General features: G+C 74.1%; 50 protein-coding genes (1 of these 50 cut by a window edge). 20 read left to right on the top strand and 30 right to left on the bottom strand.

Translation table 11 applies throughout. The features are described from left to right. Positions 1–735, bottom strand: partial view of a UPF0182 family protein gene (locus FXF50_RS20385; RefSeq protein WP_187399745.1) — the 5' portion only. It extends 2,241 nt beyond the left edge of the window; 735 of the gene's 2,976 nt are visible here — the first part of the coding sequence; its start codon is at positions 733–735; the stop codon falls past the left edge of the window. Positions 736–859: 124 nt separating this feature from the next. Then, positions 860–1,873, bottom strand: a complete 1,014-nt coding sequence (locus FXF50_RS20380) for a PDZ domain-containing protein (RefSeq protein ID WP_187399744.1) — start codon at positions 1,871–1,873, stop codon at positions 860–862. Between the two features lie 184 nt (positions 1,874–2,057). Between FXF50_RS20380 and FXF50_RS20375 the strand changes: the two genes are divergently transcribed. Continuing rightward, positions 2,058–3,263: a zinc-dependent metalloprotease gene (locus FXF50_RS20375; protein WP_148430444.1), complete on the top strand. Its 1,206-nt coding sequence runs from the start codon at positions 2,058–2,060 to the stop codon at positions 3,261–3,263. 277 nt (positions 3,264–3,540) lie between these two features. Here FXF50_RS20375 and FXF50_RS20370 read toward each other — a convergent pair whose 3' ends face one another. Next, complete coding sequence (locus FXF50_RS20370; protein WP_148430203.1) at positions 3,541–4,143, bottom strand: hypothetical protein; 603 nt, start codon at positions 4,141–4,143, stop codon at positions 3,541–3,543. Between the two features lie 427 nt (positions 4,144–4,570). Continuing rightward, the gene (locus FXF50_RS20365) at positions 4,571–5,101 is read right to left on the bottom strand and encodes a M48 family metallopeptidase (RefSeq protein ID WP_091318429.1); all 531 of its coding nucleotides are present in this window, start codon (positions 5,099–5,101) and stop codon (positions 4,571–4,573) included. A gap of 478 nt (positions 5,102–5,579) precedes the next feature. Between FXF50_RS20365 and FXF50_RS29390 the strand changes: the two genes are divergently transcribed. The 3 genes from FXF50_RS29390 to FXF50_RS20355 all read left to right on the top strand — a co-directional run bounded on the left by FXF50_RS29390 (position 5,580) and on the right by FXF50_RS20355 (position 8,398). Further along, positions 5,580–5,747, top strand: coding sequence for a DUF5679 domain-containing protein (locus tag FXF50_RS29390; RefSeq protein WP_012014940.1), 168 nt, complete (start codon positions 5,580–5,582; stop codon positions 5,745–5,747). A 193-nt stretch (positions 5,748–5,940) separates the two neighbouring features. Further along, a complete protein-coding gene (locus FXF50_RS20360; RefSeq protein WP_148430442.1) occupies positions 5,941–7,041 on the top strand; it encodes a TOMM precursor leader peptide-binding protein in 1,101 nt (366 codons plus the stop codon). Positions 7,042–7,051: 10 nt separating this feature from the next. Next, positions 7,052–8,398, top strand: coding sequence for an AarF/ABC1/UbiB kinase family protein (locus FXF50_RS20355; RefSeq protein WP_148430201.1), 1,347 nt, complete (start codon positions 7,052–7,054; stop codon positions 8,396–8,398). Positions 8,399–8,693: 295 nt separating this feature from the next. Here FXF50_RS20355 and FXF50_RS20345 read toward each other — a convergent pair whose 3' ends face one another. From FXF50_RS20345 to FXF50_RS20335, 3 genes are all read right to left on the bottom strand, one after another. Then, entirely contained in the window at positions 8,694–9,059 is a 366-nt protein-coding gene (locus FXF50_RS20345; RefSeq protein WP_013288404.1) for a WhiB family transcriptional regulator, read from the bottom strand. A gap of 131 nt (positions 9,060–9,190) precedes the next feature. Then, positions 9,191–9,445: a hypothetical protein gene (locus FXF50_RS20340; protein WP_091318421.1), complete on the bottom strand. Its 255-nt coding sequence runs from the start codon at positions 9,443–9,445 to the stop codon at positions 9,191–9,193. A 131-nt stretch (positions 9,446–9,576) separates the two neighbouring features. Further along, complete coding sequence (locus FXF50_RS20335; protein WP_148430197.1) at positions 9,577–11,730, bottom strand: ATP-dependent DNA helicase UvrD2; 2,154 nt, start codon at positions 11,728–11,730, stop codon at positions 9,577–9,579. Positions 11,731–11,820: 90 nt separating this feature from the next. Here FXF50_RS20335 and FXF50_RS20330 point away from each other — a divergent pair, with 90 nt between their 5' ends. Next, entirely contained in the window at positions 11,821–12,063 is a 243-nt protein-coding gene (locus FXF50_RS20330; RefSeq protein ID WP_091318416.1) for a mycoredoxin, read from the top strand. 59 nt (positions 12,064–12,122) lie between these two features. Here the strand turns inward: FXF50_RS20330 and FXF50_RS20325 are convergent, their stop codons facing one another. Then, positions 12,123–13,388 carry an MFS transporter gene (locus FXF50_RS20325; RefSeq protein WP_148430195.1) on the bottom strand — a complete coding sequence of 422 codons (1,266 nt, stop codon included), beginning with the start codon at positions 13,386–13,388 and terminating at the stop codon, positions 12,123–12,125. A gap of 206 nt (positions 13,389–13,594) precedes the next feature. Here FXF50_RS20325 and FXF50_RS20320 point away from each other — a divergent pair, with 206 nt between their 5' ends. The 3 genes from FXF50_RS20320 (at position 13,595) to FXF50_RS20310 (ending at position 15,355) form a co-directional block, all read left to right on the top strand. Next, positions 13,595–14,575, top strand: coding sequence for a helix-turn-helix transcriptional regulator (locus tag FXF50_RS20320; protein ID WP_148430192.1), 981 nt, complete (start codon positions 13,595–13,597; stop codon positions 14,573–14,575). A gap of 70 nt (positions 14,576–14,645) precedes the next feature. Continuing rightward, the gene (locus tag FXF50_RS20315; protein ID WP_148430190.1) at positions 14,646–14,876 is read left to right on the top strand and encodes a DUF397 domain-containing protein; all 231 of its coding nucleotides are present in this window, start codon (positions 14,646–14,648) and stop codon (positions 14,874–14,876) included. Between the two features lie 209 nt (positions 14,877–15,085). Then, positions 15,086–15,355 carry a hypothetical protein gene (locus FXF50_RS20310; protein ID WP_091318406.1) on the top strand — a complete coding sequence of 90 codons (270 nt, stop codon included), beginning with the start codon at positions 15,086–15,088 and terminating at the stop codon, positions 15,353–15,355. 176 nt (positions 15,356–15,531) lie between these two features. Here FXF50_RS20310 and nudC read toward each other — a convergent pair whose 3' ends face one another. From nudC to FXF50_RS20295, 3 genes are read right to left on the bottom strand one after another with little or no spacing between them, the layout of a single operon-like run. Further along, on the bottom strand, positions 15,532–16,479 hold the full coding sequence (gene nudC / locus FXF50_RS20305; protein WP_148430188.1) for an NAD(+) diphosphatase: 948 nt from the start codon (positions 16,477–16,479) through the stop codon (positions 15,532–15,534). Beyond that, positions 16,476–17,813: a pitrilysin family protein gene (locus FXF50_RS20300; RefSeq protein WP_148430186.1), complete on the bottom strand. Its 1,338-nt coding sequence runs from the start codon at positions 17,811–17,813 to the stop codon at positions 16,476–16,478. The genes nudC and FXF50_RS20300 overlap by 4 nt, the downstream gene beginning before the upstream one ends. Then, a complete protein-coding gene (locus tag FXF50_RS20295) occupies positions 17,810–19,120 on the bottom strand; it encodes a pitrilysin family protein (RefSeq protein ID WP_148430183.1) in 1,311 nt (436 codons plus the stop codon). The genes FXF50_RS20300 and FXF50_RS20295 overlap by 4 nt, the downstream gene beginning before the upstream one ends. Positions 19,121–19,349: 229 nt before the next feature. On the opposite strand from FXF50_RS20295, the gene FXF50_RS20290 reads away from it, so the two are divergent. Genes FXF50_RS20290 through FXF50_RS20275 form a run of 4 tightly spaced genes read left to right on the top strand, consistent with a single transcriptional unit; the run spans position 19,350 to position 22,512 of the window. Further along, positions 19,350–20,414, top strand: a complete 1,065-nt coding sequence (locus FXF50_RS20290) for an ABC transporter substrate-binding protein (RefSeq protein WP_148430181.1) — start codon at positions 19,350–19,352, stop codon at positions 20,412–20,414. Next, the gene (locus FXF50_RS20285; RefSeq protein WP_148430179.1) at positions 20,411–21,190 is read left to right on the top strand and encodes an ABC transporter ATP-binding protein; all 780 of its coding nucleotides are present in this window, start codon (positions 20,411–20,413) and stop codon (positions 21,188–21,190) included. Before FXF50_RS20290 ends, FXF50_RS20285 begins: the two co-directional genes overlap by 4 nt. Then, the gene (locus tag FXF50_RS20280; protein WP_148430177.1) at positions 21,180–22,064 is read left to right on the top strand and encodes an ABC transporter permease; all 885 of its coding nucleotides are present in this window, start codon (positions 21,180–21,182) and stop codon (positions 22,062–22,064) included. Before FXF50_RS20285 ends, FXF50_RS20280 begins: the two co-directional genes overlap by 11 nt. Before the next feature lie 4 nt (positions 22,065–22,068). Continuing rightward, complete coding sequence (locus FXF50_RS20275; RefSeq protein WP_148430175.1) at positions 22,069–22,512, top strand: Rrf2 family transcriptional regulator; 444 nt, start codon at positions 22,069–22,071, stop codon at positions 22,510–22,512. Between the two features lie 121 nt (positions 22,513–22,633). Here the strand turns inward: FXF50_RS20275 and FXF50_RS20270 are convergent, their stop codons facing one another. The 6 genes from FXF50_RS20270 to FXF50_RS20245 all read right to left on the bottom strand — a co-directional run bounded on the left by FXF50_RS20270 (position 22,634) and on the right by FXF50_RS20245 (position 32,967). Continuing rightward, positions 22,634–23,896, bottom strand: coding sequence for a DEAD/DEAH box helicase (locus tag FXF50_RS20270; RefSeq protein WP_148430173.1), 1,263 nt, complete (start codon positions 23,894–23,896; stop codon positions 22,634–22,636). Between the two features lie 211 nt (positions 23,897–24,107). Beyond that, positions 24,108–24,311 (bottom strand): cold-shock protein, encoded by a 204-nt coding sequence (locus tag FXF50_RS20265; RefSeq protein WP_013288421.1) that lies wholly within the window; start codon positions 24,309–24,311, stop codon positions 24,108–24,110. A gap of 201 nt (positions 24,312–24,512) precedes the next feature. Continuing rightward, positions 24,513–28,016: an ATP-dependent helicase gene (locus FXF50_RS20260; RefSeq protein WP_148430171.1), complete on the bottom strand. Its 3,504-nt coding sequence runs from the start codon at positions 28,014–28,016 to the stop codon at positions 24,513–24,515. Further along, positions 28,013–31,504, bottom strand: coding sequence for an ATP-dependent DNA helicase (locus FXF50_RS20255; protein ID WP_148430170.1), 3,492 nt, complete (start codon positions 31,502–31,504; stop codon positions 28,013–28,015). The genes FXF50_RS20260 and FXF50_RS20255 overlap by 4 nt, the downstream gene beginning before the upstream one ends. A gap of 48 nt (positions 31,505–31,552) precedes the next feature. Further along, positions 31,553–32,098 (bottom strand): TIGR00730 family Rossman fold protein, encoded by a 546-nt coding sequence (locus tag FXF50_RS20250; protein ID WP_148430167.1) that lies wholly within the window; start codon positions 32,096–32,098, stop codon positions 31,553–31,555. Positions 32,099–32,100: 2 nt separating this feature from the next. Further along, a complete protein-coding gene (locus FXF50_RS20245) occupies positions 32,101–32,967 on the bottom strand; it encodes a TIGR00730 family Rossman fold protein (protein WP_148430165.1) in 867 nt (288 codons plus the stop codon). 157 nt (positions 32,968–33,124) lie between these two features. On the opposite strand from FXF50_RS20245, the gene FXF50_RS29385 reads away from it, so the two are divergent. Continuing rightward, positions 33,125–33,286: a hypothetical protein gene (locus FXF50_RS29385; protein ID WP_187399743.1), complete on the top strand. Its 162-nt coding sequence runs from the start codon at positions 33,125–33,127 to the stop codon at positions 33,284–33,286. 58 nt (positions 33,287–33,344) lie between these two features. On the opposite strand, the gene dapE is transcribed toward FXF50_RS29385, so the two are convergent. Beyond that, entirely contained in the window at positions 33,345–34,418 is a 1,074-nt protein-coding gene (gene dapE / locus FXF50_RS20240) for a succinyl-diaminopimelate desuccinylase (RefSeq protein ID WP_148430163.1), read from the bottom strand. A 24-nt stretch (positions 34,419–34,442) separates the two neighbouring features. On the opposite strand from dapE, the gene dapD reads away from it, so the two are divergent. The 3 genes from dapD (at position 34,443) to FXF50_RS20225 (ending at position 38,777) form a co-directional block, all read left to right on the top strand. Further along, a complete protein-coding gene (dapD, locus tag FXF50_RS20235) occupies positions 34,443–35,402 on the top strand; it encodes a 2,3,4,5-tetrahydropyridine-2,6-dicarboxylate N-succinyltransferase (RefSeq protein ID WP_148430161.1) in 960 nt (319 codons plus the stop codon). Between the two features lie 155 nt (positions 35,403–35,557). Next, on the top strand, positions 35,558–36,124 hold the full coding sequence (locus tag FXF50_RS20230) for a sugar O-acetyltransferase (protein WP_148430159.1): 567 nt from the start codon (positions 35,558–35,560) through the stop codon (positions 36,122–36,124). Positions 36,125–36,209: 85 nt separating this feature from the next. Further along, entirely contained in the window at positions 36,210–38,777 is a 2,568-nt protein-coding gene (locus tag FXF50_RS20225; protein WP_148430157.1) for a hypothetical protein, read from the top strand. Here FXF50_RS20225 and FXF50_RS20220 read toward each other — a convergent pair. From FXF50_RS20220 to FXF50_RS20205, 4 genes are all read right to left on the bottom strand, one after another. Then, positions 38,754–39,401: a nucleoside/nucleotide kinase family protein gene (locus FXF50_RS20220; RefSeq protein ID WP_148430155.1), complete on the bottom strand. Its 648-nt coding sequence runs from the start codon at positions 39,399–39,401 to the stop codon at positions 38,754–38,756. The genes FXF50_RS20225 and FXF50_RS20220 overlap by 24 nt on opposite strands. After that, positions 39,401–40,042, bottom strand: coding sequence for an SIMPL domain-containing protein (locus FXF50_RS20215; protein ID WP_148430153.1), 642 nt, complete (start codon positions 40,040–40,042; stop codon positions 39,401–39,403). Before FXF50_RS20215 ends, FXF50_RS20220 begins: the two co-directional genes overlap by 1 nt. A 5-nt stretch (positions 40,043–40,047) precedes the next feature. Continuing rightward, positions 40,048–41,073 carry a prephenate dehydrogenase/arogenate dehydrogenase family protein gene (locus FXF50_RS20210; protein WP_148430151.1) on the bottom strand — a complete coding sequence of 342 codons (1,026 nt, stop codon included), beginning with the start codon at positions 41,071–41,073 and terminating at the stop codon, positions 40,048–40,050. A 76-nt stretch (positions 41,074–41,149) separates the two neighbouring features. Further along, a complete protein-coding gene (locus tag FXF50_RS20205; RefSeq protein WP_148430149.1) occupies positions 41,150–42,055 on the bottom strand; it encodes a DUF4034 domain-containing protein in 906 nt (301 codons plus the stop codon). Between the two features lie 217 nt (positions 42,056–42,272). Here FXF50_RS20205 and FXF50_RS20200 point away from each other — a divergent pair, with 217 nt between their 5' ends. Beyond that, entirely contained in the window at positions 42,273–44,114 is a 1,842-nt protein-coding gene (locus FXF50_RS20200) for a M48 family metallopeptidase (protein WP_148430147.1), read from the top strand. Positions 44,115–44,166: 52 nt separating this feature from the next. Here FXF50_RS20200 and dapC read toward each other — a convergent pair whose 3' ends face one another. Beyond that, a complete protein-coding gene (gene dapC, locus FXF50_RS20195; RefSeq protein ID WP_148430440.1) occupies positions 44,167–45,276 on the bottom strand; it encodes a succinyldiaminopimelate transaminase in 1,110 nt (369 codons plus the stop codon). Next, a complete protein-coding gene (gene fdxA / locus FXF50_RS20190; protein WP_007464872.1) occupies positions 45,273–45,599 on the bottom strand; it encodes a ferredoxin in 327 nt (108 codons plus the stop codon). Before fdxA ends, dapC begins: the two co-directional genes overlap by 4 nt. Positions 45,600–45,678: 79 nt before the next feature. Here fdxA and FXF50_RS20185 point away from each other — a divergent pair, with 79 nt between their 5' ends. Together FXF50_RS20185 and FXF50_RS20180 are read left to right on the top strand one after the other, a co-directional pair. Beyond that, on the top strand, positions 45,679–46,629 hold the full coding sequence (locus tag FXF50_RS20185) for a GNAT family N-acetyltransferase (protein WP_148430145.1): 951 nt from the start codon (positions 45,679–45,681) through the stop codon (positions 46,627–46,629). A gap of 68 nt (positions 46,630–46,697) precedes the next feature. Next, positions 46,698–48,035 carry a hypothetical protein gene (locus FXF50_RS20180; protein ID WP_148430143.1) on the top strand — a complete coding sequence of 446 codons (1,338 nt, stop codon included), beginning with the start codon at positions 46,698–46,700 and terminating at the stop codon, positions 48,033–48,035. Between the two features lie 104 nt (positions 48,036–48,139). Here FXF50_RS20180 and FXF50_RS20175 read toward each other — a convergent pair whose 3' ends face one another. The 3 genes from FXF50_RS20175 to mshB all read right to left on the bottom strand — a co-directional run bounded on the left by FXF50_RS20175 (position 48,140) and on the right by mshB (position 50,105). Then, on the bottom strand, positions 48,140–48,604 hold the full coding sequence (locus tag FXF50_RS20175) for a hypothetical protein (protein ID WP_148430140.1): 465 nt from the start codon (positions 48,602–48,604) through the stop codon (positions 48,140–48,142). 86 nt (positions 48,605–48,690) lie between these two features. Beyond that, positions 48,691–49,164 (bottom strand): hypothetical protein, encoded by a 474-nt coding sequence (locus tag FXF50_RS20170; RefSeq protein WP_187399742.1) that lies wholly within the window; start codon positions 49,162–49,164, stop codon positions 48,691–48,693. 17 nt (positions 49,165–49,181) lie between these two features. Then, on the bottom strand, positions 49,182–50,105 hold the full coding sequence (mshB, locus tag FXF50_RS20165) for an N-acetyl-1-D-myo-inositol-2-amino-2-deoxy-alpha-D-glucopyranoside deacetylase (protein WP_187399741.1): 924 nt from the start codon (positions 50,103–50,105) through the stop codon (positions 49,182–49,184). Positions 50,106–50,192: 87 nt separating this feature from the next. Between mshB and FXF50_RS20160 the strand changes: the two genes are divergently transcribed. Next, a complete protein-coding gene (locus tag FXF50_RS20160; protein ID WP_148430134.1) occupies positions 50,193–52,337 on the top strand; it encodes a prolyl oligopeptidase family serine peptidase in 2,145 nt (714 codons plus the stop codon). Positions 52,338–52,385: 48 nt separating this feature from the next. On the opposite strand, the gene FXF50_RS20155 is transcribed toward FXF50_RS20160, so the two are convergent. From FXF50_RS20155 to FXF50_RS20145, 3 genes are all read right to left on the bottom strand, one after another. Further along, a complete protein-coding gene (locus FXF50_RS20155; RefSeq protein ID WP_148430132.1) occupies positions 52,386–54,122 on the bottom strand; it encodes an ABC transporter substrate-binding protein in 1,737 nt (578 codons plus the stop codon). Positions 54,123–54,228: 106 nt separating this feature from the next. Further along, a complete protein-coding gene (locus FXF50_RS20150) occupies positions 54,229–55,215 on the bottom strand; it encodes an ABC transporter permease (protein WP_148430129.1) in 987 nt (328 codons plus the stop codon). Between the two features lie 12 nt (positions 55,216–55,227). Beyond that, on the bottom strand, positions 55,228–56,235 hold the full coding sequence (locus tag FXF50_RS20145; protein ID WP_148430127.1) for an ABC transporter permease: 1,008 nt from the start codon (positions 56,233–56,235) through the stop codon (positions 55,228–55,230). Between the last annotated feature and the right edge of the window lie 46 nt (positions 56,236–56,281).

Here is a 56,281-nt window from a genome sequence, read left to right as displayed (position 1 = left end):
GGCGCCGTAGAGCTTGGCGCCCTCGTTGTACTCCAGCAGCATGGCCCGCTGGTCCAGCACGTACGCGATGGCCTTGAGCACCACGAAGACCGCGACCAGCGAGCTGAGGTGGGCCCGGGCCGCGTTGGTCATCCGGTCACCGACGCCCTGGAGCCGCACCCCGCCGAAGATGTAGTGCACGGCCAGCGCGCCGAGCAGCGCGAGCACCACCGCGGTGAAGCCGACGCCGAGCAGGTAGCGCCAGAACGGCAGCTGGAAGACGTAGAAGCCGACGTCGATGCCGAACTCCGGGTCCTTCACGCCGAAGCTGCCGCCGTTGCGGAACAGCAGCCACTGGCTCCACCGGCTCTGCGCGGAGAGGCCGGCGAAGAGCCCGATGACCGCGGAGGCCAGGGCGATCCAGGTGCCGAGCCGGGGGCTGAGCAGCATCCGGTAGCGCTCCAGGGTGGCCTGCTCGGCGGAGTGCGGGCGCAGCTGCGGCCGCAGCCGGTACGCCAGCCACAGGTTGCCCGCCACGATCGCCGCCATGCCGAGCCCGACCACCAGGAACAGCAGCAGCCGGGTGGCGAGCACGCCGGTGAAGACCTGGGTGTAGCGGACCTCGTCGAACCAGAGCCAGTCGGTCCAGGCGTTGACCCCCCACCCGAGCAGGGTGAAGAACACGAACACCCCGATCAGGACCCCGATGGTGACGCGTCCGCGCCGGCTCATCCTCGGAAGGGGGCTGCTCCGCATGACCACTGTTGGCTCCGCACGCTCGATGTGATCGGCTCCGACCAGGCACCCAGAGTACGGGGTGTTGCTGAACACGTCGGGTCAAGGTCACGTCACGATCGTCCGGTGACCCCTCGTGGGGGCCTCAGCAGCGGGTCGGCTGCCCTCCCGCGCGCAGCTTCTCCAGCGCCGCCAGCGCGTCGTCCAGCGTCGCCACCCGCAGCAGCGGCAGGTCGGGCTGCGGGTTGCGGACCGCCTCCGCGCAGTTGTCCGCGGGCACCAGGAAGACCTTCGCCCCGGCCTCCTTCGCGCCGACGAGCTTCTGCGCGATGCCGCCGATCGGGCCGACCCGGCCCTCGTCGTCGATGGTGCCGGTGCCGGCGATGACCTTCCCGCCGGTCAGGTCGGCCGGCTCCAGCTTGTCGATGATGCCCAGCGTGAACATCAGCCCGGCGCTGGGGCCGCCGATGTCACCGAGGTCGATCTTGAGGGTGAACGGGTGCGGCTGCTGCTGGTCGATCTCGACGCCGATGCGCGGCCGGCCGTCCTGCTCGCGGCTGGTCACCGTGGCGGTGGCCGGCACGCCGGCACGGGTGTAGCCGATCTTCAGCGCGGTGCCGGCCGGCTTGGCGCGGATCAGCTCGGTGAGCCGGGCCGCGCTGGTCACCGGCTGGTCGTTCACGGAGGTGATCACGTCGTTGGGCTTGAGCACGCCGACCGACGGGCCGCCCGCGGTGACCGCCTTCACCAGCACCCGGATCGGGTAGCCCAGTTCACGCAGGGCCGCCGTCTCCGCGCTGGTCTGCGAGTTCTGGAAGTCCTCGGCGTTGCGCTTCTCGACCTCCTCCTGCGACTCCCCCGGCGGGTAGACCAGCTCGCGCGGCACCACCGCCTCGTCCTTCGAGAACCAGCCGGCCAGCGCCGACCGGAGCCGGACGGTGGGCTGCACGCCGACCGTGGTGAGCCGGAGCTGCCCGGCGGAGGTGGACGTCGACCGGCCGGTGACCTGGATGATCTCCTTGCCGTCCGCACTGCCGAGGGTGTTCACGGTCGGACCGGGACCGAGCACCACGTACGGGATGGGCACGCTCAGCACGCCGACGCTGAGCAGGGCGGTGAGCAGTGCACCGAGGAGTACGGTCACGCCGCGACGTCTCATGCGCCAGAGCGTACCGATCCGGCCCGGAACGTCCGGCGCGGTGACCACCGGACTTCGCCCTCAGCGCAACGCCGACGCGCACGACCTGCGGCGCGGTCCGCGTACCGTAGAGGTCGTGCCTGATATTCCGTTCGGCTTCGCGCTCCCGGGTGGGCAACCACCAGACCCCAACGATCCCGCGCAGATGCAGCAGTTCATGTCGCAGTTGCAGCACCTGCTCTCCGCGCCGGGCAGCGGACCGGTCAACTGGGACCTCGCCCGGCAGGTGGCCGCCAGCCAGCTCGCCGCCGCCGGCGACCCGGCGGTCTCGCCGTTCGAACGCAACGCGGTGGAGGAGGCGCTGCGCATCGCCGACCTCTGGCTGGAGCCGGCCACCTCGTGGCCCTCCGGCATCCGGACCTCGGTCGCCTGGAACCGCAACGAGTGGATCTACAAGACCCTCGACGTGTGGCGCAAGCTCTGCGACCCGGTGGCCAGCCGCATGGTCGGCGCCATGGGCGACCTCGTGCCGCCGGAGGCCCGGGCCCAGCTCGGCCCGATGCAGTCGATGGTCGCCACGCTGGGCGGCGCGCTCTTCGGCGGCCAGCTCGGCCAGGCGCTCGGCTCGCTCGCCGCCGAGGTGCTCTCCGCCGGCGACATCGGCCTGCCGCTCGGCCCGGCCGGCACCGCCGCGCTCATCCCGGCCAACATCCGGGCGTACGGCGAGGGCCTGGAGCTGCCCGAGGACGAGGTACGCCTCTACGTGGCCCTGCGCGAGGCCGCCCACCAGCGGCTCTTCCAGCACGTCCCGTGGCTGCGCGGGCACGTGCTCGCCGCCGTGGAGAACTACGCCGCCGGCATCCGGGTCAACCGGGAGGCCATCGAGGAGGCGATGGGCCGGGTCGACCCGACCGACCCCGAGTCGATGCAGGCGATCGCCCTGGAGGGCATCTTCACGCCCGAGGACACCCCGGCGCAGAAGGCGTCGCTGGCCCGGCTGGAGACCGTGCTCGCCCTGGTCGAGGGCTGGGTGTGCCACGTGGTCGACAGCGCCGCGGGCGACCGGCTGCCCAACGTCGTACGCCTCGGCGAGGCGTTCCGCCGCCGCCGGGCCGCCGGCGGCCCGGCCGAGCAGACCTTCGCCGCCCTCGTCGGCCTGGAGCTTCGGCCGCGCCGGCTGCGCGAGGCGACCGTGCTCTGGTCGGCGCTCACCGAGCACCGCGGGATCGCCGGCCGGGACGCCGTCTGGGGCCACCCCGACCTGCTCCCCTCGGACGACGACTTCGCCAACCCGGAGGCGTTCGCCGCGACCACCAGCGACCTGGACGAGGAGCTGGCGAACTTCGACTTCACGGCGCCCGGCGCGCCGGAGGAGCAGACCCCGGGCGAGGACGACGACAAGAAGTCCTGACGCCGTACGTCGCCGGGGCCCGCACGAGTGCTCGTGCGGGCCCCGGCGCATTCGCCCCTCACTCCCGCTCTGCAGCCCTAGAGGCAGCGGTCAACGCCTGGCCTGCCCCTGAACTGGTTCCCCGGCGCGACGGTCAGGGCCCGACCTGCCCTGGGGCCGTGCTGCCCGGCGCAATGGTCGAAGCGCGCCATGCCCTGCTGTGCTCCGGCGCGACGGTGAGCGCTTTCCCTACCGGGACCCGGCGGAGTCGGTCATCTTGCGAGCGGGGGGCCGGGGGTCAGCCGGGCTGGCCGGAGAGGAGGGCGCGGGTGGCCTCCCAGCCCTCGAAGGCCGGGTCGAGGCTGGCCAGATCGGCCGGGCCGCGCAGCCGGCGCCAGCCCGCGGTGACCGCCACGTCTCCCGGGCGCGGTGCGGCGGCACGCACCTCGGCCGGCGCGGCGGTGTCCAGGTCCAGCGCCGGCAACCACGCCGGCGCGGGCAGCCGGGCGGCCACCCCGAGCAGCCCCGCCCCGCTCCCCTCCACCGGGGCCACCGCCACCGGACGGCTGGACAGCGGCCGGAGCAGCTTGCCGAGGGTGAGGCCCGGCACGTCGGGCGCGTCGGCCACCACCACGGCCGCCTGGTCGTACCCGGTCAGCGCGGCGAACACCGCGTCGACGGTGGGCTCCGGCACCTCGTGCACGGCCGTGCCGGGCCACACCACCGCGTCGGCCAGCCAGCGGTCCTCCGGCGTCACCGCCACGGCGGTCTCCACCTCGTTCAGCGTGGCCAGCAGGTCCACCACGTCCTCGGCGAGCGCGGTCCGCCACCGGGTCGGATCGATCCCCGGCGGCGTCCAGCCCACCGGCGCGAGCAACGCCACCACCACACGTCGAACCACCCGACGACCCTAACCCGCTACCCGCGCCCACCCCCGTCCCGACCATGCGGCGGGCCCGTCGACGCCCCGCAGCCCGTCAGTGGAACGCCATGTAGGTATCGCGGCCCCGGAGACCTACATGACGTTCCACCCGAGGCCCCGCGCCCACGCCCGGTGGAACGCGACCACCCGCCACTGCACGGACCTGACGCACTTCCGGCCCCGCCCGCACCTGGTCGCGATCTTGGACACTTACCGTTCACACCGAACGTCAACACTCCAAGATCCCTCGGCGGCGACCGTCGATCATGAAGTTGGCGACGACAAAGCGGGCGAACCGCACCGCTAACTTCATGATCGACGCGAGGCCGCGAGGCCGCGAGGCCGCGGGGACGCGCGGGCGCGGGGACGCTGAGGGACGCGCGCGGGTGCGGGGAGACCCCGTGGGTCAGTCGGTCAGGGGGACGCCGGAGGTGGCGGCTACGCCTTCCAGGTAGCCGCGGGCACGCTCGGTCTTCGGGTAGCGGCCGACCAGGGCCCAGAACTCGGCGTTGTGGCTGGGCACGACGAGGTGCGCCAGCTCGTGCAGCAGCACGTAGTCGATCACCCAGTCGGGCATGTCCTGGATCCGGTGGGAGATCCGGATGGTGCGGTCGGCGGGGGTGCAGGAACCCCAGCGGCCGTTCTGGTTGGTCACCCAGCGGACGCTGGCCGGGACGGCGGCCGGCCCGTGCTCGGGCAGGTAGAGGTTGATCAGTCGGGTGGCCCGGGCCAGCAGTTCGGCGTCGGAGCGGGCGAGCCGGCCTTCGCGGGCGGCGAGGCGGGCCAGCATCCGGTCGACCCACTCGCTCTCCTCGGCGCGGGAGAACTGGTCGGGGATGAGCACCACGACGCGCTCCCCGTCGCGGTACGCGGACACCGTGCGCCGCCGGCGCTGGCTGCGCCGTACTTCGACGACGGGCTTCCGCGTCCCGGCCATCACTGGTCCGCGCAGCCTCGGATGACTGTCACGAGGGAAAGCTAATGCGTACTGACCAGGGGTCCGCAAGAGTCAACACGACGACACGCGCCCGGAAAATGGTGGTTGGTCGTCAGGAGTCCCGAAAAATTTCTTTGCGGCGGCAGTTGACCATCACCTGCCGACCCCTGTCAACGTTAAGTGATCTACGGACGGGCTGTCGCGCTGGGGGCCTCCCGAAGGGGGATCTGAGGGCATTCACCCGGCGTGTCCCCGCGAAACTGACTTATCCGACGTAACTCGCCATGCACACTCTTGCCGTCGACTTGCTCACAGAGTCGACGCACAGCTGACATGGAACTGCCCAGACCTGGGTAGGGTCCGCCAACCAGCGGTCACGCGAGTGGCCGCGGAGAACCCCCCGGCGCCGGCGCCACCCGTGGCCCGCCGCAGGGAAACCCGCCGGAGGCGTCCGGCGGACGAGACGAGGAGGGCTACCGTGGCCGACCAGGCCCAGACCTACAACGGTTATTGCGTGAAGTGCAAGGAGAAGCGGGACTTCGAGGGGCGCGTGGAGGTCTCGAAGACCGGCATGAACATGGCCAAGGGCAAGTGCCCGGTGTGCGGCACAACAGTGAACCGCATCCTGGGCAAGGCCAAGGTCTGACCCGTCCGGGTCGCACGGGGGAGGGGTGGCCGGCGGCCACCCCTCCCCCGTCGCATAGCTGACACCGGCTACCGGCCGGTTGTGGACAACCCCGGATTTCCTGTGGACAACACTGGCCACGGCCCGGCGCACCTGTGGACAACGATCGACGGAGAGCGCGGACACGGTCACGATTCGTGGCGTGACCGACCCGATGCCCCTCGCCCGCCCGACGCTGCTGCCCGGCCTGACCCGGCTCTGGCGGGACCGCCACACCCTCCAGCTCGGGGTCGAGCCCGGCCGGGCCGTGCTGCTCGAGGTGACCAGCCCGGGCGCCGCCCGCCTGCTCGACCTGCTGGACGGCACCCGGAGCGAGCGGGCCGTGCTCACGGCCGCCACCGCCGCGCGGGTGCCTCCGGCCGAGGCCCGGGTGCTGCTCGACACGCTCCGGGCCGCCGGTCTCGTCGTACCCGCGCAGAGCCTGCTCCCCCGCGACCTCACCGGGTCGGTCCGGGCCCGGCTCGCCAGCGAGGCCGACGCCCTGGCCCTGGCCGCCACCGACCTGCCCGGCACGCCGGCCCGGCTGCTGCGCCGCCGCCGGGCGGCCCGCGTACTGGTCACCGGGGCCGGCCGGCTCGGCGCGGCGGTGACCGTCGCGCTGGCGCAGGCCGGCGTCGGGCACGTCGTACCCGAGCTGGCCGGGCCGGTCCGCCCGGGTGACCTGGTCGGGACCGGCCTCACCGGCGCGGAGCTGGGCCGCCCGCTGGCGCCGGCGGTGCGCGCGGCGCTGGCCCGGTGCGTGCCCGGCACGGCGACCGGCCCGCTCCGGCCGGAGCGGGCCGACCTGGTGGTCCAGCTCGGCGCGGACCGCCCGGCGGCCCTGCTCGCCGCCGGGTACGCGCGGCGCCGCCAGCCTCATCTCCTGGTCGACCTGCGCGGCGGCGTGCCGGTGATCGGCCCGCTGGTCCGCCCGCCGGTGGGCCCCTGCCTGCGCTGCCTCGACCTGCACCGGACGGACCGCGACCCGGAGTGGCCGGCGCTCGCCGCCCAGCTCGCGGCCGACGACGGCGACCGGGCCTGCGCGGCCACCACCCGGCTGGCGGCGACGGCCTACGCGGCGGCCGAGGCGTTGACGCAGCTCGACGGGGGCACGCCGGAGACCCTCGGCTGCGCCGTGGAGATTCCGGGGCCGGGCCGCTTCCGGCACCGCCGGTGGCCACCGCACCCCTCCTGCGAGTGCTCCGGGCGTCGCCCGATCCGGTCGGGCGCGCCCGCTCCCGGCCGCACAGCAGCAGCGGGCCCCTCGCGTCGGTAACAATGACCGGGTGACCGACATCCCGCGCCGGGCCGTGTCCCGGACCGCCAAGCTCGCCGCTCTGCCGCTCGGCTTCGCCGGTCGGACCGTCCTCGGCATGGGCAAGCGCGTCACCGGGCTCGCGTCCGACGTCATCTCCGCCGAGATCCAGCAGCGCACCGCCGAGCAGCTGTTCAGCGTGCTCGGGCAGCTCAAGGGCGGGGCCATGAAGTTCGGTCAGGCCCTGTCGGTCTTCGAGGCGGCGCTTCCGGAGGAGATCGCCGCCCCCTACCGGCAGGCGCTCACCAAGCTCCAGGAGGCCGCCCCGCCCCTGCCCGCGGCGACCGTGCACAAGGTGCTGGCCGAGCAGCTCGGGCCGGACTGGCGGGACCGGTTCGTGGAGTTCAACGACACCCCGGCCGCCGCGGCCAGCATCGGCCAGGTGCACCGTGCGGTCTGGCGCGATCCGGGGTACGGGCCGAACGGCGGCCCGCGGCACCGGGACGTCGCGGTGAAGATCCAGTACCCGGGCGCCGGGGACGCCCTGCTCGCCGACCTGAAGCAGCTCTCCCGGCTGGGCGGCATGTTCCGCGCGATCCAGCCCGGGCTGGACGTGAAGCCGCTCCTGGTCGAGCTGCGTGAACGGATCACCGAGGAGCTGGACTACGAGCTGGAGGCGGAGTCGCAGCGCGCGTTCGCCGCCGCGTACGCGGACGACCCGGACATCTACATCCCGGAGGTGCTCGACGCCGCGCCCCGGGTGCTGATCACCGAGTGGGTCGAGGGCACCCCGCTGTCGCAGATCATCCGGGAGGGCACCGAGGAGCAGCGTGACGAGGCCGGGCGGCTGATGGCCGAGCTGCACCTCTCGGCGCCCATGCGGGCCGGGCTGCTGCACGCCGACCCGCACCCGGGCAACTTCCGGCTGCTCCCGGACGGCCGGCTCGGCGTGATCGACTTCGGCGCGGTGGCCCGGATGCCGGAGGGCACCCCGGAGCCGATCGGCCGGATCGCCGCGCTGGCGTTGCGGGGCGACGCGGACGCCGTGGTGGCCGGGCTGCGCGAAGAGGGTTTCGTGAGCCCCACCGAGCCGATCGACGCCGAGGCCGTGCTGGACTTCCTCCGGCCGATGCTGGAGCCGATCTCCGCGGACGAGTTCCGGTTCACCCGGGCCTGGCTGCGCGGCGAGGCGGCCCGGCTGGCCAGCCCGCGCTCCCCCACCTACCAGCTCAGCCGGCAGCTCAACCTGCCGCCGTCGTACCTGATGATCCACCGGGTGACGCTGGGCTCGATCGGGGTGCTCTGCCAGTTGGAGGCCAAGGCGCCCTACCGGGCCATCCTGGAGCGCTGGCTGCCCGGTTTCGCCCCGGTGAGCTGACCGACGCACACGCCGAAGGGGCGGCGACCATTCGGTCGCCGCCCCTTCCATTGTGTGGGTACTAGAGAACGCCCAGGTCGCGAGCCGACTGGCTGCGGCTACGCATGGCGACGGTACGGGCGGAACGGGTTGCCTCAGTGCGCGTGGTGGTGCCGGCCTGAGGCCGGCGCATTCGAGCCCGGGACAACGCTTCGTGGAGTAGTTGCATCTCGGTTCCATTCGGCAGGTGCAGCATGGTCTCGGCTTTCTCGTGGCCGGTGAGTGTCACCGGCGGGGACGTTGGTACGGGGTTGTGTCAGGCTGCCAGCCGGACGGAGCTACGCGACTCGGACAGCCCACTGGCCGCCAGTCGCGCCTCCGCCTCGACCCGGAGCTGGGCGTCACGGGCGAGGTCCTCCTTGCGCGGACGGCCACGGGGCCGCTTGCGCGGGACGACCGCGCCACGCTCGAAGATCTCGCCGCCCCAGACGCCCCAGGGCTCGGCCCGCTCCACCGCGCCGGCGAGGCACTCGACGCGCAGCGGGCAGTCCCCGCAGAGCGACTTGGCCAGCTCGAGCTCGGCAGGCGAGTCGGAGAACCACAGGTCGGGGTCGAACTTCCGGCAGGGCAGGTTCGCCTCCACGTCGACGCTCACGTCGAGCGGGGCCAACGCCAGACTCATCCTCCGGTCACCTCTCTCTCACTTCGATCTCGTGGATCGCATTACTTCGGCACTACGGCGGTGCAAAAAAACTGAGGCCGCGGATCCCGGTGTGCGGGTTCCGCGGCCTCGAGGTGAGCCGGTGGTCTGGATCAGACCGGTCTACCTCGAGGTGGAACGCCGCGGACATCCGTGCGCTTCTTGACGTCACCGATGCCCATGCCCGTGAAGCCACTGGTCCCCTCGATCTCCGCGAGCGGCGCGACGGTCAGGTTCAGCTCGGCCTGAACCTGGACCTGGTGCACCTGCGGAGCCGACGGTCGAGCGGCAAGGGCCACCCGGACGGACGACAGCGGAGCGCAGGCAGCTGGCATCGCCGCCGGACGCTCATAGGTGAAGATCTCCACGGGTGCCACCTCCCTCAACGTTCCTCGTGCCGACCATGGACTCATCCCCCGGGAGCAGCCAGAATGGCGCCGCTCGCGAGGTGTGTCCTGAGGCTATTCCTCGCCTCGGGGCGAGGGCAAACGATTTACGGCTAGATTTCGAAACTTTTCTGCGGGCAGACTTCGTCCACCCCCGCACCGGCCACCAGGGCCAGCACCGTGTCGCCGTAAAGCCCCAGTTTGCGGGGGCCGATCCCGGCGATCGCGATGAGTTCCTCGGTGCGTCCCGGCTTCCGCTCGGCCAGTGCCGTGAGCGTGGCGTCGGTGAAGACGACGTACGCCGGCACCTTCTGCGCGCCGGCCACCCGCTGCCGCCACTCGTGCAGCCGCTCGTACAGCTCCTCGTCCAGATCGGACGGACAGGTCGGGCAGCGGCCCAGCTTCCGGTCCGCCCCGGCGAGCAGGGTGGCGCCGCAGATCCGGCAGGAGACCACCTGGGCGCGCCGCCGCTCGGTGCGCCGGGCCACCCCCGCGCCGGCCCGCTCGCCGCCGCCGGAGCGGTCCAGCTGCGGCAGGAACCGGGACGGCCGCCGGGCCCGGCCACCGGGTGAGCGGGCCGCCGCGTACGACAGCCAGAGCCACTCCCGCGCCCGGGTGATCCCGACGTAGAGCAGGCGGCGTTCCTCCTCGACCTGGTCGGGGGTCTTCGCGTACGTGGTGGGCAGGGTGCCCTCGGCCAGGCCAACGAGGAAGACGGCGTCCCACTCCAGGCCCTTGGCCGAGTGCAGCGAGGCCAGCGTCACCCCCTCCACGGTGGGCACGTGCTGCTGGGCGGCCCGCCGGGCCAGTTCCTCGGTGAAGTCGCCGAGGGTGACCGAGCGCTCGATCGCGACGGCCTCGCCGATCGGCACCACCTCGGGCGTCGCCGCGTACTCCTCGGCGAGCTGGACCAGGGCGGCGAGCGCCTCCCAGCGCTCGCGCGCGGCCCCGCCGGCCGGGGGCGCGTCGGGCGCCCAGCCGACCGCGGCGAGCCCCTCCACGACGGCGGCCGGCAGCGGGGTCTCCCCCGGGATGGACCGGGTGGCGGCGCGCAGCGCGATCATCGCCTGGCGCACCTCGGGGCGCTCGAAGAAGCGCTCCGCCCCCTGCACCACGTACGGGACCGCGGCCTCGGTGAGCGCCTTCTCGTACGCCTCGGACTGCGCGTTGGTGCGGAACAGCACCGCGATCTCGCGGGCCGGGGTGCCGCCGTCGATCAGCGCCCGGCAGCGGGCGGCGACCGCGTTGGCCTCGGCCGGCTCGTCGGTGAAGATCCGCAGCTCCGGTTCCGGGCCGGGTGGGCGCTGGCCGTGCAGCTCCAGCCGGAGCCGCGCCTCGGCGCCCCGGGCCTGGGAGATCACCGCGTTGGCCAGCCCGACCACCTGCGGGGTGGAGCGGTAGTCGCGGACCAGCCGGACCACCGTGGCGCCCCGGTAGCGGCGCGGGAAGTCGACCAGGTAGGAGGAGGTCGCCCCGGTGAACGAGTAGATGGTCTGGCTGGCGTCGCCCACCACGGTGAGGTCGTCCCGGCCGCCGAGCCAGGCGTCCAGCAGCCGCTGCTGGAGCGGGTTGACGTCCTGGTACTCGTCGACCACGAGGTGCCGGTACTGCCCGCGGACCTGCTCGGCCACGTCGGCGTGCTCCTCGATCCCCCAGACGGCGGCGCGCAGCATGTCCTCGAAGTCGATCACCCCGTTGCCGCGCTTGAGCCGCTCGTACGCGGCGAAGACGTCGGCCACCTTGGCCGGCTCGTACGGGGTCTCGCGCAGCGCCTTGGCCGCGGCCACCACGTACTCACCGGGCTCGACCAGCGACGACTTGGCCCACTCGATCTCGCCGGCCAGGTCGCGGGCGGCGGCCCGGTCGGCCCGCAGGCCCACCTTGGCCGCGGCCAGGGTGACCACGCGGACCTTGCTGTCCAGCAGCTCGGGCATGGCCCGCCCCTCCAGCAGCCGGGGCGCGAAGTAGCGGACCTGGCGCAGCGCGGCGGCATGGAAGGTGCGCGCCTGCACACCTGGCACCCCGAGGACGGCGAGACGGCTTCGCATCTCGGCGGCGGCCCGGGCCGTGAACGTGACCGCCAGCACGTGCCGGGCGGAGATGTCGCCGGTGAGCGCGCGGTGGGCGATCCGGGAGGTCACCGCCCGGGTCTTGCCGGTCCCGGCGCCGGCCAGGATGCAGACCGGACCGGCCGGGGCGGTCACCGCGGACCGCTGCTCCGGGTCGAGGCCGGCCAGCACCCGTTCCGCCGCTGAGTGAACCACCACAGCCAGGAATCATTCCAGCCTCCGCCGATGTTGCAGCGGTTAGCCTGGCCTGATCGGACCGGGCGCGAGTCACCCTTGGAGGACCTGACCATGTTGACGATGTATTCCACCCCGTGGTGCGGCTACTGCCACCGGCTGAAGTCGCAGCTCGACCGGGAGGGCATCGCGTACGAGGTGGTCGACATCGAGCAGGACACGAAGGCCGCGGAGTTCGTGATGAGCGTCAACGGCGGCAACCAGACCGTCCCGACGCTGCGGTTCGATGACGGAAGCGCCCTGACCAACCCCTCGATCACCCAGGTCAAGCAGCACCTGGCCAGCCTTCCCGGCTGACCCACCCGCACCCTGCGAAGAGCGGCCACCCCGATCCGGGGTCGGCCGCTCGTCGCGTCTCATGGCGTTCGGCGGCGGCGGGTCGCGGCGAGCATCTCGTGGTCGAGCGGGCGGCGCGGGGCCGGGACGTGGACCAGGACGGGCCGGGGCGCGGTGAGCCGGCGGCCGCGCCAGAGGTAGAGGCCGGCGGCCGTGGTGGTCACCCCGACCAGGACGAAGAGCAGGCGGTAGTCGACGACGCCGACGAGCAGCGCGCCGGCACCGATGGAGACCGCCTGCGGGCCGCTCACCACCGCCTCCGCGGCGGCGGCGACCCGGCCCAGCAGCCCCGGCGGGGTCCGCCGCTGGATCAGCGTGTTCAACCCGACCATGGTCAGCGGCAGGGAGACCCCGGCCAGCAGCAGCGCCACCACACCGAGCCAGAGCCGGGGGTACGCGAGCGCCAGCGCGGCCGGCCCGAAGAAGCTCACCCCGGCGGCGAGCGCGCCCACCTCACCGGCCCGGCGCACCACGGCGGCCGAGACGAGCCCGCCGACCAGCCCGCCGACCCCCTGCACGGTGACGAGCACGCCGACGAAGGCGGCGTCCCGGCCCAGCCCCAGGTCGACGTACGCGAAGATCAGCGACTCGGTGAAGCCCATCATGAGCGAGCCCAGCCCGTACCCGAGCAGGGCCCGGCGCAGCGCGGGGTCGCCGGCCAGGTGCCGCAGCCCGGCGCCCAGCCCGGCCGGCCAGCGGCGCGCGGACCGGGCCGGCGTGGTCTCGGTGACCCGGAGCAGGCCGACCACCGCCGCGGCGGTGAGGAAGCCGGTCATGGCCAGGGTGACCAGCAGCCAGCCGCCGACCGCGGCGTAGAGCCCGGCGCCGGCCAGCGGGCCGACCAGCCGCAGTCCCTGCCGGACGGTCTGGAGCACCCCGTTGGCGTCGGCCAGCAGCTCACTCGGCACCAGGTGCCGGATCAGCCCGCTGAGCACCGCGCTCAACGTGATGTACGACAAGCCGTAGAGCCCCGCCACCACGTAGATCACCCAGACGTCGGCACGGTCGTGGACCGCGAAGAGCGGGCAGAGCAGCACGGCCGTGCCGAGGTTGGCGGCCACGAAGAAGGGCCGGCGGCGGCAGCGGTCGACCACCCAGCCGACCAGCGGCGCGAGCGCCATCGGCGCGATGATGGCGAAGATGGTGGCCCCGGCCATGCCGTCCGAGCCGGTCAGGTCCTTGACCCAGACGGCCAGGGCCAGCAGCAGGATCGACTCGGCCGCCATGCTGGCCAGCAGCGCGACGAAGAGCAGGCGGAAGTCGGGGCGGCGCAGGACGGTGCGCATCGGGTTCCCTCCGGCGGGCGTGCGCCATGGGGCGCGTCGGGGGCGGGCGCGCCGGTGAAGGCACCCCTCCACGGTCCTCTTTTTGTCGCGTGACACGCCCCCGCCGGAACCTCCGGCACCGGTCGCGCCGTCCATACTGACCGTGGGGGGCGAATTTCATACAGTTACCGTCGCGTCCTGCGACGGTCGACGGGAAAGAGGACACCGTGCCTCCTGCCGCACCAGGTCCGATCCTGCGCCGTCGCAGGCTCGGCACCGAGCTGCGCCGGCTGCGCGAGCAGGCCGGCCTGACCGGCGACCAGGTCATCGAGCGGATCGGCTGGGCCTCCGCCTCCAAGCTGTCCCGCCTGGAGAACGGCCGCAGCCGCCCCGACCCGGACGACGTCGGCGTCCTGCTCACCCTCTACGGCGCGGAGGGCGAGCTGCGCGAGGAGCTGCTGGGGATCACCCAGGAGGCCGGCGACATGCGCGGCTGGCTGCGCAACTTCCCCGTGATGACTCCGCAGCAGCGCGGCTTCGCCGAACTGGAGGCGGGGTGCGCGGAGATCTCCGAGTACAACCCGGTGCTGGTGCCGGGGCTGTTGCAGACCCCCGGGTACGCCCGGCACCGGATCATGTCCGCGGCCCGGGTGGCCGAGCAGGCCGGCGACCAGGAGACCGAGGACCCGGAGACCGAGGTACGCGCGCGGCAGGCCCGCCAGTCGCTGTTGACCCGCTCCCCCGACGCGCCCCGCTACACGGCGGTGCTGGAGGAGGCGGCGCTCGGCCGTCGGGCCGGCCCGCCCGAGGTGCTGCACGAGCAGATCGTCCACCTCTGCGAGCTGGCCATGCTGCCGAACGTGACGTTGCACCTGCTGCTGCGGGACACCCGGGTGGGCGACTGGTACCTGCCACCCACCGCCTTCTCGGTCTACCGGTTCGCCGATCCGCTCGATCCGGAGACGCTGGCCATCGAAGGTGGGTTCACCGACGTCATGTCGACCGAGGCAAACACCCTAAATCGCTATAAAGTGGTGTTCGAGTGGCTATGCTCGGCGGCGCTCTCCGCATCGGACACCCTCTCCTGGCTGATCGAGGCGACGGGACGGCTGACCGGCACGGCAGCCGAGTCCACAGTGGCGTTCGGGCCGGCAACGGCGCCGACCCAGCGCCGCCGCGACTCGGGGCGCCTGACGACGGACCGGTGATCCACGGACACCCGTGCGGCCCGCGGCGTCACTCGTCCCCATCGGAGCACTCCAGACCAGGAGCAGAACCATGAACGAGATCCGCAACAGCTCGTCCGAGCAGCTCGCCGGCCTCACCTGGCGCAAGAGCACCCGCAGCCAGACCTCGAACTGTGTGGAGATGGCGCCGCTGCACACCGGGCCGGCGGCGGTCGCGCTGCGGGACAGCAAGGACCCGCGCGGGCCGGTGCTGCTGTTCAACCGGGCCGGCTGGCTCGGCTTCATCGCCGGCGCGAAGAACGGCCAGTTCGACCTGAACTGATCCGGCGAGGTCGCGGGGCCGCCGGTGTGGCACCGGCGGCCCCTTGCGTGTCCACCCCCGACAACCGTGCCGAGCTGGGGTCACCCGATCGGTCGAGGGCGCGGACAATAGGTGGGTTTCACTTGCTGTGACCACGCGCGGGCGTAACATGACGCAAGAGTGACGTGGAAGTTGCAGAGCGCATCCGTCCGTCCGTACCGGGGGACACCATGCGGTTCCTGATCGTCCGCACCGAGATCCGTGCCGCCGCCGACACCGACATCGCCGCCGCCTGGGCCGGCGGGGGCCGGCTGCGGGACGAGACCAGCGCGCCGGAACCGCGCCGCCAGGTCGTCCACGCCGAGGACCGCGACGCGGCCCTGCTGCTCGCCCGGGCGCTGTCCAGCGTGGGCGCCGTCCGGGCCGGCCGGCACCGGGTCAAGGTGCTGCCGATCTCGGACCTCGACCCGGCCCACCCGTATCACCGGGATGGCGGCTGACCCGCCACTGACGTCCGTCGTGACCGGACCGGCTCCCCCGCCGCGTTCCATGCCTCAGCCGGCCACGACGGCCCGTGTTCCCGGCCCGAGACCGCCGCGGCAACGACGGTCCCGGGCCGGGGCCGCATTTGGCCCGCGGACCTCCCGGGACCGCGTCCGGCCCGTAGTTCCGCTGGTCAGCAGTGGCCGTCCAGCCAGCGGTGGACGAGGAACAGTGCGATCGACGACGGTGGTGGGAGGAGCAGGCGGTCGCCGCCCTCCACGCGGACCGGCTCGTCGGCCAGCGCCGCGCCGATCTCCCGCCGGGTGAACCAGCGGGCGTGGGCGATCTCGGCCGGATCCACCCGGATCGGCGCGTCGGCGTCGGCGCGGGCCAGGAAGCCGAGCATCAGCGAACCGGGGAACGGCCAGGACTGGCTGCCCGCGTACCCGATCTCCTCGACCGCGACGCCGACCTCCTCGCGGACCTCGCGCAGCACGGCGGCCTCGGCCGACTCCCCCGGCTCGACGTAACCGGCCAGGCAGGAGTAGCGGCGCAGCCCCGGGGTGCTCGGCCAGGTGGCATTGTTGCCCAGCAGGCAGCGCCCGTCCGGGCCGTCGACGCCGTCGTGCACCAGCACGATCATGGCCGGATCGGTACGCGGCCAGATCCGGCCGCCGCCCGGGTCGACCCGGGACCAGCCGGCCTCGTCCACCTCGGTCGGATGCCCGGTGGACGAGGAGTAGCCGTGCCGGGTGTGCCAGTTCGTCAGCGCCAGCGCCGTGGTGAAGATCCCGGCGTCCCGGTCGGTCAGCAGGTGGCCGACCTCGCGCAGGTTGACCCGGCGGGTGCCGGCCAGCTCGGGCAACGGCGAGTCCACCGCGAAGACCGGCACGCCGTCCGGCTCGATGCCGAGGAACATCGGCACCGACCGGGGCACCTCGGGCAGCTCGCCGGGGCCGACCAGCACCAGCTCCGGCGGGGCCGCCGCGCCGCGGACCAGGGCGCGGCCCTCGTCGGCCGAGTCCAGCACCAGCACCCGGGCCTGCTCCCACGCCTCGGCGAGCCAGCCCGGGTCGGTCCGCCGGTGCGCCGCCCGGTCGAGCGTGGACCGGGCCAGCGGTGGGGCGGGCTCGCCGGTCATGTGGACTCCGTGCGGACCGGAGTGAGCGTGGCGAGACTGTCGGCCACCTTCTCGGCGTCGCCGAGCACCACGGTGACCGCCTGCGCGGGCGCGAGGTAGCGGGCCGCCGCCGCGGTCACGTCGTCCACGGTCGCCGCGGCCAGCCGGGCGGCGTGCTCGGCGAGGAAGTCCAGGCGCAGCCCGTTGCCGGCGTACGCGCTGGTCAGCGAGGCCAGCCCGGCCTGGGTGGACATGCCGAGCTGGAGGGTGCCGAGGGCGTACTGGCGGGCCTGCTCCAGCTCGTCCGGCTTGGGCGGCACGGTGGCCAGCCGGCCCAGCTCGTACAGGGTCTCCAGCAGGGCGGGCGCGGTCACCTCGGTGGCCACCTCGGCGGCGGCGACCAGCACCGACCCGGCCACCGAGTGCTCGACCAGCGAGTGCGGCCCGTACGTGTAGCCCTTGTCCTCCCGGATGTTCTCCACCCAGCGGGAGGAGAAGTAGCCGCCGAAGACCAGGTTGGCCAGTTGCAGCGCCGCGTGGTCGGGGTGGGTCCGGGGCACCGCCGGCAGCGCGATCCGCAGCGAGGACTGCACCGAGCCGGGCCGGTCGACAAGCAGCAGCGGGCCGGGCTCCAGCGGCGGCGCGGGCGGCAGCTCGGCCGGCTGCCCGTCGCCCTGCCAGCCGGAGAGCGCCCGCTCTGCCGCGTCCAGCGCCCGCTCCGGCTGCATGTCGCCGACCAGCACCAGCACCGCGCCGGCCGGGTGCACCCGCTCGGCGTGCAGGCGGCGCAGCACCGGCGGCTTCACGGCGCGCACCTGCTCGGGCTCGGGGGTCTGCACCGCGTACGGGTGCCGGCCGTAGATCCGCTTGAGCAGCGCGGTCCGGGCCAGGTGGGCGGGCTGGCTCTGGGCCACCTGGATGCGGTCGACCAGCCGGTCCCGTTCGGTCTCCACCCAGTCGGCCGGGTAGGTGGCACCGGTGAGCACGTCGGCGAGCAGCTCCAGCATCCGGTCCAGGCCGGTGACCAGGCCCGCCCCGGAAAGCATCAGCCGGTCCGGGTCGACGCCGGCGGAGAGCCCGCCGCCGACCTTCTGGAGCTCCGCCGCGAGCTGGGTCGCGGTGTGCGTCTCCGTGCCGGAGAGCAGGGTCTGCGCCAGCATCCCGCCACGGGCCAGGTGGGTACGCCCGAACGGCATCCAGAGCCGCAGCTCGACCAGCGGGATCGCGCTGCGGCGTACCGCGATCACGGTGAGCCCGTTGCCGAGCGTGCGCTCGGCCTGCGGGGGCAGCTTGAGCCTGCGGTTGGGCCCGAGCGCCGGCAGCGGCCGGACACCGGTCTCCACGGTTGCCGTCATCGGGCTCCTCCGGCGATTACCTCGATGGACGCGCGGCGCTCCGGCCGCAGGGTGGCGGCGGCGGCGCGGACCTGCTCGTCGGTCACCTCGCCGACCAGCCGGGGCAGCTCGTTGAGCAGGCCCGGCTCGCCGCGCTGCTGTTCCAGCACGGCCATCCGCAGCGCCCGGCCGAGCACCGCGTCGGTGTCCCGCAGCAGGTGGGTGGCCATCCGGGCCTGGGTACGGGCCAGCTCCCCCTCGGTCAGCCCGTCGGTGGCCAGCCGGTCCAGTTCCTCGTCGACGGTGCGCAGCACCTTGTCCACGTCGCCGCCGGGCGGCAGGTGGGCCTGGAGCAGCAGCGCGGTGGGGTCCCGCACGTCGAACGGGTCGCCCATGAAGCCGAGGTAGCCGCCCAGGCTGGTGACCGAGCGGTCCCGCTGGACCAGCCGCTCGACGAGCCGGGAGGCGTCGCCGTCGGTGAGCACCTCGGCCAGCACCACGTACGGGAGGTAGCCGGCGAAGTCGGTCACCGGGTCGGGCACCCGCCAGGCGCCGGCCACCGCCGGCAGCGGGGCCAGCTGGTCGGTGTACGAGGTGCGCCGCTCGGCGGTGAGGTCGGGTTCGGCGAAGTCGGGGCGCTCCGGGGCGGGGCGGGCCGGCACGTCGCCGAAGTGCCGCTCGATGAGCGCGGTCGCCTCGGCCACGTCGACGTCCCCGCTGACCGCGAGGACGGCGTTGCCGCTGGCGTAGTAGCGGCGGAAGAAGTCGGCCGCGTCGCCGACGGTGGCGGACTCCAGGTCGTCGAAGGAGCCGTAGCCGTCGTGCGCGTTGGGGAACGTGTCGAACATGACCGGCGGCAGGGTGAGCCAGGGGAACCCGCCGTACGGCCGGTTGAGCACGTTGACCCGGATCTCCTCCTTGACCACGTCGACCTGGTTGCGCAGGTTCTCCTCGGTGAGCCGGGGGCCGCGCATCCGGTCGGCCTCGAGGAAGAGCGCCCGCTCCAGCGCGTTGCTGGGCAGGGTCTCGTAGTAGTCGGTGTAGTCCAGGTGGGTGGAGCCGTTGAAGGTGCCGCCGGCGCCCTGGACGTGCCGGAAGTGGGCCAGCTTCTCCAGGTTCTCCGAGCCCTGGAACATCAGGTGCTCGAAGAGGTGGGCGAAGCCGGTGCGCCCCTCCGGTTCGGAGCGGATGCCGACGTCGTAGACCACCGCCACCCCGATGACCGGGGCGCTGCGGTCGGGGGTGAGCACCACCCGCAGGCCGTTGTCGAGGGTGAACCGCTCGACCGGGTATTTCGTCGCTGGAATTCTCGCTCTCCGCGTCGGCACGTGATCGACCCTACTGCGTCCGCACGGCCCGCACCCGTGGTGTGCGCGGGCCCACCGGACGGCGGTGTGGAGCGGGGGCCGACCGGCGCTCCCATCTCCACCGAACAGGTGGGAATTGCCGAGAATCCCGAGGTCGCGCGTCCCGGATTCTGGATGGGTCTTGACGCCGCTCGGCACCTGCCCCAGTCTTCCTACCAACTAAGTAGGAATACTGCGGATTGGATACACGATGAGACGGCTCCCCTTCCGCCGCCTGGTCACCCTGGCCACCCTCGCCGTGGTCGGCGCGGCCACCCTGGGCGCCACCGCGGCCTGCGGCGACGACAGCGACGACGCCGCCGGTGGCTCCGGTCCGGTGACGCTGCGCCTCGGCTACTTCCCGAACATCACCCACGCGCCGGCCGTGGTCGGCGTGGAGAAGGGCATCTTCAAGGAGAAGCTGGGCAGCGACGTCACGCTGGAGACCAAGACCTTCAACGCCGGCCCGGCGGCCATCGAGGCGGTCTTCTCCGGCGCGCTCGACGCCACGTACATCGGTCCGAACCCGACCGTGAACGCCTTCTCGAAGTCCAAGGGCGAGGCGGTCCGGGTCGTCTCCGGCGCCGCGTCCGGCGGCGTGGCCCTCGTGGTGAAGCCCGAGATCACCTCGGTGGAGCAGCTGCGCGGCAAGAAGATCGCCACGCCGCAGCTCGGCAACACCCAGGACGTCGCGCTGCGCTACTGGCTCAAGGAGAAGGGCCTCCAGACCACCAAGGAGGGCGGCGGCGACGTCAAGGTGGTCCCCCAGGAGAACGCGCAGACCGTCGAGACCTTCGCGAGCGGCGCCATCGACGGCGCGTGGGTGCCCGAGCCCTTCGTCTCCCGGCTGGTCAACGCGGGCGGCAAGGTGCTCGTCGACGAGCGCGACCTCTGGCCGGACAAGAAGTTCGTCATCACCAACCTGCTGGTCAGCACCAAGTTCCTCAAGGCGCACCCGGACGTGGTGAAGAAGCTCGTCGAGGGCCAGGTCGCGGCCAACGAGTTCGTCAACAGCAAGCCGGACGAGGCGCAGCAGGCCATCTCCGACCACATCGGCAAGATCACCGGCAAGCCGCTGGACCTCAAGCTGATCAAGCAGGCCTGGCCGACGCTGGAGTTCACCAACGACCCGATCCCGGCCTCGCTGAAGACCGGCCTGGACCACGCCGTCGCCGTCGGGCTGACCCAGCCGGTCGACCTGAACGGCCTCTACGACCTCAAGTACCTCAACGAGGTGCTCAAGGCGCAGGGCAAGGCCGAGGTCATCCAGCCGTGACGTCGACCACGACGACGCCGCGCAGCGCGACCGGCTCGGTCGCGCTGCGCGGTGTGACCAAGGTGTACGGCCAGGGCGAACAGGCCGTCCTGGCCCTGGACGGAGTCTCGCTGGACGTCGCTCCCGGCGAGTTCGTCTGCCTGGTCGGCGCGTCCGGCTGCGGCAAGAGCACGCTGCTCAACCTGGTCGCCGGGCTGGACCGGGTCAGCGGCGGCCGGATCGACCTGGGCGAGGGGGTCAACCCGGGCCTCATGTTCCAGGAGTCGGCGCTCTTCCCGTGGCTCACCGTCGAGGGCAACGTCGAGGTGCCGCTCAAACTGCGCGGGCTGCCCCGCAACGAGCGCAGGGCCCGGGTCGCCGAGTTGCTGCGCACGGTCCACCTGGCCGACTTCGCCCGCAAGCGTCCACACCAGCTCTCCGGCGGCATGCGGCAGCGGGTCGCGCTGGCCCGCACCCTCGCCCTGGACACCCCGGTGCTGCTGATGGACGAGCCGTTCGGCGCGCTCGACGCCATGACCCGGGACATCCTGCACGACGAGCTGGAGCGGATCTGGTCCGAGCGGAAGCTCACCGTGATCTTCGTGACCCACAACGTCCGCGAGGCGGCCCGCCTCGCCGACCGGATCATCCTGCTCTCCAGCCGGCCCGGCCGGATCATCTACTCCACCGAGGTCGACGTGCCGCGACCCCGGCGGATCGACTCGCCGGAGATCGCGGCCATCGCCGCCGAGGTCACCGACCGGCTGCGTACGGAGGTGGGCCGCCATGGCCAGTGACACCCTCGCCGGAGCACCGCGCACCGACGCGGAGATCTCCGGCCTGGACGCCCTGGAGATCGCCGGCCGGGAGAAGGCGCCGTCCCGGGTGCGCCAGGTCTGGTCGGCCACCTGGCCCAAGCTGGCCGCGCTGGCCCTGGCCATCGCCCTGTGGCAGGCCGTCGTCTGGAGCGGCTGGAAGGACCCGTGGGCACTGCCCGGGCCGGTGCCGGTCTTCGCGGACCTCGGCCACTACGCGCTCAGCTCGACGCTCTGGGACGGCCTGGCCACCACCGCGCGCCGGGCCGCCGTCGGCTTCACCGCCGCGGTCGCCGTCGGCCTGCTGCTCGGCCTCGCGGTGGCCCGGGTGAAGGTGCTCCGCGCCGCGATCGGCTCAATGATCACCGCGTTGCAGACCATGCCGTCGATCGCCTGGTTCCCCCTCGCGATCCTGCTCTTCCAACTCAGCGAACAGGCCATCTTCTTCGTGGTGGTGCTCGGCGCGGCGCCGTCCGTCGCCAACGGCGTCATCCACGGCGTGGACTACGTGCCGCCGCTGCTGGTCCGGGCCGGCCGCAACCTCGGCGCCCGGGGGCTCAACCTGTACCGGTACGTGGTCGCGCCGGCCGCGCTGCCGGCCATCGTGGCCGGACTCAAGCAGGGCTGGGCGTTCGCCTGGCGCAGCCTGATGGCCGGCGAGCTGCTGGTGGTCATCGCCAGCCGGACGTCGATCGGCGCGCAGCTGACCTACGCCCGGGAGCTGAGCGACCCCGTCCGGCTGATGGCCATCATGATCGTGATTCTGGTGGTGGGCATCGTGGTGGACGCCGCGTTCGGCGCGGCCGACAAGGCGATCCGCCGCCGCTGGGGCGTGCTGGACCAGGCCGGCAACTGAGGCCGTGTACGTCTCCGCGCGCGCCGACTACGCGCTCCGGGCCATGCTCGCCGTCGCCGACGCCGCCGGGTCCGCCGGCGACGGGGGGTCCGGCGCCGGCGAGCTGGTCAAGGCGGCGAGCCTGGCCGAGCGTCAGGACATCCCGCTCAGCTTCCTCCAGGGCATCCTGCTCGACCTGCGCCGGGCCGGGCTGCTGCACAGCCACCGCGGCAACGAGGGCGGGTACGCGCTCACCCGCCCGGCGGCCGACATCAGCGTCGGTGACGTGCTGCGGGCGGTGGGCGGCGCGCTGACCAGTGTCCGGGGCATGCCCGCCGACCACGCCGGCTACCACGGGGTGGCCGCCGGGCTGCGGGACGTCTGGCTGGCGGTGGACGGCGCGATCGCCCTGGTGGTCGACCGGACCACCCTCGCCGACCTGCTGGCCGACCGCGCCGCGGCGTCCTGACCGCGTCCGACGGCTCGGGCCGCGGGTGCGACGCGGCCCGGACCCGATCGGCTCCGGCCCGGCGGGCCGTGCGGTGTCCCGGCACGCCGGACACCGCCGCTCGCCAGGCCGGAGTGGAGGATCAGCCCCGGCGCCGCGGGCGGCGGGACCGGGACGGCCGCGAGGCCACCGCGGCGTGCGGCGCGGGCGGCGGGGTGAGGGTGACCGGGACGCCGCTGGGCTGGCGGGCGCCGGTGACGCGGGCCAGTTCCTCGTCGCCGGGGCGTACCCGGGCGGTGTGCGGGGTGATGCCGGCGACCGTCATGAGCCGGGAGACGTCCCGGCGCTGCTCCGGCAGGACCAGGGTGACCACGGTGCCGGACTCCCCCGCCCGGGCGGTCCGGCCGCCGCGGTGCAGGTAGTCCTTCGCCTCGGTCGGCGGGTCGGCGTTGACCACCAGGTCCAGCCCGTCCACGTGGATGCCCCGGGCCGCCACGTCGGTGGCCACCAGCGCGGTGACGTGACCGGTGCGGAACTGCTCCAGGATCCGGGTGCGCTGCGGCTGGGTCTTGCCGCCGTGCAGCGCGGCGGCGCGTACCCCCTTGGCGAGCAGTTGGCGCGCGACCCGGTCGGCGCGGTGCTTGGTGGCCATGAACAGGATGGTGCGGCCCTCGCGGGCGGCGATGTGGGCCAGCGCGGCCGGCTTGTCCTCCGCCTCGACGTGCAGCACGTGGTGGGTCATGGCGGTCACGGTGGCGGTGCCCGGGTCGACGGAGTGCGACACGGGGTTGCTCAGGAAGCGGCGGACCAGCCGGTCCACGCCGCCGTCCAGGGTCGCCGAGAACAGCATCCGCTGGCCGTTCGGGTCGACCTGCTCCAGCAGCTTCGTCACCTGCGGCAGGAAGCCCATGTCGGCCATCTGGTCGGCCTCGTCGAGCACCGTGACGGCCACCTGGTCGAGCCGGGCGTCGCGCCGGTCGATCAGGTCGTGCAGCCGGCCCGGGGTGGCCACCAGCACCTCCGCGCCGGCGCGCAGCGCGTCCGCCTGCCGCTGGAGGGAGAGCCCGCCCACCACGGTGGCGCAGCGCAGCCCGAGCGCCCGGGCGTACGGGGTGAGCGCCGCGGTGACCTGCTGGGCCAGCTCGCGGGTGGGCACCAGCACCAGCGCCAGCGGGCGGCCCGGGCGGGCCTTGCGACCGGCCGTGCGGTGCAGCAGCGGCAGCCCGAAGGCCAACGTCTTGCCCGAGCCGGTGCGCCCGCGGCCGAGCACGTCGCGGCCGGCCAGCGAGTCCGGCAGGGTCGCCGCCTGGATGGGGAACGGCTCGGTGATGCCCTGCGCGGCCAGCTCGGTGACCAGCGCGGGGGCCAGGCCGGTGGCGGCGAAGGTGGGAACGGTCATGGTCATGCGAAAAGCCTTCCTCGACGCGGCACGTGTCGAGGAAGGGCGCCGACGAGCGGCGCGTCACCGGCGTCGCCGGTGGTCACAAGCACGAACCGAAAGGTACGGGCCGGCCCGCCGCAGCACGCCACGTCCCGCGGAGCGGGTGGGCGGCGCAGCGGACCGGCCCGTCACCGCGCCCGGGGGGCGCGATGGGTGTTACCGGATGATCCGAAGATCAGAGCGGACGGATGTTCTCCGCCTGCGGGCCCTTCTGGCCCTGGGTCACCTCGAACTCGACCCGCTGGTTCTCGTCCAGGCTCCGGTAGCCGGAGGTCTGGATCGCCGAGAAGTGGGCGAAGACGTCGGCGCCGCCGTCGTCCGGGGTGATGAAGCCGAAGCCCTTGTCAGCGTTGAACCACTTGACGGTGCCAATTGCCATTTGTTTCGTCTCCTTGACGGAACGTTCGGACCCGCACCTGTTGCGGACCGAAGAGGAGCGCACCGCACGTTTGTGCGCGGTGTGCCTGTCGCTGCTGGTCGCCCCGCCCGGAGAACTCCGGACACAACAAAGAGCGCCTGGGGCCACAATCCGCCAGGCGCACACAGAGTCTCTGGAAACCAAAACTGCAACGCGCCTAACCTACCACGATCTCCGCAACGCCGCGCCCTCTGTCGAAAATTCCGGTACCGCGGCGACGAGCGCGGTCAGCCCCGCGGCGTCGAGCAGGTCGGCCGGGCGGACGGTCACCCCGTCCCGGACGTAGTGGAAGGCGGCACCCACCCGGTCGACCGGCACCCCGGCCAGCTCGGCCCAGGCCAGCCGGTAGACGGCGAGCTGCACGGCGGCGGCGTCCGCCTCCCGCCCGGCGGGCCGCCGGCCGGTCTTCCAGTCGACCACGTCGAAGCGGCCACCGGGACGGGCGAAGACGGCGTCCATCCGGCCCCGGACCACCACCCCGGCGATCACTGTGGCGAAGGGCACCTCCACCTCCACCGGCACCCGGTCGGCCCACTCGCTGGCCAGGAAGCGCTCCTGGAGTTCGGTGAGCGCCTCGTCCGGGGCGGCGTCGTCGTCGGCCGCGCCGGGCAGTTCGTCCACGTCGAGCAGCCGGTCGGCGCCGAAGCGCTGCTCCAGCCAGGTGTGGAAGGCGGTGCCCCGCCGGGCGTACGGGTTGGGCTCGGTCGGCATGGGGCGGCGCAGCGTCCGGGCCAGGGCCTCCGGGTCGCGGCGCAGCGCCACCAGCTGGGTCACCGACAGGTGCCCGGGCAGCTCCACCTCGACCGCCTCGGCCCGCCGGGCCAGCTCGGCCCGTTCGGCGAGGAGCAGGTCGGCCTCCCGCCGCCAGCGGGCCACCTCGGCGTCCTCGACGGGCGCCGGCGTGTCGGCGTGCCCGGCCGGTGCCGACATCTCGGCGCCCCCGGCCGGTGCCGGCGTGGCTGCGTCGTCGGCGGATGCCGGGGTGGGCGCCGCGGCGGCCGCCAGCAGGGCCTCCTCGCGGCGGGCGGCCTCGGGGTCGGCCAGGTAGCGGCGGACCAGGGCGGCGGCCTCGGCCAGCGCCGGCCGGCGGGCGCCCAGCGGGTCGGCCGGCCACTCGGCCCGCAGCACCGTCTCGGTGGTCGGGTTGACCGCGTCCCCGGCCGGCTCGGGCGCCCAGGCGTCGACCAGGTGGCCGTCCGCGCCGGCCAGGCAGGCGTCGTGCACCTCGCGGAGGAAGACGGAGGGGCCGCGGAACTTCTTCGTCCCCTCCCCCCACCAGTAGCCGGAGCAGAGCAGCAGCCGGCGGGGCCGGGTCACCGCCACGTACGCCAGCCGGCGCTCCTCCCGCTCGTCGTGCGCCCGCCAGGCGTCGGTGAAGTCCTCCACGGCCCGGGCCACCCCGCGCTGGTCCTCCGCCCCGGACAGGCCCAGCTCGGGCAGCCCGTCCGCGTCGCCGCGCAGCGGGAACGGCAGCACGCCGAGCCCGCCCAGCCAGTGGTCGGAGTTGCGTACCGGCCCCGGCCAGACGCCCCGGGTCAGCCCGGCGACCGACACCACGTCCCACTCCAGTCCCTTGGCGGCGTGGGCGGTGAGAATCTGCACCGCACCTTCCACCACCTCGACCTCGCCCGGGGTGAGGCCGCGCTCCTCGTCCTCGGCGGCGGCCAGGTAGGCGAGGAACCCGGCGAGCGTGGCGCCGGGGGTCTCGCCGCTGAACCGGGCCGCCACGTCGCCGAGCGCGTCCAGGTGGGCGCGGGCCAGGCCGGCGTCACCGGCGCCGTCCCGGCCGGCCCGGACCGCCACCTCCACGTCCAGGCCGATGGTGCGCTCGATGTCCGCGATCAGCTCCGGCAGGGACTGGTCCAGCCGGTAGCGCAGCAGCGCCAGCTCCATCCCGTACGACCGCAGCCGCGCGTACCCCTCCGCCGAGTACGCCTGCGCCGGCCCCAGGTCGGCCAGCGCCTCGACGAGGGTGGCCTCGTCCAGCGCGTCCACGGTGATCTCCGGCCCGTCGTCGCCGGTCACCTCCCGCCGGGCCCGCGCGATGGCCCGGGCCCGCCGGTGCAGGGCGACCAGGTCGCGCGGCCCGATCCGCCAGCGCGCGCCGGTGAGCAGCCGCAGCAGCGCCGCCCCGTCGGTCGGGTCGGCGAGCACCCGCAGCGTGCAGACCACGTCCCGGACCTCGGGGGTGTCCAGCAGCCCGCCCAGCCCGACCACGTCGACCGGCAGCCCGCGGGCGCGCAGCGCCGCCTCGATCGCCGGGATCTGGCTGCGCAGCCGGACCAGCACGGCCGTGGTGGGGCGCCGGTGCGCCGGGATGTGCTCGGGCAGCGAGTCCGGCATCCCGGCCGCGCCCCGCCAGGCGGCCAGCACGCCGTCCGCGATCCAGTCGGCCTCGTCGGCGTACGTCTCCAGCAGCGCGCAGTGCACTGTGCCGGCGGCCCGCCCGCCGGGGCTGCGGTGCGGGATGGGGTCGCGGACGCTGAGCGCGGCGCGCAGCTCGGGCACCCGGGCGCCGGCCGCCCGCAGCGGCACCGACAGCGCGTTGGCGACGCCGAGGATCTCCGGCCGGTTGCGCCAGCTCGTGGTCAGGCCGAGCACCTCGGCGGGGGCGCCGTCGGTGCGGGCGAACTCGGTGGGGAACCGGTCGAGCGTGCCGGCGCTGGCCCCGCGCCAGCCGTAGATGGACTGGCAGGGGTCACCCACCGCGGTGACCGGGTGGCCGCCGCCGAACAGCGCGTTGAGCAGCACCACCTGGGCGTGGCTGGTGTCCTGGTACTCGTCGAGCAGCACCACCCGGAACCGGTCCCGCTCGATCACGCCCACGCCGGGGTGGTCGCGGGCCACCCGGGCGGCCCGGGCCAGCTGGTCGGCGAAGTCCATGGCCTCGAAGTCGTCCTTGCGCCGGGCGTACGCGCGGACCAACGGCAGCAGCTTCAGCCGGGTCCGCTGGAGCTGGAGAGCCTTGCGCACGTCGGCGTAGACCCGGCCGGGGCGGGACTGCACCTCGGCGAAGAACCGGCCCGTCCAGGCGGCCAGCTCGTCCGGGTCGACCAGGTGCTCGTCCAGTTCGCCGGCCAGGGCCAGCACCGCGTCGGTGATGGTGGACGGCATCCGGTCCACCTCGGACATGTCGCCGTCGTAGTTGCGCACCAGCAGGTCGACGAGCTGCCAGCGGGACGCCTCGGTGAGCAGCCGGGTGGTCGGCTCGTAGCCGGCGCGCAGCCCGTGCTCGGTGACGATGCGGCCCGCGTACGAGTGGTAGGTGGAGACCGTCGGCTCGCCCGCCAGAGGGTCCTCGTGCGGGTCCCGGCCCTGCCGGCCGAGCCGGCGGATGAGCTGGTCGAGCCGGGTGCGTACCCGGTGCGCCAGCTCGCCGGCCGCCTTGCGGGTGAAGGTGAGGCCGAGGATCTGCTCGGGGCGGACGTAGGAGTTGGCGACCAGCCAGACCACCCGGGCGGCCATCGTCTCGGTCTTGCCCGAGCCGGCGCCCGCGACCACCAGCAGCGGCTCCACCGGTGCGGCGATGATCGCCGCCTGTTCCCGGGTGGGCGCCGGCAGCCGGAGCAGTTTCGCCAGCTCGACGGGGGTGTAGCGGGGACCGGCGTCGGCGGTCCGGGGCGCCGGGGTGGCGGTGGCGCTGAACAGGGTCGGCTGCGTCGTCATGGGTGCTCCGTGGGCGGCTCGACGACCTGGCGGCCCTGCCCGGAGACGGGGCAGCTCGTCCGCACCGGGCAGACCCGGCACTTCGAGTTGGCGACGGCCGCGAAGGTGGCGGCGGCCATCGTGTCGGCGGTGCGCCGGACCAGCGCGGTGGCCCAGCCGGCCTCCGGGCCCTCCCCGGCGGCCGCCTGCGCCTGCTCCTTGGCGTCCTTCGCGCCGGTGCCGAGCTGCACGAGCGCGGCGCCCCCGGACTCCTCGCCGAACTCGGCGAACGCCCCCGCCTCCACGGCCGCCTGGTAGGCGCCGAGCTGCGGGTGCTCGGCCACCTCCCGCTCGGTGACCGCGGTGGACTTCCCCGTCTTCAGGTCGATGACCACGAGCCGCCCCTCGGCGTCGACCTCCAGCCGGTCGACCCGACCGGTCAGCTCGACCGGCCGCTGCGGGTCGTCGAGGCGGACCGCGAACTCGTGCTCGATGGCGAGCAGCCGCCGCGGGTTGCCGGCCAGCCAGCGCAGCAGCTTGTCCACCATGGCCTCGGCGCGGGCCCGTTCCGGGCCGACCATCCAGCGGGCGGCCATCTCGATGGCGTCGAACCGGGCGGCCACGTACTCCAGCAGGGCGGTCCGGTCGACGCTGGCGTCCTCGGCCAGCATGGCGGCGGCGTGCACCAGGTTGCCGACGCCCTGCGCCGCGCTGGCCGGGGCGCTGCCGCCGTGCCGCTCCAGCAGCCAGCGCAGGCTGCACCGCAGCGCGCTCTCCATGGCCGACGGGGTGACCCGCACCGGCTCGCCCTCGTCGACCAGCGGCCGGTCGTCGGAGAGGCCACGCAGCCCCCACCAGTCGTCCGGGTGCGCGCCGGGCACCCCGGCGGCGGCCAGCCGGGCCAGCTCGGCCGCCGCCGCGCGCCGCCGGGTGACCGGCGCCGCCGGGTCGGTGACCGCGGTACGCAGCTCCGCCACCAGCGCGGACAGGGTGAGCCCGCGCGGCGGCAGGGTGACCGGCAGCGCGCCCGGCGTGCCGTCCTGCGGATCCTCGTCCCCGGCCGGCACCGGCCCGTCCGACGCCGGAACTTCCGGGACCTTCGGGGCCGGGCCGTGGTCCGGAGTGGGCGGCGTGCCGCCTCCGCCGGCGGCGGGCGGGTCGGTGGCGGCCAGCTCGTGCAGGAAGCGGCTGGGCTGCTCCTCGTGGTCGTCGCCGCCGACCGCGGCCGAGGCGACCGCGGTGACCAGCAGCCGGCGCCGGGCCCGGCTGACGGCGACGTGGAACAGTCGGCGCTCCTCGTCCAGCAGCGCCGAGGTCTGCCCGACCAGGCTGGCCCGCAGCCCGGCGCCGTCGGCCCGCCCGGCCAGCAGGTCGACCAGCCGCTCCGAGCCGAGCAGGCTGCCGCGCAGCCGCAGGTCGGGCCAGACGCCCTCCTGCACCCCGGCGACGGCCACCAGGTCCCACTCCAGGCCCTTGGCGGCGTGCGCGGTGAGCAGGCGTACGGCCTCGCCCCGCTCGGCGCTGGCGGCGAGCGTGTCGGCCGGCAGCTCCTGCCCGAGCACGTGGTCGAGGAAGACCTCGGTGCGCGCGCCGGGCAGCCGGTCGGTGAACCGGGCCGCCGCGTCGAAGAGGACCATGACGGCGTCGAGGTCTCGGTCGGCGGCCTCGGCCCGCCAGCGCTGCGCGGTCTCGTGCTCCCCGGTGGCCGCCCGGCCGCGGGTGATCGCCCCGGCCCAGCGCTCGGCGAGGCCGCTCTCCCGCCACACCGCCCAGAGCACGTCCTCGGCGGTCGCGCCGGGGGTGGCGGCGGCCTGCCGGGCGGTGTCCAGCAGGTGCGCCACGGCCTGCGCCGGGGCGGCCCAGCGCCGTTCGACGGTGGCCAGCTCGGCAGGGTCGCGCAGCGCCTCGACGATCAGCTCGCCGGAGGGGCGGCGGTCGCCGCCGGCCAGCGCGAGTGCGCGCAGCCCCTGGCGCAGCCGCCGTTCGGCGAGCGGGTCCGCGCCGCCCAGCGGCGAGTGCAGCAGGGCGACGGCCGACTCCTCGTCGAGCCGGTCGGGGTCGAGCGCGCAGCGGAGCAGGAGCAGCAGCGGGGCCACGCCGGGCTGGAGGTGCAGCGGCAGGTCCTCGCCGTGCACCACGGTCGGCACCCCGGCGGTGTGCAGGGCGCGCCGCAGCGAGGGCAGCTGCCGGCCGGTGGAGCGGACCAGCACCGCCATCCGGGACCAGGGCACGCCGTCGAGCAGGTGCGCCTCGCGCAGGGCGTGGGCCAGCCAGGCGGACTCGCTGGTGGCCGAGCGGAAGGTGCGTACCTCCACGGCGCCGGGCGGGGCGTCGGGGAGTGGCCGCAGCCGCCGGTGCGCCGCCGGACCGCGCAGCCGGCGGGCCAGCCGCGCGGTCGCCGCCAGCAGCTGGGGGCCGGCCCGGTAGGAGGTGGTCAGCGTGACCTGGGCCGCCGGCGCGCCGGAGGCGGTGCGGAACCGGTGCGGGAAGGTGGTGACCCCGGCCGGGTCGGCGCCGCGGAAGGCGTACGTGGAGGAGTCCGGGTCGGCGAACGCGACCAGGGACTTGCCGCCGCCGGCCACGACGGCGAGCAGGTCGAGCTGGGCGGGGTCGGTGTCGGCCAGCTCGTCGACGTAGACGTGGGCCAGCCGTCGGCGCTCGGCGACCAGCAGCTCCGGGTCGTCGAGCAGCATGCCGGTGGCGGCCCGGACCAGCTCGGCCGGGTCGTACGCGATGGAGCCCCGGTTGCTCACGTCGCGCAGGGCGAGGACGGCCACGTACTCGCGGAGGAAGCGGGCGGCGGCCGGCCAGTCGGCGCGGCCCAGCTTCTCCCCCAGCCGGGCCAGCTCGACGGGGCCGACGCCCCGCTCGGCGGCGCGCATGAGCAGGTCGCGGAGCTGCTGGGCGAAGGCCCGGGTGCGCAGCGCCGGGAGCAGGTCCTCCGGCCACCCGACCGGGTCGTCCCCCGGCTCCTCGCCCACCACGTCGAGCAGCTCGCGGATGATCAGATCCTGCTCGGGGCCGGTGAGCAGCCGGGGCGAGGGTTCGCCGCGCTCGGCGGCGGCCCGGCGGAGCAGCCCGAAGGCGTACGCCGGGAAGGTGCGCACCAGCGGCTCGCGGACCACGCGGTGGCCGTCGCCGGCGATCCGCGCCTCGATCCGGTGCCGCAGGTCGGTGGCGCCCCGCCGGCCGAAGGTGAGCACGAGGACGTGCTCCGGGTCGACGCCCTCGGCCACCCGGGCGGCGACCGCCTCGACCAGGGTGCCGGTCTTGCCGGTGCCGGGACCGCCGACGACCAGCATCGGCCCGTCGGTGTGCGCGACGACCTCGGCCTGCACGGGATCCGGCCGGAACGGCGGCGGGTGCGCGGCATCGCCCGCGGACCCCCCGGATCGCGGCTCCGTCTCGGCCGGCCCACCGGACCGACCACCCCCCTGCCCCGCCCCGGCGACCTGGGAGACCCCCGTCCCCACCCCACCGGGCCGGCGCACCAACCGGTACGCCTGCATCCCCGACATCCCACCACGCCGGTACGACACCGGAAAACCCGCCGCCGGTCAGGTCAGGCGGGCGTCCAGGAGGTCGAGGGCTTCCGGGACCGTGTCGGCCACCAGCAGGAGGTCCAGGCCGGCGGGCTTGAGGAAGTGCTGGTCGGCCAGGGTGCGCAGCCAGTCGAGGAGGGGGCGGTAGAAGCCGTCGGCGTCGACCAGCACCATGGGCTTGGCGTGCATGGCCAGGGTGGCGGTCGTCCAGACCTCGAACAGCTCGTCCAGGGTGCCGAGCCCGCCGGGCAGGGCGACGAACGCGTCCGACTTGTCGATCATGAGGGTCTTGCGGCTGGCCATCCCGTCGGTGACCAGCAGCTCGTCGGAGGCCAGGTCGGCGACCTCCAGGTCGACCAGGGCCTGCGGGATGACACCGAGCGTCCGGCCGCCGGCGGCCCGCGCCCCGTCGGCCACCGCGCCCATCATCCCCACGCACCCGCCGCCGCTGACCAGGGTGTGCCCGCGCCGGGCCAGCGCCGCGCCGGTCTCGGTGGCGAGGTCCAGCCAGCGGGCGTCGAGGGTACGCGAGGACGCGCAGAACACGCAGACGTTGGCCATGGTCAGCTCTGCTCCGCCGGCCCTTCGGGGGCGGCCTCGGCGGCGGCCTGCTGGTCGGCGGCCACCCGGGCGACCGCCTCCTCGCGGACCGCCTCCTGCTCGGCGGAGAGCACCGCCTCGGCCTCCACGATGTGCCGGACCGCCTCGTTGACGTCGTCGGTCACGCAGATCAGGTCCAGGTCGGTCGGGCCGATCTTGCCCTCGGCGGCCATGCTGTCGCGCAGCCAGTCGAGCAGGCCCCGCCAGTAGTCGACGCCCATCAGCACCACGGGGAAGCGGGTCACCTTGCCGGTCTGCACCAGGGTGAGCGCCTCGAAGAGCTCGTCCATGGTGCCGAAGCCGCCGGGCAGCACCACGAAGGCCTGGGCGTACTTGACGAACATGGTCTTGCGGGCGAAGAAGTAGCGGAAGTCGATGGCCAGGTCGACCCAGTCGTTGAGGCCCTGCTCGAACGGCAGCTCGATGCCCAGCCCCACGGAGAGCCCGCCCGCCTGGCCGGCGCCCCGGTTGGCCGCCTCCATCACGCCCGGCCCGCCGCCGGTGATCACCGCGTAGCCGGCCCGGGCCAGCGCGCCGCCCAGCTCCTCGGCCAGCCGGCACTCGAAGCTCTCCGGCTTGCTCCGCGCCGAGCCGAAGACGCTGACCGCGGGCGGCAGGTCGGCGAGGGTGTCGAAGCCCTCGACGAACTCGGACAGGATGCGCAACGCCCGCCAGGCGTCCTTGGTCTTCCAGTCGCCGCGGCCCCGGGAGTCGAGCAGCCGCTGGTCGGCGGTGCTGGTGGGGATGGCCCGGTTGCGCAGCGTGACGGCGCCCCGGTGCCGTTCCCCACTCGGCCCGTGGCCGGGCGGCCGTCCGTCGCTCTGGCTCATGGGGCCACCGTAGTGGAGGCGGGGCGGCGCGGTGCGGAGGCGGGCGAGCCGGAGAAATTCTTCGTGATCATGGGCAACTAAATGGCTCGCTCGTACGTCTTACTATTCACATACCGGGTATGCCCCGGGCGACGCGCCTTCGGGGGAGGAGCCAGCGTTGATCAGCAACAGCGAGATGATCCGGATCCGCCGGCAGATGCAGCGGCGGATCCGTGACGTGGTGGCCGAGCGCCGCCGCGCCCGGATGATGGAAGCCCACCACACCGACCTCACCGGCGAGAGCACCGAGACGGACACGCCGCTCAGCACCACCGTCTGACGGTCCGGCCGGCCGATCCGGGGGTCCGCGTCCGCGACGCGGGCCCCCGGTCGTGTCCTCAGGACGAGGCGAGCCAGCGGTGCAGGGTGGCCGCGCCGTCGCGGATCTTGGTCAGCTCGACGTGCTCGTCCTTGTGGTGGGCCAGGTTGGGGTCGCCCGGCCCGAAGTTCAGCGCGGGAATGCCCATGGCCGCGAACCGGGCCACGTCCGTCCAGCCGAACTTGCCGATCGGGGCCGCACCGACCGCGGCCAGGAACTCCTGCGCCGGCGGGTTGTCCAGGCCCGGCGCCGCGCCGGCCGCCGCGTCGGTGACCTCGAGTTCGAACCCGGCGAAGACCTCGCGCAGGTGCGCCTCGGCCGCGGCCGGGTCACGGTCCGGGGCGTACCGGTAGTTGATCTCGATGTCGCAGCGGTCCGGGATCACGTTGCCCGCCACCCCGCCGGTGATCCGCACCGCGTTCAGGCCCTCGCGGTAGTCGCACCCCTCGATGGTCACCCGCCGCGCCTCGTACGAGGTCAGCCGGCGCAGCACCTCGCCGGCGCCGTGGATGGCGTTCACCCCGTGCCAGGACCGGGCCGCGTGGGCCCGCTCGCCGTGCGTGGTGACGATCGCCCGCATGGTGCCCTGGCAGCCCGCCTCGACGATCCCGTACGTCGGCTCCAGCAGCACCGCGAAGTCGGCCTCCAGCCACTCCGGGTGCGCCTGGGAGACCAGGGTGAGGCCGTTGTACCTCGACTCGATCTCCTCGGCCTCGTAGAAGAAGTAGGTGACGTCGTAGCGCGGGTCGGGCAGGGTCACCGCCAGGTGCAGCGCGAAGGCCACGCCGGACTTCATGTCGGAGGTGCCGCAGCCGTACATCAGGTCGCCGCGCATGGTCGACGGGAAGTTGTCATTCAGCGGGACGGTGTCCAGGTGGCCGGCGAGCACCACCCGCTGCGCCCGGCCCAGGTCGGTACGCGCCATGACCGTGTTGGAGTGCCGGTAGGTGGTGAGGTGCGGCACGCCGCGCAGCACCTCCTCGACGCAGTCGGCGATCGCCTTCTCGTTGAGGGAGACGGACTCGATGTCGACCAGCGCGCGGGTCAGCGCCACCGGATCGGCCAAGACCTCGGGGGTCAACGGGTTCTGCATGAGTGGCACGGTACCGTCATTTTCGTGACGACCGCACAGTCTGCCTGGGGCATCGGCCTGGCCACGATCACCGCTGAAGATCAGGTGCTGGACACCTGGTACCCGACCGGCAAGCTGGGGCTCGGCGAGCTGCCGCTGGTCCCCGGCGAGGACCAGGCCGACGTGCTCGACCTGCCGCCCGGCGCGATCGGCGAGCGGGCGCTGCCGGGCCTGCGTACGGTCCAGGTGGTCACCGTGATCGGCTCGCTGGACGACCCGATCAAGGACGCCGCCGACGCGTACCTCCGGTTGCACCTGCTCTCCCACCGCCTGGTGCGGCCCAACGAGCTGAACCTCGACGGCATCTTCGGCAAGCTGGCCAACGTGGCCTGGACCTCGGCCGGGCCGTGCCCGCCGGAGCGGGTCGACGAGCTGCGGGTCATCGAGCGGGCCGCCGGCCGCCACCTGAGCGTCCACGGGGTCGACAAGTTCCCCCGGATGACCGACTACGTGGTCCCCGCCGGCGTGCGGATCGCCGACGCGGACCGGGTCCGGCTCGGCGCGCACCTGGCCTCCGGCACCACGGTGATGCACGAGGGCTTCTGCAACTTCAACGCCGGCACGCTGGGCACCTCGATGGTCGAGGGGCGGATCGTGCAGGGCGTGGTGGTCGGCGACGGCTCGGACATCGGCGCCGGCGCGTCGATCATGGGCACCCTCTCCGGCGGCGGCACCGAGAAGGTCCGCATCGGCGAGCGGAGCCTGGTCGGCGCGAACGCCGGCATCGGCATCTCGCTCGGCGACGACTGCGTGGTCGAGGCCGGCTGCTACGTCACCGCGGGCTCGAAGATCACCCTGCCGGACGGCCGGGTGGTCAAGGCCCGGGAGCTGTCCGGGGTGGACGGCCTGCTGTTCTGGCGCAACTCGGTGACCGGCGCGCTGGAGGCCAAGCCGCGCACCGGCCGGGGCATCGAACTGAACGCGGCGCTGCACGCCAACGACTGACCGGCGGCGCGGAGCGGGCCGGGGCGTCGCGGCCCGGCCCGCCCGCCGTTCGAGCCGGACCTCGGGCGGCGAGGGCATACCGCGTATGCGGCCGGAAGTCGCCGATCCGACGGAACCGGTACCGCATCGACCGCCGCGGCCGGCATCATCCCCGGGTGACCGCCATGAAGGACCGCATGCTCGCCGGCGAGCTCTACATCGCCGACGACCCCGAGATCATCGCCGACCTGGACCGGGCCGCGCGGCTCAACGAGCGCTTCAACCGCAGCTCCGCCGACGACCCCGAGGGGCGCCTCGCCGCCCTGCGCGAACTGCTCGGCGCGGTCGGCGAGGACACCTGGGTCCGGCCACCGTTCCACTGCGACTACGGCTACCAGACCCACCTCGGCCCGCGCTGCTTCGTCAACTTCAACGCGGTGTTCCTGGACGTCGCCCGGATCACCATCGGCGCCGACGTCCAGATCGGACCGAACGTGCAGTTGCTCACCGCCACCCACCCGGTCGAGCCGGCGGCCCGGCGGGACAAGTGGGAGGCGGCCCAGCCCATCACCATCGGCGACAACGTCTGGCTGGGCGGCGGGGTCATCGTGCTGGCCGGCGTGACCATCGGGGAGAACACCGTGGTCGGCGCGGGCGCCGTGGTGACCCGCGACCTACCCCCAAATGTGGTGGCCCTGGGTAACCCCGCCCGTCCGGTCCGGAACCTCGAACAGGCCACCTGAGCTGCTGAAACGGCCCCTCGGCCGGAGTGCGGATTCCGCACGGAGGGTGCACTCTGGGTAGTGACCGGTTCACCCAGGGGGCGCGATGGAACGGGTGCTCGAACTGCGGGTCCACGGGGTGTCGAACACCCCGCCCGACCAACTGCTCGGGCTACGCACCGGCCCCGGCGGTGACGGGGCGCAGCCCGGACTGGTCGCCGGCGGGCCGGTCACCGGCTTCTACCGCGCCAGCACCGCCGGCCGGGACGACCCGATCACGGTCGAGGCGTACAGCTGGGGGCAGTTGACCTCCGGCGCGCGAACCCGGCGCGACGTCGAGCGGGCCCTGTGGACGCTGCTGCTCCCCTTCACCCTGGCCAACGTGGCGCTCTACGCCCGCACCGGCATCCCGGCGGACCCGGACCGGGAACGCTGGGCCAGCCGCTCCGGGATCACGGCCTGGCTCATCCGCCTGTTCTGCCTGAGCCTCACCGCCTCCCTCGTCCTCACGGCGACCGGCATCGGCGTGGACCTGATCGGCTGGCAGTGCGTCGGCCTGGACTGCCTCGGCCACCTCCCCGGCCCGTGGGAGTTCCTCGGCAACCAGTGGTGGCGCCAGGACACCCGGGCGCTCGCCGTGGGGTTGCTGCTGCCGCTGCTCCTGCTGGCCGGCCTCGGCCTGGTCGCCTGGCGCACCTACCAGTACGAGGCGGAGCTGCCCGCCGAACCCCACCCCGGCCAGGACGGCTCCCCGACCGAGCGGCCGGAGCCGCTGGAGAACCCGCTCCAGGACCCGACCTTCTGGAACGGCGAGGGGCAACTGCGCCGGGCGGCCGTGCTGCACCTGTGCACCGGGGCGGTGGTCGCGGCGGCGGTGCCGGTGGCCGCGGTGATCATCATGGACCCGCCGCGCGGGCCGCGGGCCGCGGTCGCCTGGGCCACCGTCGGAGTGCTCACCGCCGTCGTGGCGATCGCGGTGGTCGCCCTGGGCCGGCCCTGGCTGACCCGGCGGCAGGGCGCCACCCCGCTCGGCCGGCGGAGCGCCGCCGTCGCCCTGCTCACCGGGCTGGGGCTGGCCGGGACGTTCACCCTCCTGCTGCTGCCCGACGGTCCGGCCGGCCGGGCGCTGTCCGCGTACCGGCCGCCCGTCGGGTGCGTGGCCGACCCGGGCATCGCCGGCTGCCACACCGACCGGTCGCTGCCCGGGTACGACACGGCCGTCGCCTGGCTCACCACGTACCAGTTGCTGCTGCTGGTCACCATCGGCGCGGTGAACCGCTCCGGGCGGCGGGCGCTGGTCGGCCCGGTGGCCGGCAGCGTGCTGCTGCCGCTCGGGGTGGCCTGGATCGAGCGCGGCCTGCCCGGCCTGCCCGGCGCACCGGACGGGCTGAGCGTCTGGATGCTCGCCGTGCCGGCCATCGGGGTCGCCCTGGCCGGGCTGCTGCTGCCGCGGACCCGGCCGGCCGTGCCGGGGCAGCCGCTCGGCGCGTACACCGACCTGGCCTGGGGCGGGCGCGGCCCCGCGCTCATCGCCGGCTTCGGCTGGATGGTGGCCGTGGCCTACTGCGCCGGCCTGCTCTACTGGGTCAGCGACCGGCTCGACAGCCGGGCCGACCCGAGCGGCCAGAGCCGCGTGGTGCCGCCGCTCGCGGTCTTCTGGGCCGGGCTGGCCTGCGTGGTCGGCCTGATCGCCCTGCTCGCGCTGCTCGTCCGGGCGGGCGTGCTGCTCCAGTCGCTGCGCCGGGCCGAGTACGCCGCGCTCACCACCGACGGCGCCGGCCTCTCCGCGCACGACCTTCGCCGCTGCCGCGACGTCAGCACGTTCCGCGCGCTGCACCGGCTGGTCGGCGAGCACGCGGCCCGGCTGGTCGGCTGCTACGCGACCGTCTCCGTGGTGCTGGTGACGCTCTGCTGCGCGGCCGCGCTCTCCCGGAGCCGGCCCAGCCCGCTCGCCCCCTCCGGCTGGCAGACCGTCGTCCACTGGACGGCCAACCAGGGCGACACCCTGCTCGGCTGGCTGCCCGTGGTGATGAGCGGGCTCGGGCTGCTGGTCTACCGCACCGACACGGTGCGCCGCTCGGTCGGCGTCATCTGGGACGTCGGCACCTTCTGGCCCCGCGCCGCGCACCCGCTCGCCCCGCCCAGCTACGCCGAGCGCGCCGTGCCGGAACTCCAGACCCGGGTCGCCGGGCTGCTCGCGCTCCCCCCGCTGCACCCCGACCGGATGGACGGGGTGATCCTCTCCGGACACAGCCAGGGCACCGTCATCTGCGCCGCCATGCTGCTCCAACTGCCCCGCCGCTGGCGGCGCCGGATCTGGTTCTTCTCCTACGGCTGCCAGCTCACCCGGCTCTACGGCCGGGTCTTCCCCGCGTACTTCGGCCCGGAGCGGCTGTGCACCCTGGCCCGGGTGCTCACCTGGCCCGGCGGCCACGTCGCCTGGACCAACTTCTGGCGCGACACCGACCCGCTGGGCTGGCCGGTCAGCGCCGGGCAACGGGACGTGCCGGTGGTCGACCCCGAGGCGCTGCACCCCACCGGCGGCGAGGTGGCCGACCCGCCGATCCGCAACCACAGCGGCTATCCCGAGGCGGCCGAGTTCATCCGCGAACGGGCCGTGGTGGCCCGGCTGCTGCGCCGGGCCGTGCCGTCACCCCGGCAGCCGGTCGGCTAGCCGGACCACCAGGTCGGCGTGCTCCGCCGTGCCGGCGACCCGCCGGGCGTTCGCCTCGTCGCTGCCGAGCGCCCAGGCGCGGGCCTGCTCCGGCGACTTCCCGTACGCCTCGTGCCGGGCGGTGAGCCGGCGCACCCGCAGCTCGGCGTCCAGGTCGAGGAACCAGACCTGGTGCAGCAGCGTGCGCACCTCCTCCCACGGGTCGTCGCGCAGCAGCAGGTAGTTGCCCTCGGTCACCACGAGCCGCACCTCGGGCGGCACCTCGATCGACCCGGCGACCGGCTCCTCCAGGTCGCGGCGGAACGCCGGCGCCCACACCGAGGTCGGCTCCAGCCGGCGCAGCCGGCGCAGGACGGAGACGAAGCCGTTGACGTCGAACGTGTCCGGCGCACCCTTGCGCGCCTCCCGGCCCAGCCGGACCAGCTCCGACTGGGCCAGGTGGAAGCCGTCCATCGGCACCAGCCGGGCGGCCGGGCCGACCTCGGCGACGAGCCGCTCGGCCAGCGTCGACTTGCCCGCCCCGGGCGCCCCGGCGATGCCGAGCAACTGGCGCGGGCCGTCGGCGGCGAGGGCCCGGGCCCGGTCCACCAGCTCGCCGAGCGGGAGCACCTGCGCGGGCGGCATCAGCCGAGCACCGGTTCGCTGATGGTGAACCGCGCCTCGACCGCCGCCTGCACCGGTTGCGGCTGCGGATCCAGCTCCAGCTCGGGGGCGGCCTCCCCGGCCCGGGCGAAGCCCGCCTTGGCCATCATGGGCGGGGCGGCGGCCAGGCCGGTGTCGGCCAGCTCCAGCAGGGCGGTCACCCGGGCGCCGAGCGCCTCGGCGTATTCCCGGGCACGGGCCAGGGCGTCCGCGATCGCGGCGTGCCGCGCCTCCCGGTACGCCGGGCTGTCCGGCCGCAGCGACCACCACGGACCGGCCACCTCGACCTGCTCCTGGTCGGCCAGTCGCAGCATCAGCTCGCCGAGGGCGGTGAAGTCGACAACGGTGACCGTGGTGGTCACGCTGCCGTGGTAGGCCACCACCCGCTCACCCGAGCGCTTCGTCTCCGGCCAGACCCGGAGCTGGCCGGTCTCCCGTCGCTCCACGGCCGGCTCGGCCGCGTCGAGCAGCACCCGCACGGCGGCGGCCCGCTCGGCCAGCCGGGTCAACGTGGTCTCCCGGTCGCGGTCCCGCCCGGTCGCCGTCACCGTGAACCGGGCCAGCTCGGGGGCCACCTCCCGGTACGCCTCGCCGCGTACCGCCACGACCGGTGCGTCCGCCATGGTCCTCAGCCTAGTGGCGGCGTGGCCGGAAGGTGCGCCGTGTAGGTGACCGTGCCGCCCGCCACCCGGCAGCCGGTCAGGTGGCCGCCGGCCGCGCCCAGCCCCCGCAGGTAGGCCAGCTCTCCGGCGTGGTCGGCGGCGGCCGGGAACTCCCGCCGGTGGGCGGTGAACGCGCGCCCGCGCAGGGCGGCCCGGGCGGTGCGGCCCTCGGCCAGCCGGCCGGCCAGCTTGCCGGGATCGCCGGCCCGCAGCGCCTCGGCCAGGTCGTCGAGGTAGGCCCGGACCGCGTCCAACTCGGCCAGCACCCGGTCCCGGTTGCCGAGCAGCATGTTCGCGGTCCGCTCGGGTGGGCCGCCGGCCACGCGGGTGCCGTCGGAGAAGCTGCCCGCGGCGAGCGCCAGCACCGCGTCGCGCAGGGCCGAGCGCTGCACCGTCCCGGCCAGCGCGCCGGCGAGCAGGTGGGGCAGGTGCGAGGCGAGCGCAGCGGCGCTGTCGTGCTCCGGGGCGGACATCGGCACGACCCGGGCGTGAAAGACGTCGATGAGCAGCGCGGCGAGCCGCCGGAACGCGGCCACCCCGGTCGGCCCCGGGCAGAGCACCCACGCCGCCCCGTCGAGCAGCGCGGGGCTGGCCGCGCCGAGACCGGCCCGGTCGGCGCCGGCCATCGGATGGCCGGGCACGAACCGGTGCCCGAGCCCCTGCGTGGTGGCGGCGGTGGCCACCTCGGCCTTCGTGCTGCCCACGTCGGTGAGCACGCAGCGGTCGTCGGTGGCCGCGGCGACCCGGGCCAGCGTCGCGGGCAGGGTGGGCAGCGGGCCGCAGAGGAACACCACATCACGGCCGGCGACCGCCTCCTCGACGGTGTCCGGCGCGCCGACGCCCCGGTCGCCGACCCGCCGCCGGGTCGCCGGATCCGGGTCCCAGCCGGCCACGTCGACCCCGGCGTCGCGGAGCCGGAGCAGCACCGACCCCCCGATCAGGCCGGTGCCGACCACCGCCACACGTGCCTGCCCGCCGGCCCCGCCCACCATCGGCCCACCTCGGCGTCCCGTCGTCCGGAGCCGGCCCGGCCCCGCTGCAAGTCCCGCCGAGAATACCGTCCGGCGCTCAGGCGACGCTGTCGGTGACCTTGCCCCGCCATTTCCGGAACACCCGCACCGGGTTGCCGGCGTAGGCCCAGGGCAGTTCGGTGACCTGGTCACCGATCGTCCGGAACTGCTCGGCCGCCGCCGCGTGGTCGCCGCCGACGGCGAACGCCATGGCGAACATGTTGTGCGGGGTCGGCCAGCCGGCGTACCGCCCGTGCTGGGGGTGTCGTACCGAGTGGTCCGCCGCGGCGCGCACCTCGGCGCGCACCTCGGCCTGCTGGAGGTAACGGTTGTCCTCGCCGGACCGCAGCCTCAGCCAGATCTCCAGGTGCGCCGAGGCCACCAGGTGGGCCAGTCCGCTGGCCGCCGGCGCCTTGGCCGCCGCGGTCCGCGCGAAGTCGAACATCTCCTCGTCGCTGCCGAACCACTTCGCACAGCGGTACTGGAGCATCTGGGCGTGGGCCAGCCGGTGCCAGGGATGCCGGGCGACCACCTCGGCGAAGCGCCGGTGCGCCTCGTCCCGGCCCACCTGGCGGCCCCGTGCCGCGGTGACCAGGAAGGCCCGCGCCGTGGTGTCGTCCGCGTCCCGGCCGGCGACCTCGTCCAGCAGGTTCTCGGCGAACGTCAGCCGCCGGTGGAACTCGCGGAACTGCTCCTCGCGGGTCCGTGAGGCCGAGGCGGAGCCCCGCGCCTGCCACGCCCAGTGCACGGCATGCGTGCCCCGGACCAGCAGGGGCAAGGTCGAGCGGGGCTCGGCGTCGGCCCACTCGCCGATCCACTCCTGGACGTCCGGCACCCGGCCGGCCGCGTACATGCAGAAGGCCTGGTCGTCGGGATCGGTCACGGTGACCAGGACGTCCCGGGCGGCCCGCCAGTCCCGGTCCCTCAGCGCCGCGCAGAGCGCCTGCGCGGCGGGATCACCCATCGCCGGATCCACCGCCAGGCCCGCGTCGTCCTGTCCCGTCCTTCGCCGGAACGGCCACATGTCTCGCTCCTCCCCCGTGCAGGTCGTCGCAGATCGTAGGGGCGAGGACGATGCGGACGGAAGGGGGTTGAACGAGTCGAACTCACGTCGTACGGTCCCCCGGCGGCCCGACCGGCATCGACGGGGGACGGGCCCTTCACACGGGGAAAGGAAGCACATGTCCGCGACATACCGGGCTCTCGCCTCGGTGGTCATGTTGATCGGTTTCTACGTCGTCGCGCTGCTCCAGCTCGCGGCCGTGGCCGCGCTCGGCGTCTGGCTGTTCAGCCACACCAGCGGCCTGGTCACCGGCAAGCTGCTGCTCCCGCTGGTGGTCGCCCTCGGCGCCGTCGGGGTCGGGCTCTGGAAGGCCATCCGTACGAAGAACGAGCCGGCGCCCGGCCTCATCCTGGACGAGCGGGCGGCGCCGTGGCTCTGGGCCACGGTGCGGGAGCTGGCCACCGCGGTCGGCACCCGCGCGCCCGACGAGATCCGCCTGGTGCCCGAGGTGAACGCGGCGGTCGGTGAGCAGAGCCGCCTGCTCGGCCTGATCGGCGGCCGGCGCACCCTCTACGTCGGACTGCCGCTGCTCCAGGCCATGCGGATCGACCAGCTCCGCTCGGTGCTGGCCCACGAGCTGGGCCACTACTCCGGCCAGCACACCCGCTTGGGCGGGGTCGCCTACCGGGGCCGGCTGGCCATCGGCGAGACCATCGAGCGGATCAGCCCGCGCAACCCGATCGGCTGGGTCTTCAAGCAGTACGCGAAGCTCTACCTGCTGGTCGACAACGCCGCCTCGCGTCGCCAGGAGCTGGAGGCTGACCGCGCCTCGGTGCAGATCGCCGGGCACCAGGCTGCGGCCTCGGCGCTGCGGACCCTGCCCGCCCTCGACGCGGCCTGGCGCTTCTACGAGACCCGGTACGTCGACCCGGGCTGGTCGGTCGGGCTGGCGCCGGACGACTTCTTCGGCGGCTTCGGCCACCTCCTCCAGGCGCGTCGGGACGAGATCGACGAGCTGCGGGAGAACGCCCCGGAGGGGCCGGCGTCCCGCTGGGACACCCACCCGCCGATCGGCGCCCGCGTCGCTGCGATGGACCAGATCCCTCCGGTGCACGTCACGCCGGACGACCGGCCGGCGTGGACCATGCTCGCCGACGTGGTGGGCGCCGGCCGGGCGCTCCAGAGCCTGATCGTCGCGCACGGCTCCCGCCGCCTGCTGCCCTGGCCGCAGTTCATCGCCGAGTCGATCGCCGCCGGGGTGCAGCAGCGGGCGGACCGGATCTACCGCGCGGCCGGCCGGTTCACCGGCACGCCGGAGCCGGGCCTGCCCACCGTGCTGGACCTGGTCCGCGCCGGCCGGCTCGGTGAGTTCGCCGAGCAGTTCTTCACCAACGCCACCCGCCGGGAGGCGGCGGCCGCCTTCGCCGGCCCGATGGAGACGCTGCTCGACAACGCGGCGGTCCGCTCGGGCCGGGCGTACTGGCAGCTTTCCTGGTCCGGACCCGCCCGGCTGGTCGGTCGCTCCGGCGAGCCGTGGGACCTGGCCGAGATCGCCAAGCTGGCGGTCGCACCGGAGACCCTGGACGTGGCGCTCGCCCGACTGGCCGAGCTGGGCGTCGACGTGCGGCAGTCGACGGTGGTTCAGACCCGGGCCTCGGCGCGGAACGCCGACCTGATCGCCGCGCTCGCCAACATCAAAATCGACGGCCGGGAACACGACGTGTACGTGCTGGACAACGGCCTGGTCCTGGTCCCCGACCCGGGGAAGGCGCACGAGGGTGAGAAGCGGCTCAAGGAGGTGCTGAGCGCGACGCCGGTCGCCGAGGTGGCCAGCCGGAACCCGTTCCTGCCCTACGAGGAGATCCGCTCGGTCGAGGTGACCAAGCGGGTGCCGCTGAAGGCGGCCATCACCCTCCACGACGGCCGAACCGTGCAGGTGCAGGAGCTGATGGCCAGCGAGTTCCTGGAGAAGCACAGCCGGGACACGCTGCTGCGGGTGTTCGAGCAGATCAACGACTGACCCGGTCGCAGGCGGCCGGCCCTTCTCGGGCCGGCCGCCTCGGCGACGGTGGTCAGAGCTGGGCGAGCCGGCCGGCGACGGCGTCGACGTGCTCGTCGGACTCGGTGAGCGCCACCCGGACGTGCCGGGCGCCGGCCGGGCCGTAGAAGACGCCGGCGGCGACCAGGATGCCCCGGCGGGCCAGCCAGTCGACGGTGTCCCAGCAGTCCTCGTCCCGGGTCATCCAGAGGTAGAGCCCCGCCTCGGAGTGCTCGACGGTGAAACCGGCGCCGGTGAACGCGGCGTACAGCTTCTCCCGCCGGACCCGGTAGCGCTCCCGCTGCGCGTCGGCGTGCCCCTGGTCGCCCAGCGCGGCCACCATGGCCGCCTGCACGGGGGCCGGCACGATCATCCCGGCGTGCTTCCGGATCTTGAGCAGCTCGGCCACCAGCGCCGGGTCACCGGCCACGAAGCCGGCCCGGTAGCCGGCCAGGTTGGAGCGCTTGGAGAGCGAGTGCACCGCCAGCACGCCCTCGTACGACCCGCCGCAGACCTCCGGCGAGAGGACCGAGACGGGCTCGGCGTCCCAGCCCAGCGGCAGGTAGCACTCGTCGCTGGCGACCACCGCGCCGCGCTCGCGCGCCCAGTCGACGACCTTGCGCAGGTGACGGGCGGGCAGCACCCGCCCGGTGGGGTTGCCGGGCGAGTTCACCCAGACCAGCCGGACGCGCGGGTCGGGACCCAGGGCGGTCAGCGAGTCGCTGCGCACCGTGGTGGCGCCGGCCAGCCGGGCCCCGTCCTCGTACGTCGGGTAGGCGATCGACGGCACCACGACCACGTCGCCGGGGCCGACGCCGAGCAGCGTGGGCAGCCAGGCGACCAGCTCCTTGGAGCCGATCGTGGGCAGCACGCCGAGCCCGTCGACGCCCGCACCGCAGGCGCGGGCCACCCAGGCCGCGATGGCGTCCCGCAGCGCGGGGGTGCCCGCGGTCAGCGGGTAGCCCGGCGCGTTCGACGCGTCGGCCAGCGCCTGCCGGATCAACGCCGGCACCGGGTCGACCGGCGTGCCCATCGAGAGGTTGATGAGACCGTCCGGGTGCGCCGCGGCCGTCGCGGCCGCGGCGTCCAGGGTGTCCCAGGTGAAGTCGGGCAGCCGCGACGAGACCGGCGCGGGCCGGTTCAGTGGCCCTCTCCGCGCGGCGGCTGCGCGGCCACGAAGGTCGCGTCCTTCTCCACCTTGCCGATCTTGGAGGCGCCGCCCGGCGAGCCCAGGTCCTCGAAGAACTCGTAGTTCGCCCCGGTGTAGTCCTTCCACTGCTCCGGGACGTCGTCCTCGTAGAAGATCGCTTCGACCGGGCAGACCGGCTCACAGGCACCACAGTCGACGCACTCGTCGGGGTGGATGTAGAGCATCCGGTTGCCCTCGTAGATGCAGTCGACCGGGCACTCCTCGATGCATGCCTTGTCGAGCACATCCACGCACGGCTCGGCGATGATGTAGGTCACCGGTCTTCTCCTCCGCAAGACTCGCCGCGATCATCCGCGACGGTTAGAGCCTAGTATCTCGCCGGGGAGGGGGTCGATCGTGCTCCGACAGCAGGACGTGGGACACCGGATCGTGGTCCGCCGGATTGTGGGGATTCGCGAAGGCCGACCGCTCTTCTCGGACGCGCTCGGCGAGCTGGTCGAGCTGAGCGAGACCCACATCACGCTGGCCACCGACCGGGGCCGGCTGCGGGTCCCGGTCGGCCAGGTGCACCGGGCGAAGCGGGTGCCGCCGGCCCGCCGGCCGACCGCCGCCGCCGTCATCGCGCTGGAGCTGGCCGCCGACGAGGCGTGGCCCGCCCCGGTACGCGGGCGGCTCGGCGACTGGCTGCTGCGCAGCGCCGCGGGCTGGACCGGCCGGGCGAACAGCGCGCTGCCGGTCGGCGACCCGGACCGCCCGCTGCCCGCCGCGCTGGACGCCGTGCAGCGCTGGTACGCCGAGCGCGGCCAGCCCGCGATGGTGAACACCCCGCTGCCGCTGGCCGCGCCGGTCGGCGCCGAGCTGGACGCGCGGGGTTGGACCGCCCGGCCGCCGGTGCTGGTGCAGACCGCGCCGCTCACCGCGCTGCCGCCGGGGCGCCCGGACCTGCCCCCGGTCGGGCTGGCCCCGACGCCGTCGGCGGAGTGGCTGGCGGTGGCCGCCGGCCGCAAGGGCGGGCTGCCCGACGAGGCCCGGCACGTGCTGACCGCCGTGGACCGGATCCGCTTCGCCCACCTCCACGTCGACGGCCGGCTGCTCGCGGTGGGCCGGGGCACGGTCACCGGCGGTGGGCGCTGGCTCGGCCTCACGCTGATCGAGGTGCTGCCGGAGGCCCGGCGGCGCGGGTTCGCGGGCGCGGTCATGCGGGCGCTGGCCGACTGGGGCCGGGCGGAGGGCGCCACCCACGCGTTCCTTCAGGTGGAGCAGCGCAACACCGGCGCCGTGGCCCTCTACCAGGGGCTCGGCTTCACCACCCACCACACCTACCTGACCCGGGTCGCCCCGGACTGATCGAAGGGTTCCGGCAGGTCGTCCGGGGTACGGAGATAGCCGTACCCCGGTGAGGAAGGACCTGCTCGATGGCCAAGCAGCACACGGCGCGGCGCGGCAGCGGCGCGGCGGCGACGAAGAACCAGCCCGGCAACCAGACGCCGAACACCCCCGACATCAACGAGAGCGAGATCGCCCGTCTGAAGGTCGACCAGCTCCGCGACCGGCTCCGCCGGCGCGGCGTCACCGGCACCGCGGACATGCGCAAGCCGGACCTGGTCGACGCGCTCATCCAGGCTCTGCGCGAGGGCCGGAAGACCACCCGTTCCCGCGGCGGCTCGGGTTCCGGTCGTGACCGGGCCTCGTCCGCCTCCGGACCCGGCCGGCGCGGCACGGGCGGCCGCCCGGGCACCGCACCCCGTGGTCGCGGCAACGGCGGGGAACAGCCGGGCAACCAGACGCCCAACACTCCCGACATCAACGAGAGCGAGATCGCCCGCCTGAAGGTCGACCAGCTCCGCGACCGGCTCCGCCGGCGCGGCGTCACCGGCACCGCCGACATGCGCAAGCCCGACCTGGTCGACGCGCTCATCAGGGCCCTACGCGAAGGCCGCAAGACCACCCGTTCCCGCGGCGGCTCCGGCTCGCGCGGCGGTTCCGGCTCGACCGCGCGGCGGTCGGGTGGTGAGCAGCCCGGCAACCAGACACCGAACACCCCGGAGGTCAACGAGAGCGAGATCGCCCGCCTCACCGTCGACCAGCTCCGCGACCGCCTCCGCCGGCGCGGCGTCAACGGCACCGCCGACATGCGCAAGCCCGACCTGGTCGACGCGCTCATCAAGGCCCTGCGCGAAGGCCGCAGGACCACCCGCTCCCACGGCGGCTCCGGCTCGCGGGGCAGCTCCGGCTCCCGGGGCGGCTCGGGCTCGACCACGCGCCGCTCGGCAACGCCGGTGGACGCGGCACCGGACGCCACGGAGCTGGCCGAGGTGGAACGGCGAGCGGCGGAACTCGCGGACGTCGCGCCGCAGGCCCCGGAGGTCGAGGAGATCGAGCGCCGCGCCGCGGAGCTGGAGGGCGCCGGCACGGAGGCGACCCCGTTGCCGGCGCTGCCGGCGTCCCCGGCCGACCGCACGCCCGCGGCACAGGACTCGGGCGCCCGCGCCCCGGCGCGCCGATCGGGCAACCACGACGCCATGGCGAACGAAGGCGACCGGCAGCCGGTCCGGGTCAGCGGCGACGTCCGCCCCGGGGCGTCCACCCTGGCGGCGGCGGACCGGGTGGTGGCCTCGATGGTGCCGCCGGAGGTGGACCGGGTGGACGAGGTGGTCACGCCCGAGGGCACCATGATCACGATTGACGCCGGCCAGGCCGTCGAGTCGGTCGACTCGCCGCCCCTGCCCGGCACGCGCAAGCCCCGGCCGTAGCCGGCGCACGACAGCCGCACGCCGCAGCGGACCGGTCCCGCCCGGACGCCGCGCCCCCCGGGGCCGGCGCCGGGCGGGGCCGGCCGCCCGGGCCGGGCCCGGCCTCAGCGGCGGACGACCTTGCGGGGCTTGGTCGTCTTCAGCTCCGCGTAGCGCTTGAGCTGGCGGGAGCGGTAGTCGCGGCCCAGCGCGGTGAGGGTCAGGTAGCCGACCAGCACACCGGCCGCGGTGGAGGCCAGGTAGAGCCAGATCTGGGCGAAGAAGAGGCCGGCGCCGCCCTCGAACGGGTTCTCGCCGACCAGCAGCGGGCCGACGAAGACGGTCAGCGCCAGCGCCGCGACCACCGCAACGGCCAGGTCGCCGGCCCAGTGGCCGGCCGGCCGGTCCGCGCCCCAACGGAACGCCGTTGCGGCCAGGATCAGCCCGATCACCAGGAACATCGCCAGCGACACCCGGCCGGCCGCGGTGTCGTCGTCCGGATAGGCGAACTTGATGACCAGCCGCGCCACCACGTTGACCACGAACAGCGCGGCCGCCAGCACGCCGACCGCACGCCACCGCTGGAACATCGCACGCCTCCCGCCGTACCGCCCGCCCCCACGGTGGGCTCCTGGCAGAGATATCTACCACCGCAACCTGTGCGGCGTCTGCACCCCTAGCGGACGGCCGGCGGCACCACGATCTGCCGGAAACCCATCACGGCGAAGGTGATCGCGCCCGTCACGATCAGCCCGAGGCCGAGCACGTTGTCGCCGCTGAGCGCGAGATCGCCCTCGACGGTGCGGAAGCCGCCCGCGACGATCACCACGAACCAGGGCAGGGCCGGCAGCGCCGCCGCCCAGCGGGTGCCGACCGCCACGTGGGCGAACCAGCTCACCAGCACCGTCAGCACCACCACCGCGGCGATCCCGCCCACCGCCAGCGAGGTGCCGACCAGGGCCTTGCCGGCACCGCCGGACCGGCCCTTCACCACCTCCCAGGCCCAGGTGGCGAAGAGCAGGTCGAGCACCGCGGCGAGGACGCCGGCCCAGACCGCCACCACCCCGCCGGCGACGCGCAGCACGAGGTCGACCGCGCGGCCCGACGGCTCGGGCGGCGCGGCGGGCTCCTGCTCCGGGGCGACCGACATGGGTACGGCGGGCAGCGTCACCGGAGGCCGGCCGCCGTGACCGGGGACCGGTCCGGCCCGTCCAGCGCCAACCCGGCGAAGAGGTCGTCCTCCCAGCCGTACGGGCCGCTGCCCGGACCCTTCTCGCCGACCGCGAGGGTGAAGTACTCCACGCCCATGAACTCCGCGCCGAAGTTGCCGGCGATCGAGTAGAGCCAGGAGTTGGCCGGGATCTGGGTGGCGTGCGCCCGCATCGCCGCCTCCTTGGCGACGTGCTGGTCGGTGGCGTCGACGCGCGCGGCGATCCCCTCGTCCGGGGTGCCGAAGGGCAGCTCGTCCGCGCTCTCGATGCCGGCGAAGGGGTTGTCCGCCGACTCGGTGAACGCGTCCAGGCCGGCCTCCAGCACGCCGCGCGGCATCGCGGTCCAGTAGACCTTCGCCGGGGCGATGCCCTCGGCGGCGGCGAGTTCCACGCCGCGCATGGCCACCCGGTGCGCCTGGATGTGGTCGGGGTGTCCGTAGAAGCCGTTCGGGTCGTACGTGATCATCACCTGCGGGCGCACCTCGCGGATGACCTCCAGCAGGTGGCCGGCGGCCTCGTCGAGGTCGGCCTGCCAGAACGCCCGGGGGTGCTCGTTGGTGGCGAGCCCCATCATCCCCGAGTCGCGGTAGCGGCCCGCGCCGCCGAGGAAGCGGTGGTCGGTGACGCCGAGCGCCGCGCAGGCGGCCGCCAGCTCGCCGATCCGGTAGCCGCCGAGCTGGTCGGCCTCGGCCGCGGCGAGCTGGGCCAGCGCCGGCACGTGGATCTCGCCCTCCTCGCCCAGCGTGCAGGTGACCAGGGTGACGTGCGCGCCGGCGGCGGCGTAGTGCGCCATCGTCGCGCCGGTGCCGATGGACTCGTCGTCGGGGTGCGCGTGGACCAGCAGCAGGCGTCGGTCGGGCAGCGTCGTCACGCCCGTCACTCTAACCGGCGGTCCTGCCCGCTCGATGCTTACGCGTCCGCCCAGGTCGGCCACATCACGCCCGGGGCGCGCCTACTCTCTACAGGCGTGGACTTTCCCGAGCTGGCCGCCCGCACCCGTCGGTTCAGCCACGGGGCGCCGCGCTCCGTCTCCGTCGCCGACGACGGCTCCCGGGTCATCTTCCTGCGCTCGTCGGGACCGGAGGACCCGGCCGACGCGCTCTGGCTGCTCGATGTCGCCTCCGGCGAGGAGCACCTCGTCGCCGACCCGGCGGTGCTGCTCGGCACGGACGGCGAACCGGTCGAGCTGGCGCCGGGTGAGCGGGCGCTGCGGGAGCGGCTGCGGCTCAGCGCCGCCGGCATCGGCTCGTACGCCCTGGACGGCGCCGGCCGGGTGGCCGCGTTCGCGCTCGCCGGACGCCTGTTCCGGGCCGACCTGGTGCACGGCGACGTGGTCGAGGTGGCCGCCGTCGGTCCGGTGATCGACCCGCGTCCCGATCCGACCGGCGAACGGCTGGCCTACGTGACCGACGCCGCCGAGGGGGTACGCCGGGGCCAGCTGCGCGTGGTCGAACCGGACGGCACGGACAACCTGCTCGCCGGCGAGGACAGCGGGGTGACCTGGGGGCTGGCGGAGCACATCGCGGCCGAGGAGTTCGGCCGGTTCCGCGGCTACTGGTGGTCCCCGGACGGGCGCTCGGTGCTGGCCGCGCGGGTGGACGAGTCCCGGCTGGACCGCTGGTACCTGCACGACCCGTCCGACCCGGCGAGCCCGCCGACGTCCGTGGCGTACCCCCGCGCGGGTGGGCCGAACGCGGAGGTCAGCCTGCACCTGCTCGACCTCGACGGCGGCTGGGTCGACGTGCACTGGGACCGGGAGACCTACCCGTACCTGACCTCGGTGGACTGGGCCGACGGCGGCCCGCTGATCACCGTGCTGCGGCGGTCGCAGCAGCACGGGCTGGTGCTGGCCGTGGACCCACGCACCGGGGAGACGCAGGTCCACGCGGAGCTGGCGGACCCGCGCTGGGTGGAGCCCATCCCGGGCACCCCGGCGCACCTGCCCGACGGTCGGGTGCTGGTCGGCGGCGAGCTGGCCCACGACGGGTACGACGCCCGCTGCCTGTTCGCCGACGGCACCCTGCTCACCCCGCCCTCCCTCTACGTGCGGCGGGTGGTGGGCCGGCTGCCGGCCGGCCCGAACTCGGCGGCGGAACTGTTGGTCGAGGCGAGCGAGGGCGAACCGAGCCAGCGTCACCTCTACCGGGTGCGGACGGCGATCGGCGGCGGGGTGGACGCCCGCCGGATGGGCAGTGACCCCGGCTGGCACACCGCCGCGATCGGCGGCAGCACGCTGGTCGTGGGGGTGGCCTCGCTGGAGCACCCGGGCACCCGGTGGCGGGTCTGGCACGGCGACCGCGAGGTGGGCGAGCTGGGCTCGCGCGCGGCGACCCCGCCGTACGCCCCGCGCCCCACGCTGGTCCGGGTGACCGATCGACGGCTGCCGAGCGCGGTGCTCTACCCCGGTGAGCACGTGAAGGGCACGAAGCTGCCGGTGCTGCTGGACATCTACGGCGGCCCGGGCCACCAGGAGGTGATCGCGGCGCGGGGGGCCTGGCTGGAACGGCAGTGGTGGGCCGAGCAGGGCTTCGCCGTGGTGACCATCGACAACCGGGGCACCCCCGGCATCGCCCCCTCGTTCGAGAAGGCGATCCACCGGCGGGTGGCCGACGTGATCCTGACCGACCAGGTGGACGCGCTGACCGCGCTCGCCGGCAAGCACCCGGACCTGGACCTGGAGCGGGTGGCGGTGCGCGGCTGGTCGTTCGGCGGCTGGCTGGCCGGGTTGGCGGTGCTGCGCCACCCGGAGCTGTTCCGGTGCGCGGTCGTCGGCGCGCCGGTCACCGACTGGACGCTGTACGACACCGCGTACTCCGAGCGCTACCTGGGGATGCCGGACGACGGGATGGACGTGTACGCCCACCACTCGCTGGTCGAGCTGGCCGCCGAGCCGGTCGGCGACCCGGCGCAGGCCCGGCCCATGCTGCTGGTGCACGGCCTGGTCGACGACAACGTGCTGGCCGCGCACACGCTGCGGCTCTCGGCGGCGCTGCTGACCGCCGGCCGGCCGCACGCCGTGCTGCCGCTCACCGGGGCCACCCACATGGCCGCCGGTGGGGTGAGCGAGCGGCTGCTCCGGCTGGAGCTGGACTTCCTCCGCCGGCACCTGTGACGCGCGAGGGCCCCGGCCGGATCGGCCGGGGCCCCGCTCGTCAGGCCGTCACTGCTTCACGTAGACGTTCGTGAAGGCGGGGTAGCCGAAGATGCTGGACAGGTAGATCCCGCCCACCTTGGAGCCGTGCAGGTAGTAGCCCTGCTCGACGAAGAGCGGCACGGCCGGGGCCAGCTCGGTCATGATGCGCTTGTCGAGCTTGGCCCACTCCTTGCCCTGCTCACCGGCGGGCATGGCGAGGATCCGGTCGAACTCCTTGTTGATCTCGTCGCTGTTCACGTACGAGGTGTTGCTGTTGTTCTCGGCCTTGATGGTGCGACCGTCGAAGAGCACCGGCAGGATCGCCGCACCGCTGGGCCAGTCCGCGGCCCACTGGTCGGTCCAGAGGTCGTACGGGTTGCTCTTCTTGCCGACCTCGTCCAGCTTGGCGTCGGTCGGGATGGTCTTCACCGTGATCTTGAAGCCAGCCTTCTCCAGGTTGGCCTTCAGCTGGGTGGCCAGCTCCGGCGAGTCGTCGCTGATGCCGAGCACCAGCTCCGGGGTCTTGCCGGCGAGCAGCTCCTTGGCCTTCTCCAGGTTGCCGCTCGGGCCGGCCGGGTAGGCGTCGTAGTTCTCCCAGCCGATGGTCGACGGCGGCATCAGCGTGGTGACGGCCTTGGCGGACGCCTCACCGCCGTACGCCTTGATGAAGCCGTCCCGGTCGATCGCGTAGTTGAGCGCCTGGCGCACCGACAGGTCGGTGACCCGCTGGGTGTTGATGGTCAGCCGCCACAGGCTGGGGGTCTGGCCGCGCACCGAGCGGTCCTTCAGCGTCGCGTCGCCGGTGACCCGGGCGACCAGCGCCGACGGCACGCCGTTCCAGGCCAGCGCCGCCTGGTCGTCGCCGTTGTCGGAGATCACCCGGTTGGCGCCCGCCTCGGCGTCCGGGCCGTAGTTCCAGACGATCTTGTCCGGGTACGCGTGCCGCACCGGGTCGGTCTTCGGGTCCCAGTTCTCGTTCCGCTCCATCACCATCTCGACACCGGCGGTGTTCTTGGTGATCTTGTAAGGCCCGGAGGAGAACGGCTGGTTGTCCAGGTTGACGCCGGTGTCCTTGTCCGCCTTCAGCGGCGCGGTGTACGGCAGCGACGCCGCGAACGGCAGGTCACAGTGCGGCTTGGCGAACTCGAACTTGAGCGTCTTCGCGTCCGGCGTGGTCAGGCCCGGCGGCAGCGAGGTCTTGTTCGCCTTGAAGTTCCACTTGGTGTCGTACTGCGGGTCGTTGGCGAGCCACTCCTGAAGGTAGGTCGGGCCGCCGGTCAGGTCCGGGTCGAAGGAGCGGGCGATGCCGTACGCGATCTCCTTGGAGGTGATCGGGCTGCCGTCCTCGAACTTCACCCCGTCCTTGATCTTGAATTCCCAGACCTTGCAGTCCTTGTTGACGTCGGTGCCCGGGGTCTCGGCCAGGTCGCCGACCAGGGTCACCTTGCCCGAGCCGTCGTCCTTGAACGTGGTCAGGAACCGGCTGTAGAGCGGGGCGTTCATCAGACCGGCGAACGAGTAGACCCGCTGCGGGTCGAGGTGCGAGATCTTGGTCTCCCGGATCACCCGGAAGGTCCCGCCCTTGGCGGCGCCGGGCACCTCGGCGGCCGGCCCCATCGAATCCTTGGGGTCGGTGGCGATCGAGCCGCTCTGCACCCGGTTCTCACCGGAGCCGCCGTCGGTGCCCTTGTTCTCGCTGCACGCCCCCATCACCACGAGCAGTGCGAGCGCGCCGCCCGTGGCGGCTGCCCTCTTCAGGCGCATCTGCGCCTCCTCCCTATCACGGAGCCTCGTCAGACGACGTAGGAAAACTACGGTTTGTGTAACAGAGAGCGGTGGATTTCTCCACGCCCTGCCGGGTGCCGTTGCGCTATCGCAACCGGACCCGGGGGTCGATGGCCGCATAGAGCAGGTCGACCACGATGTTGGCGACCACGATGAAGACCGCCGAGATCAGCACGGTCGCCATGATGGTCGGCAGGTCACCGGAGCGGACCGCGTCCACGGCGGTGCGGCCGAGCCCCTGGATGCCGAAGGTGGTCTCGGTGATCACCGTGCCGCCGAGCGCGCTGCCCACGTCCAGGCCCGCGATGGTGACGATCGGGGTGATCGCCGCGCGCAGCGCGTGCCGGCCGTACACCTTCCGTTTCGCCACGCCCTTGGCCCGCGCGGTCCGCACGAAGTCCTCGGAGAGCGTCTCCAGCATCTGGGCCCGGGACAGCCGGGCGTAGATCGCGGAGAAGAGGAAGGCCAGGCAGACCCAGGCCAGGACGAGCCCGCTGGCCCACTTCACCGGATTGTCGAAGATGGAGGTGTAGCCCGGCGTCGGGGTGATCCGCAGGTTGTACGTGAAGATCAGAAGCAGCACCGCACCGACGAAGTAGAGCTGCATCGACGCGCCGGCCAGCGAGAAGCCGATGGCCAGCCGGTCCAGCAGGGTGCCCCGTCGTAGCGCCGAGACCATGCCGAGCCCGACGCCGAGCACCAGCCACAGCACCGCCGCCGGGATGACGATGCTCAGGGTCACCGGCAGCACCCGGGTCAGGGTGTCGGTGACCGCCTCGCTGTTGACGTAGGAGTAGCCGAGGCAGGGGGCGTCGCACCGGCCGCCCTGGGAGCTGCCCAGGTCCCGCCCGGTGACGATGCCCTTCATGTAGTTGGCGTACTGCTCGGGCAGCGGGTCACGCAGGCCCAGTTCCTCGCGGACCCGCTCCAACCGTTCGGCGTTGCAGTTCTTCGGGCACATGCCGCTGACCGGGTCGCGGGGCAGGCCGAAGAACATCAGGAAGCTGAGCACGCTCACCGCGAAGAGGGTGAGGACCGCGGTGAGCAGCCGGCGTACCAGGAATCGGGTCATGAGGCTCCACCCCTACCGGGACGACTTCGGGTCGAGCGCGTCACGCAGCGCATCGCCGAGCAGGTTGAAGGCGAGCACGAGGATGAAGATCGTGACGCCGGGGAAGAACACGTACGCCGGGTCGGTCTGCAGGTACGGGATGCTCTGGAAGATCATCCGGCCGAAGTCGGCGGTGGGTTCGAGGATGCCGATGCCGAGGAAGGACAGCGCCGCCTCACCGGTGATGTACGACGGCACGGCGAGCGAGAACGCGACCAGAATCGGCGCCCAGAGGTTGGGCAGGAGCTGCCGGAACAGCATGTGTCCCAGTCCGGCGCCGCTGGCCCTGGCCGCCTCCACGAACTCCCGTTCCCGCAGCGAGATCACCTGGCCCCGGACCAGCCGCGCGGTGCTCGTCCAACCGAACGCGGCGAAGATGCCGATGAGCACGGTCACCTGGAACGCCGGCGGCACCTCCTCCCGCGGGCCGTAGAAGCGCAGCCCCACGGTGGGCACCACGGCGAGGGCGAAGATGAGGAAGGGCAGGGCCAGCGCCACGTCGGTGATCCAGCTGATCACCGTGTCGACGATCCCGCCGAGGAAGCCGGCGAGGATGCCGGCCGCCACCCCGATCGCGGTGGTCACCAGTGCGGCCGCGAACGCGATGAACAGCGACGTCCGCATGCCGTAGATCATGCGGATGAAGATGTCCCGGCCGAGGCGCGGCTCCAGCCCGAACCAGTGGTCGCCGGTGATGCCGCCGACGTAGCCCAACGGCATGCCGTTGCCGTCCAGGAGTTGCTGGAACTGCTCGTTCGGGCCGACGCCGTAGAGCTTGGCGATCAGCGGCGCGGCGAGCGCCAGCACGACGAAGAGGATCAGCACGACGCCGCTGACCATGGCTGTGCGGTCCCGGCGGAGCCGGGCCCAGGCGAGCTGCCCGGGCGACCGGCCGACGACGCCCTGCTCGTCGGGCTTCACGGGGTCGGCGGCCGGCTCCATCTCGGCCCGCGCCACACCCTCGACGGGAGACAGGCTCACTGGGACACCTCCACAGGCTCGCTGGTCGCGACGCCGATCAATCCGC

Origin of the sequence: Micromonospora sp. AP08, assembly GCF_008085935.1 — a bacterium.
GTDB lineage: Bacteria > Actinomycetota > Actinomycetes > Mycobacteriales > Micromonosporaceae > Micromonospora > Micromonospora chersina.
This window is presented reverse-complemented; position numbering and strand designations above follow the sequence as displayed.

What these genes read in the sequence shown, in the direction of transcription:
- FXF50_RS20380 (WP_187399744.1), bottom strand. Translation starts at nt 1,873, where the DNA reads ATGAGACGTCGCGGCGTGACCGTACTCCTCGGTGCACTGCTCACCGCC.
- FXF50_RS20375 (WP_148430444.1), top strand. Translation starts at nt 2,058, where the DNA reads ATGCAGCAGTTCATGTCGCAGTTGCAGCACCTGCTCTCCGCGCCGGGC.
- FXF50_RS20365 (WP_091318429.1), bottom strand. Translation starts at nt 5,101, where the DNA reads ATGGCCGGGACGCGGAAGCCCGTCGTCGAAGTACGGCGCAGCCAGCGC.
- FXF50_RS20360 (WP_148430442.1), top strand. Translation starts at nt 5,941, where the DNA reads ATGCCCCTCGCCCGCCCGACGCTGCTGCCCGGCCTGACCCGGCTCTGG.
- FXF50_RS20345 (WP_013288404.1), bottom strand. Translation starts at nt 9,059, where the DNA reads ATGAGTCTGGCGTTGGCCCCGCTCGACGTGAGCGTCGACGTGGAGGCG.
- FXF50_RS20330 (WP_091318416.1), top strand. Translation starts at nt 11,821, where the DNA reads ATGTTGACGATGTATTCCACCCCGTGGTGCGGCTACTGCCACCGGCTG.
- FXF50_RS20325 (WP_148430195.1), bottom strand. Translation starts at nt 13,388, where the DNA reads ATGCGCACCGTCCTGCGCCGCCCCGACTTCCGCCTGCTCTTCGTCGCG.
- FXF50_RS20315 (WP_148430190.1), top strand. Translation starts at nt 14,646, where the DNA reads ATGAACGAGATCCGCAACAGCTCGTCCGAGCAGCTCGCCGGCCTCACC.
- FXF50_RS20310 (WP_091318406.1), top strand. Translation starts at nt 15,086, where the DNA reads ATGCGGTTCCTGATCGTCCGCACCGAGATCCGTGCCGCCGCCGACACC.
- nudC (WP_148430188.1), bottom strand. Translation starts at nt 16,479, where the DNA reads ATGACCGGCGAGCCCGCCCCACCGCTGGCCCGGTCCACGCTCGACCGG.
- FXF50_RS20300 (WP_148430186.1), bottom strand. Translation starts at nt 17,813, where the DNA reads ATGACGGCAACCGTGGAGACCGGTGTCCGGCCGCTGCCGGCGCTCGGG.
- FXF50_RS20290 (WP_148430181.1), top strand. Translation starts at nt 19,350, where the DNA reads ATGAGACGGCTCCCCTTCCGCCGCCTGGTCACCCTGGCCACCCTCGCC.
- FXF50_RS20280 (WP_148430177.1), top strand. Translation starts at nt 21,180, where the DNA reads ATGGCCAGTGACACCCTCGCCGGAGCACCGCGCACCGACGCGGAGATC.
- FXF50_RS20270 (WP_148430173.1), bottom strand. Translation starts at nt 23,896, where the DNA reads ATGACCATGACCGTTCCCACCTTCGCCGCCACCGGCCTGGCCCCCGCG.
- FXF50_RS20265 (WP_013288421.1), bottom strand. Translation starts at nt 24,311, where the DNA reads ATGGCAATTGGCACCGTCAAGTGGTTCAACGCTGACAAGGGCTTCGGC.
- FXF50_RS20260 (WP_148430171.1), bottom strand. Translation starts at nt 28,016, where the DNA reads ATGACGACGCAGCCGACCCTGTTCAGCGCCACCGCCACCCCGGCGCCC.
- FXF50_RS20255 (WP_148430170.1), bottom strand. Translation starts at nt 31,504, where the DNA reads ATGCAGGCGTACCGGTTGGTGCGCCGGCCCGGTGGGGTGGGGACGGGG.
- FXF50_RS20250 (WP_148430167.1), bottom strand. Translation starts at nt 32,098, where the DNA reads ATGGCCAACGTCTGCGTGTTCTGCGCGTCCTCGCGTACCCTCGACGCC.
- FXF50_RS20245 (WP_148430165.1), bottom strand. Translation starts at nt 32,967, where the DNA reads ATGAGCCAGAGCGACGGACGGCCGCCCGGCCACGGGCCGAGTGGGGAA.
- dapE (WP_148430163.1), bottom strand. Translation starts at nt 34,418, where the DNA reads ATGCAGAACCCGTTGACCCCCGAGGTCTTGGCCGATCCGGTGGCGCTG.
- FXF50_RS20225 (WP_148430157.1), top strand. Translation starts at nt 36,210, where the DNA reads ATGGAACGGGTGCTCGAACTGCGGGTCCACGGGGTGTCGAACACCCCG.
- FXF50_RS20220 (WP_148430155.1), bottom strand. Translation starts at nt 39,401, where the DNA reads ATGCCGCCCGCGCAGGTGCTCCCGCTCGGCGAGCTGGTGGACCGGGCC.
- FXF50_RS20215 (WP_148430153.1), bottom strand. Translation starts at nt 40,042, where the DNA reads ATGGCGGACGCACCGGTCGTGGCGGTACGCGGCGAGGCGTACCGGGAG.
- FXF50_RS20210 (WP_148430151.1), bottom strand. Translation starts at nt 41,073, where the DNA reads ATGGTGGGCGGGGCCGGCGGGCAGGCACGTGTGGCGGTGGTCGGCACC.
- FXF50_RS20205 (WP_148430149.1), bottom strand. Translation starts at nt 42,055, where the DNA reads ATGGGTGATCCCGCCGCGCAGGCGCTCTGCGCGGCGCTGAGGGACCGG.
- FXF50_RS20200 (WP_148430147.1), top strand. Translation starts at nt 42,273, where the DNA reads ATGTCCGCGACATACCGGGCTCTCGCCTCGGTGGTCATGTTGATCGGT.
- FXF50_RS20180 (WP_148430143.1), top strand. Translation starts at nt 46,698, where the DNA reads ATGGCCAAGCAGCACACGGCGCGGCGCGGCAGCGGCGCGGCGGCGACG.
- FXF50_RS20175 (WP_148430140.1), bottom strand. Translation starts at nt 48,604, where the DNA reads ATGTTCCAGCGGTGGCGTGCGGTCGGCGTGCTGGCGGCCGCGCTGTTC.
- FXF50_RS20170 (WP_187399742.1), bottom strand. Translation starts at nt 49,164, where the DNA reads ATGTCGGTCGCCCCGGAGCAGGAGCCCGCCGCGCCGCCCGAGCCGTCG.
- FXF50_RS20155 (WP_148430132.1), bottom strand. Translation starts at nt 54,122, where the DNA reads ATGCGCCTGAAGAGGGCAGCCGCCACGGGCGGCGCGCTCGCACTGCTC.
- FXF50_RS20150 (WP_148430129.1), bottom strand. Translation starts at nt 55,215, where the DNA reads ATGACCCGATTCCTGGTACGCCGGCTGCTCACCGCGGTCCTCACCCTC.